The organism is Pseudoalteromonas aquimarina (assembly GCF_049257255.1).
Lineage (GTDB): Bacteria > Pseudomonadota > Gammaproteobacteria > Enterobacterales > Alteromonadaceae > Pseudoalteromonas.
Genome location: NZ_JBMMUG010000007.1, coordinates 230685 through 288355, shown reverse-complemented (window position 1 = coordinate 288355; position 57671 = coordinate 230685). Strand labels below are relative to the sequence as shown.

General features: G+C 36.9%; 54 protein-coding genes (2 of these 54 cut by a window edge). 23 read left to right on the top strand and 31 right to left on the bottom strand.

Going from position 1 to position 57671, the window contains the following annotated elements:
* The 8 genes from AAEU29_RS18025 to AAEU29_RS17990 form a co-directional block, all read right to left on the bottom strand.
* Positions 1–330 carry the 5' portion of a MotA/TolQ/ExbB proton channel family protein gene (locus AAEU29_RS18025; protein WP_421974610.1) on the bottom strand. It extends 198 nt beyond the left edge of the window, so the window shows 330 of its 528 coding nt (coding positions 1–330); the start codon lies at positions 328–330; its stop codon lies off the left edge, out of view.
* Position 331: 1 nt separating this feature from the next.
* Positions 332–1696, bottom strand: coding sequence for a MotA/TolQ/ExbB proton channel family protein (locus tag AAEU29_RS18020; protein WP_421974609.1), 1365 nt, complete (start codon positions 1694–1696; stop codon positions 332–334).
* A 12-nt stretch (positions 1697–1708) separates the two neighbouring features.
* Complete coding sequence (locus AAEU29_RS18015; protein ID WP_421974608.1) at positions 1709–2470, bottom strand: DUF3450 domain-containing protein; 762 nt, start codon at positions 2468–2470, stop codon at positions 1709–1711.
* 349 nt (positions 2471–2819) lie between these two features.
* Positions 2820–4118, bottom strand: coding sequence for a MipA/OmpV family protein (locus tag AAEU29_RS18010; RefSeq protein WP_421974607.1), 1299 nt, complete (start codon positions 4116–4118; stop codon positions 2820–2822).
* Positions 4119–4163: 45 nt separating this feature from the next.
* The gene (locus AAEU29_RS18005) at positions 4164–4667 is read right to left on the bottom strand and encodes an RNA methyltransferase (RefSeq protein ID WP_421974606.1); all 504 of its coding nucleotides are present in this window, start codon (positions 4665–4667) and stop codon (positions 4164–4166) included.
* Positions 4667–5167 carry a YcgN family cysteine cluster protein gene (locus tag AAEU29_RS18000; RefSeq protein ID WP_274760429.1) on the bottom strand — a complete coding sequence of 167 codons (501 nt, stop codon included), beginning with the start codon at positions 5165–5167 and terminating at the stop codon, positions 4667–4669. Before AAEU29_RS18000 ends, AAEU29_RS18005 begins: the two co-directional genes overlap by 1 nt.
* 116 nt (positions 5168–5283) lie before the next feature.
* The gene (locus AAEU29_RS17995; RefSeq protein ID WP_421974621.1) at positions 5284–6264 is read right to left on the bottom strand and encodes a lytic murein transglycosylase; all 981 of its coding nucleotides are present in this window, start codon (positions 6262–6264) and stop codon (positions 5284–5286) included.
* Positions 6265–6299: 35 nt separating this feature from the next.
* Positions 6300–6578: a YcgL domain-containing protein gene (locus AAEU29_RS17990; RefSeq protein ID WP_421974605.1), complete on the bottom strand. Its 279-nt coding sequence runs from the start codon at positions 6576–6578 to the stop codon at positions 6300–6302.
* Positions 6579–6714: 136 nt separating this feature from the next.
* Here AAEU29_RS17990 and minC point away from each other — a divergent pair, with 136 nt between their 5' ends.
* Genes minC through minE form a run of 3 tightly spaced genes read left to right on the top strand, consistent with a single transcriptional unit; the run spans position 6715 to position 8494 of the window.
* Entirely contained in the window at positions 6715–7413 is a 699-nt protein-coding gene (gene minC / locus AAEU29_RS17985; protein ID WP_421974604.1) for a septum site-determining protein MinC, read from the top strand.
* 12 nt (positions 7414–7425) lie between these two features.
* Complete coding sequence (gene minD, locus AAEU29_RS17980; RefSeq protein ID WP_274760433.1) at positions 7426–8235, top strand: septum site-determining protein MinD; 810 nt, start codon at positions 7426–7428, stop codon at positions 8233–8235.
* 1 nt (position 8236) lies between these two features.
* Positions 8237–8494, top strand: a complete 258-nt coding sequence (gene minE / locus AAEU29_RS17975) for a cell division topological specificity factor MinE (RefSeq protein WP_421974603.1) — start codon at positions 8237–8239, stop codon at positions 8492–8494.
* Between the two features lie 40 nt (positions 8495–8534).
* Here minE and rnd read toward each other — a convergent pair whose 3' ends face one another.
* The 3 genes from rnd to AAEU29_RS17960 form a co-directional block, all read right to left on the bottom strand.
* The gene (rnd, locus tag AAEU29_RS17970) at positions 8535–9656 is read right to left on the bottom strand and encodes a ribonuclease D (RefSeq protein WP_421974602.1); all 1122 of its coding nucleotides are present in this window, start codon (positions 9654–9656) and stop codon (positions 8535–8537) included.
* Positions 9657–9713: 57 nt separating this feature from the next.
* Positions 9714–11375, bottom strand: a complete 1662-nt coding sequence (gene fadD / locus AAEU29_RS17965; RefSeq protein ID WP_421974601.1) for a long-chain-fatty-acid--CoA ligase FadD — start codon at positions 11373–11375, stop codon at positions 9714–9716.
* Positions 11376–11506: 131 nt separating this feature from the next.
* Positions 11507–12358: an alpha/beta hydrolase gene (locus AAEU29_RS17960; RefSeq protein ID WP_421974600.1), complete on the bottom strand. Its 852-nt coding sequence runs from the start codon at positions 12356–12358 to the stop codon at positions 11507–11509.
* Positions 12359–12436: 78 nt separating this feature from the next.
* Between AAEU29_RS17960 and AAEU29_RS17955 the strand changes: the two genes are divergently transcribed.
* The gene (locus AAEU29_RS17955; protein WP_421974599.1) at positions 12437–13756 is read left to right on the top strand and encodes an alkaline phosphatase; all 1320 of its coding nucleotides are present in this window, start codon (positions 12437–12439) and stop codon (positions 13754–13756) included.
* Positions 13757–13952: 196 nt separating this feature from the next.
* Here AAEU29_RS17955 and tsaB read toward each other — a convergent pair whose 3' ends face one another.
* The 5 genes from tsaB to AAEU29_RS17930 form a co-directional block, all read right to left on the bottom strand.
* Positions 13953–14633 carry a tRNA (adenosine(37)-N6)-threonylcarbamoyltransferase complex dimerization subunit type 1 TsaB gene (tsaB, locus tag AAEU29_RS17950; RefSeq protein WP_421974598.1) on the bottom strand — a complete coding sequence of 227 codons (681 nt, stop codon included), beginning with the start codon at positions 14631–14633 and terminating at the stop codon, positions 13953–13955.
* Positions 14634–14636: 3 nt separating this feature from the next.
* On the bottom strand, positions 14637–16550 hold the full coding sequence (gene yoaA, locus AAEU29_RS17945; protein ID WP_421974597.1) for a DNA repair helicase YoaA: 1914 nt from the start codon (positions 16548–16550) through the stop codon (positions 14637–14639).
* Positions 16551–16836: 286 nt separating this feature from the next.
* On the bottom strand, positions 16837–17922 hold the full coding sequence (locus tag AAEU29_RS17940) for an HDOD domain-containing protein (protein ID WP_421974596.1): 1086 nt from the start codon (positions 17920–17922) through the stop codon (positions 16837–16839).
* 91 nt (positions 17923–18013) lie between these two features.
* Complete coding sequence (locus tag AAEU29_RS17935; RefSeq protein WP_421974595.1) at positions 18014–18328, bottom strand: MGMT family protein; 315 nt, start codon at positions 18326–18328, stop codon at positions 18014–18016.
* Positions 18318–19211 carry a LysR family transcriptional regulator gene (locus AAEU29_RS17930; RefSeq protein WP_421974594.1) on the bottom strand — a complete coding sequence of 298 codons (894 nt, stop codon included), beginning with the start codon at positions 19209–19211 and terminating at the stop codon, positions 18318–18320. The genes AAEU29_RS17935 and AAEU29_RS17930 overlap by 11 nt, the downstream gene beginning before the upstream one ends.
* Before the next feature lie 102 nt (positions 19212–19313).
* On the opposite strand from AAEU29_RS17930, the gene AAEU29_RS17925 reads away from it, so the two are divergent.
* The 4 genes from AAEU29_RS17925 to AAEU29_RS17910 all read left to right on the top strand — a co-directional run bounded on the left by AAEU29_RS17925 (position 19314) and on the right by AAEU29_RS17910 (position 27392).
* A complete protein-coding gene (locus AAEU29_RS17925) occupies positions 19314–20372 on the top strand; it encodes an efflux RND transporter periplasmic adaptor subunit (RefSeq protein WP_421974593.1) in 1059 nt (352 codons plus the stop codon).
* A gap of 1 nt (position 20373) precedes the next feature.
* Entirely contained in the window at positions 20374–23439 is a 3066-nt protein-coding gene (locus AAEU29_RS17920; protein ID WP_421974592.1) for an efflux RND transporter permease subunit, read from the top strand.
* Between the two features lie 48 nt (positions 23440–23487).
* Entirely contained in the window at positions 23488–23940 is a 453-nt protein-coding gene (gene nudB, locus AAEU29_RS17915) for a dihydroneopterin triphosphate diphosphatase (RefSeq protein ID WP_421974591.1), read from the top strand.
* Positions 23941–24092: 152 nt separating this feature from the next.
* Complete coding sequence (locus tag AAEU29_RS17910) at positions 24093–27392, top strand: methyl-accepting chemotaxis protein (RefSeq protein WP_421974590.1); 3300 nt, start codon at positions 24093–24095, stop codon at positions 27390–27392.
* 26 nt (positions 27393–27418) lie between these two features.
* Here AAEU29_RS17910 and AAEU29_RS17905 read toward each other — a convergent pair whose 3' ends face one another.
* The gene (locus AAEU29_RS17905) at positions 27419–27847 is read right to left on the bottom strand and encodes an Lrp/AsnC family transcriptional regulator (RefSeq protein ID WP_421974620.1); all 429 of its coding nucleotides are present in this window, start codon (positions 27845–27847) and stop codon (positions 27419–27421) included.
* 138 nt (positions 27848–27985) lie between these two features.
* Here AAEU29_RS17905 and AAEU29_RS17900 point away from each other — a divergent pair, with 138 nt between their 5' ends.
* From AAEU29_RS17900 to AAEU29_RS17880, 5 genes are all read left to right on the top strand, one after another.
* Positions 27986–29191, top strand: a complete 1206-nt coding sequence (locus AAEU29_RS17900) for an aspartate aminotransferase family protein (protein WP_421974589.1) — start codon at positions 27986–27988, stop codon at positions 29189–29191.
* Between the two features lie 14 nt (positions 29192–29205).
* Positions 29206–30228 (top strand): arginine N-succinyltransferase, encoded by a 1023-nt coding sequence (gene astA / locus AAEU29_RS17895; protein ID WP_421974588.1) that lies wholly within the window; start codon positions 29206–29208, stop codon positions 30226–30228.
* 74 nt (positions 30229–30302) lie between these two features.
* Entirely contained in the window at positions 30303–31106 is an 804-nt protein-coding gene (locus tag AAEU29_RS17890) for a DUF1338 domain-containing protein (RefSeq protein WP_421974587.1), read from the top strand.
* 131 nt (positions 31107–31237) lie between these two features.
* Positions 31238–31981, top strand: coding sequence for a substrate-binding periplasmic protein (locus tag AAEU29_RS17885; protein WP_421974586.1), 744 nt, complete (start codon positions 31238–31240; stop codon positions 31979–31981).
* A gap of 19 nt (positions 31982–32000) precedes the next feature.
* Complete coding sequence (locus AAEU29_RS17880; protein WP_421974585.1) at positions 32001–32399, top strand: hypothetical protein; 399 nt, start codon at positions 32001–32003, stop codon at positions 32397–32399.
* Here AAEU29_RS17880 and AAEU29_RS17875 read toward each other — a convergent pair.
* The gene (locus AAEU29_RS17875) at positions 32396–33205 is read right to left on the bottom strand and encodes a hypothetical protein (RefSeq protein WP_421974584.1); all 810 of its coding nucleotides are present in this window, start codon (positions 33203–33205) and stop codon (positions 32396–32398) included. The two genes, AAEU29_RS17880 and AAEU29_RS17875, sit on opposite strands and share 4 nt — an antisense overlap.
* Before the next feature lie 300 nt (positions 33206–33505).
* A complete protein-coding gene (gene rluF, locus AAEU29_RS17870) occupies positions 33506–34384 on the bottom strand; it encodes a 23S rRNA pseudouridine(2604) synthase RluF (protein WP_421974583.1) in 879 nt (292 codons plus the stop codon).
* Between the two features lie 117 nt (positions 34385–34501).
* Here rluF and AAEU29_RS17865 point away from each other — a divergent pair, with 117 nt between their 5' ends.
* Positions 34502–35290, top strand: coding sequence for a Rossmann-like fold-containing protein (locus AAEU29_RS17865; protein ID WP_421974582.1), 789 nt, complete (start codon positions 34502–34504; stop codon positions 35288–35290).
* Positions 35291–35389: 99 nt separating this feature from the next.
* Positions 35390–36979 (top strand): AbgT family transporter, encoded by a 1590-nt coding sequence (locus AAEU29_RS17860; protein ID WP_421974581.1) that lies wholly within the window; start codon positions 35390–35392, stop codon positions 36977–36979.
* A 109-nt stretch (positions 36980–37088) separates the two neighbouring features.
* Here the strand turns inward: AAEU29_RS17860 and AAEU29_RS17855 are convergent, their stop codons facing one another.
* Both AAEU29_RS17855 and dapA read right to left on the bottom strand, forming a co-directional pair.
* Positions 37089–38354, bottom strand: a complete 1266-nt coding sequence (locus AAEU29_RS17855; RefSeq protein WP_421974580.1) for a DEAD/DEAH box helicase — start codon at positions 38352–38354, stop codon at positions 37089–37091.
* 108 nt (positions 38355–38462) lie between these two features.
* Positions 38463–39377: a 4-hydroxy-tetrahydrodipicolinate synthase gene (dapA, locus tag AAEU29_RS17850; RefSeq protein WP_421974579.1), complete on the bottom strand. Its 915-nt coding sequence runs from the start codon at positions 39375–39377 to the stop codon at positions 38463–38465.
* A gap of 144 nt (positions 39378–39521) precedes the next feature.
* Between dapA and AAEU29_RS17845 the strand changes: the two genes are divergently transcribed.
* A complete protein-coding gene (locus tag AAEU29_RS17845; RefSeq protein ID WP_421974578.1) occupies positions 39522–40127 on the top strand; it encodes a DUF6058 family natural product biosynthesis protein in 606 nt (201 codons plus the stop codon).
* 26 nt (positions 40128–40153) lie between these two features.
* Here AAEU29_RS17845 and AAEU29_RS17840 read toward each other — a convergent pair whose 3' ends face one another.
* The 5 genes from AAEU29_RS17840 to bfr (AAEU29_RS17820) all read right to left on the bottom strand — a co-directional run bounded on the left by AAEU29_RS17840 (position 40154) and on the right by bfr (AAEU29_RS17820) (position 44850).
* The gene (locus AAEU29_RS17840) at positions 40154–40795 is read right to left on the bottom strand and encodes an outer membrane beta-barrel protein (RefSeq protein WP_421974577.1); all 642 of its coding nucleotides are present in this window, start codon (positions 40793–40795) and stop codon (positions 40154–40156) included.
* Positions 40796–40912: 117 nt separating this feature from the next.
* Entirely contained in the window at positions 40913–41290 is a 378-nt protein-coding gene (locus AAEU29_RS17835) for a cytochrome b562 (protein ID WP_421974576.1), read from the bottom strand.
* A gap of 92 nt (positions 41291–41382) precedes the next feature.
* Positions 41383–43623, bottom strand: a complete 2241-nt coding sequence (locus AAEU29_RS17830) for an acyl-CoA dehydrogenase (protein WP_421974575.1) — start codon at positions 43621–43623, stop codon at positions 41383–41385.
* 270 nt (positions 43624–43893) lie between these two features.
* Positions 43894–44376 (bottom strand): bacterioferritin, encoded by a 483-nt coding sequence (gene bfr, locus AAEU29_RS17825; protein ID WP_274760464.1) that lies wholly within the window; start codon positions 44374–44376, stop codon positions 43894–43896.
* A 3-nt stretch (positions 44377–44379) separates the two neighbouring features.
* Entirely contained in the window at positions 44380–44850 is a 471-nt protein-coding gene (gene bfr / locus AAEU29_RS17820; RefSeq protein ID WP_421974574.1) for a bacterioferritin, read from the bottom strand.
* Between the two features lie 221 nt (positions 44851–45071).
* On the opposite strand from bfr (AAEU29_RS17820), the gene AAEU29_RS17815 reads away from it, so the two are divergent.
* Entirely contained in the window at positions 45072–45311 is a 240-nt protein-coding gene (locus AAEU29_RS17815; RefSeq protein WP_421974573.1) for a hypothetical protein, read from the top strand.
* Here AAEU29_RS17815 and AAEU29_RS17810 read toward each other — a convergent pair.
* Positions 45303–45992 carry a diguanylate cyclase domain-containing protein gene (locus tag AAEU29_RS17810; protein WP_421974572.1) on the bottom strand — a complete coding sequence of 230 codons (690 nt, stop codon included), beginning with the start codon at positions 45990–45992 and terminating at the stop codon, positions 45303–45305. The genes AAEU29_RS17815 and AAEU29_RS17810 overlap by 9 nt on opposite strands.
* A gap of 88 nt (positions 45993–46080) precedes the next feature.
* A complete protein-coding gene (locus tag AAEU29_RS17805; RefSeq protein WP_421974571.1) occupies positions 46081–47487 on the bottom strand; it encodes a protein adenylyltransferase SelO in 1407 nt (468 codons plus the stop codon).
* 43 nt (positions 47488–47530) lie between these two features.
* Here AAEU29_RS17805 and AAEU29_RS17800 point away from each other — a divergent pair, with 43 nt between their 5' ends.
* From AAEU29_RS17800 to AAEU29_RS17790, 3 genes are all read left to right on the top strand, one after another.
* Positions 47531–48475: a hypothetical protein gene (locus tag AAEU29_RS17800; protein ID WP_421974570.1), complete on the top strand. Its 945-nt coding sequence runs from the start codon at positions 47531–47533 to the stop codon at positions 48473–48475.
* On the top strand, positions 48468–49646 hold the full coding sequence (locus AAEU29_RS17795) for a cation:proton antiporter domain-containing protein (protein WP_421974569.1): 1179 nt from the start codon (positions 48468–48470) through the stop codon (positions 49644–49646). Before AAEU29_RS17800 ends, AAEU29_RS17795 begins: the two co-directional genes overlap by 8 nt.
* A gap of 117 nt (positions 49647–49763) precedes the next feature.
* Complete coding sequence (locus AAEU29_RS17790; protein ID WP_421974568.1) at positions 49764–52049, top strand: S8 family serine peptidase; 2286 nt, start codon at positions 49764–49766, stop codon at positions 52047–52049.
* A gap of 36 nt (positions 52050–52085) precedes the next feature.
* Here the strand turns inward: AAEU29_RS17790 and AAEU29_RS17785 are convergent, their stop codons facing one another.
* From AAEU29_RS17785 to AAEU29_RS17775, 3 genes are all read right to left on the bottom strand, one after another.
* Entirely contained in the window at positions 52086–52565 is a 480-nt protein-coding gene (locus AAEU29_RS17785; RefSeq protein WP_421974567.1) for a hypothetical protein, read from the bottom strand.
* A 17-nt stretch (positions 52566–52582) separates the two neighbouring features.
* Positions 52583–52966, bottom strand: coding sequence for a YacL family protein (locus AAEU29_RS17780; RefSeq protein ID WP_421974566.1), 384 nt, complete (start codon positions 52964–52966; stop codon positions 52583–52585).
* A 168-nt stretch (positions 52967–53134) separates the two neighbouring features.
* On the bottom strand, positions 53135–53575 hold the full coding sequence (locus AAEU29_RS17775; protein ID WP_421974565.1) for a hypothetical protein: 441 nt from the start codon (positions 53573–53575) through the stop codon (positions 53135–53137).
* Positions 53576–53716: 141 nt separating this feature from the next.
* Between AAEU29_RS17775 and AAEU29_RS17770 the strand changes: the two genes are divergently transcribed.
* The 3 genes from AAEU29_RS17770 to AAEU29_RS17760 all read left to right on the top strand — a co-directional run.
* Positions 53717–55744, top strand: coding sequence for a S9 family peptidase (locus tag AAEU29_RS17770; RefSeq protein ID WP_421974564.1), 2028 nt, complete (start codon positions 53717–53719; stop codon positions 55742–55744).
* Between the two features lie 173 nt (positions 55745–55917).
* A complete protein-coding gene (locus AAEU29_RS17765) occupies positions 55918–57018 on the top strand; it encodes a branched-chain amino acid aminotransferase (protein ID WP_421974563.1) in 1101 nt (366 codons plus the stop codon).
* Positions 57019–57190: 172 nt separating this feature from the next.
* Positions 57191–57671 carry the 5' end (the start) of a methyl-accepting chemotaxis protein gene (locus tag AAEU29_RS17760; RefSeq protein ID WP_421974562.1) on the top strand. The gene runs 2285 nt beyond the window's last position, so 481 of the gene's 2766 nt are visible here — the first part of the coding sequence; its start codon is at positions 57191–57193; its stop codon lies beyond the right edge, outside the window.

Here is a 57671-nt window from a genome sequence, read left to right as displayed (position 1 = left end):
CATGCCGGTAACTGTGCCTAGTAATCCAAGTAATGGGCACAGTGCAACCAACATATTAATCATGGGTAGATTGTGATTAAGCTTTAAGCTAATACGCGAAATATTTGCTTGTTTAATTTGCTCGGCTTCCCAGCTATTGCGTTCTTCACGAGCAAACCAATTTGTAATTACTGATTTTTTATTCGAACGATATGTTGTGAAAACATATAAAAAACGTTCGATTACCAGCAACCACATAGCGCAAATTAGGACTCCGATCACCAGCAGTACTGAGCCACCGGTGTCTAGGAAATCGCGTATCGCGTTGATGAAGTCCCCAAAGATAACCATCTTACTGCGCACCTTTCTCGCTACGCTCAGCGATAATGCCAGCACTTTGTTCTTGCAAAATTACCAGTAGGTTTTTAGAGCGTGTATTAAGTAGTGTATAGATAAATACCGTAGGAATTGCGACAACAAGGCCTAACACTGTGGTTACAAGCGCTGTAGAAATACCGCCTGCCATTAGTTTAGGGTCACCCGTACCGAATAACGTAATCGCTTGGAAGGTATTAATCATACCCGTTACGGTACCAAGTAAACCTAATAGCGGTGCTACAACAGAGATGATTTTAATAAGTGTTAAGTTACGTGTGATACGTGGCATTTCACGTAAAATTGCTTCAGAAAGTTTAAGCTCTAACGTGTCATAGGTTACGTCAGGGTACTGATCTTTTACTTTCATAACACGACCAAGTGGGTTGTCATCTGATGCCACATCAGTTTTAAGTTGACGCTTAATTTTACCACCCATAATCATTAGTGAAACAAAACGTTCTAACGCAATCAATAAGCCAACTAAACCAATTGCAAGGATCACATAACCTACAGCACCACCTTGGTGTACTTGCTCTTCAGTGCTCGGTGCCTGTACCAGTAGTCCTAGAATTGAACCACCAGTTGGGTCAAGTGCAAAGTCAACAAAACCAGTATTCGCTGTTTGTAAATCCGAAGCGCTTGACTGAAAACGTGCAGCAGGTTGACGTGTTAGTTCTGATAACGTGTTAGTTGTCGCGTTGTAAGTTAGGTACTTCCCATCTGCAACTAAATTAAATGAACCTACGCGCACAACTTCTTTATTAACTTTTTCGCCGCCAGCTACAATAACATCACGGTTAAAACGTGATACTTTGCCTTGCTCTGTCATTTCACGTTGTAATTCGAACCATACTTTTTCAATATCTTCGATAGACGCAAGCTTTGAACTTGAACCCATTTTTTGTGCAAGTTCGCTTAAAAACACACCGCGACCAGGTAATTCAGCTGACACATTCGATGTAATAAATTTACTTTGTGTATCACCAGCAACTTGTTGTAAAACACCAAATAACTCTTTTAATGAACCCATACGTTTGTTTAGCGTTTCACTCATGTTCGCCAGTTTGATTTCATTTTCTTCAAACTGCGTTTCAAGACGTGTTGAATCACTGATAAGGCCATCACGGGCATTGATTCGAGCACGAAGTAATGCTGCTTGTTGGGTATTAGCTTTGGCAAATTCGGCTTCACGTTGTTGGTTTTCTTGTGATTGCTGATAATTACCTTGTTCTAACGTTTTTAATAGCGAATCAAGATTTACAGGTTCTGCAGTAACCGCTGTGATAGTTAACAATGTACTTGCAGCTACAACTGATTTAACAAATTTCTTAAGTAACATAATGGCCTCGAATTAAACTGCTTTAACTGGCAGGGTTAGCATGTCTGGTGCAAGTTGCTTTTTAGCAATGCGAATCGCTTTATTAATTTGCGAGATATTGCTATCTGGAAGGCGTTCAAAATTGCTTGCCTCGGTATTCCAAACACCTGCTTTTTTGCCATCTTTTGTTAAGTAAATTAAATCAAGGCGGCCAATACGTAAGAAATCAACTTCACGTTCTTGACCATCTACATCGATAAGGCCTGTATATGATTCAATGGTGCGACCGTAATCAACTTCAATTTGATACGCTTCAAGTACGCGACGGAATTTTTCACTTGATGCAACATCTGCACGATCCATTAACTCTTTTAGAGAAGCAAGGCGATTGGCACGCTCTTTTGGAAGGAAAGGCACATCGAGCGCGATAAATTGCTCAAGTGATGTAATCATTTTTAACATCAATGGGGTGATTTGACGTTCAATTACTGACACTTGGTCGATTGATACGTTAATGTTTTCCATTTCTAACAGCTGATTAGAAATTTGTTTTTCTAATTGCTTGTTATAAATTGTTAAACCATCAATTTCTTTATTAACAGTTTTAAATTGCTGCAAACGTCCTTGCATTGTGTCAGCAATTTTATCTATTTTAGTTTGTGATTTTTGTGCTGATTGATTAATTTTGCTTGCACTGTCAATCACAGGCTTAAGCTGTTCGTTAGCTACTGCAGAAAGTGAACATCCCACTAATGCAGTTACTAAAATCTTTCGACTAAACTTAGTTGTAAACATTTTATGTAACCCTATTAAATGATTGCGCATAGTCTAGAGGCGCAAAATGACACAAGGGTTTCATAAACATGTCATTTACATTACATATCAATAAAAGTGAAATCTAAAGAAATTTTGACATTAAAAATCAATGCTTTAAATTAATTATCTATTTTCCACTCAGATGAGTATTAACATAAATATAACCAAGATTTTTCAACGAAATGACAAAAAAGCATTCTCATTGTCATAAATGGAACTGCCTTTTAGAAAGAGAAATAAAAACAAAACAGAAATACATTCCGTTGTTATTATAAAGGAAGATGTTACTAAAATGGTGCTACGTATTTAGCCGTTTTAATTCTAATAGTTAAAAAGAAAACTGGAGGTAAAAGGTATTGTAATTACTCCCACCTTTTATTCTGCCAAACTGTTGAGCTGACTCAAAAATAGAAGAACGATGATGAATACTGTAACCAAGCCATGTCTTATTGAGCTTTGGTGAGTTAAGCACATCGCCTAAATTTATATCTAATGAAAAGTCTAAATAGTTCATTAATTCACTGGGGCGATAACCTTTGCGTTCCATTTCAGAACGTTCTATGTATGTCACATTCGATACATAACTAAGCCCTTCAGCCATGCCCAATCTAACTCGCCATGGCAGTGGCAAAGTATAATAGGCTTTTATCGCCACAACATATTCTTGAATATTAGATTGCACCTCCGATTGCCAATGCCATGCGATACCTGGAGTGAGGTATATATCTAAAGGTAAACCAAATAGATCATCTGTTAAGGGGTGACCATAAAATAACGAGCTTAATTGATTATTATAAGGATCTTTTTCACTATCACCCCGAAGGATATCACCGATATTTGAAGGAGTAGCAAAACCATGTGCAACACGCCAATAGGCATTGTTATCTATCGTTTTTGGCGCGGTGTGTTTGTTATTAAAAAATGCAAAACCTAGAAAAAGTTCGTGAGAATATGAGTTATCAATTGCATTTGCATGTTTTACATTGTCATAAAATGCAGTAATCGATGCAGAGCCAAGCAAATACAAATTACTTACTAGGTGATAACGCCCTTCCGCTTTGACTGTTAAATCTGCACCTGCACCAATTTGTTCGTTTGTGAGCTCGTTAAGTGCATAATAATGACTATTAAATGACGCACTTTTATAGCGTAATGTCGATGAAAGGTTTATATCCCAGTCAGCTTTATTGTAGTTATACAGGTAACCTAAGTTAAGGTAAGGGTTACCCTCTAAATCAGTCATCAGCTCGCTAACAAGGTATTGTGAGTTATCTAGCTTAAATTTGTATTGAGCCCCAAAGTCAAAAGTATCGCCTTGAACTTGGTTTTGATACTCAAATGGAATATCAAAAAAGCGCATTCTAGTAATTGCATTAAAATGATGTTTTTCATTCGAGTGCAGATAAGCGCCTGCTTCTAATCCTTTAATATAAAAGTGATCATTTTTAAAAAACATCATAGGAACAAAGCTACTTACGCTATCACTTTCAGTTTTGAATGGAATACTTGCCTGCCTGATAGTTGCACCTATACCCCACTCTTTTTCATATTCTTGTGCGGCAATATTAAAAGAACAAAGCGAAACAAGCATAAACACAAAACGCATTAAGTTAGTTGTGAATGCCATTTGTAAACTCCCTTTGCTCTTTAAGCTTTAAATAAACGCAATAGATTATTTTCTAAAGGTTATTTTATTATTGTTATCTCTATTTTGTAACAAAAACTCACGTGAGTAATTTGTATTAGTGGCCTTTGCTAATCGATCATAAAGCACAACATTGACAGTTGCAGCTAGATTCATACAGCCATTGGTAGGAACATACACCACATCATCGCAATACTTAAGTACATCTTTTCGTATGGAACCGTCTTCTGGACCAAGCACATAGATGGCATTATCTGGGTGTGAAAAGTGCGGTAATGGCGTTGCCCCATCGATTAATTCAACTGCAATTATTTTAGTATCGGACTTAACCAATTCAGAGATATCGTTAATTGCCTGTAGTGGTATTTCTTCTACTCTTTGCTTTGTGTCTGTAGCAAATTTTTGCGCATAACCATATCGATTCCCTGTGTAATACACCTTATCAACGCCATAACACCCTGCTGCACGCATAACACCACCGACATTTGTCGGGCTTTTGGGGTTAATCAGCAAAACTTCTATGCACGACATTAATCATGGTCCTCTTTAGGCCAATCAGCAATGTAATCTTCAAATAGTTCCATATCGATTTGATTATCTTTCATCACACGGCCTTTTACACTAATGCCCATACGGTGCATTACAGCTTTGCTTCCATTATTTAAAAGTGGATGCCATGAGGCAAGACCTCGCCCTTCATGTAAACGACGGTAGCTACAACTTGGTGGCATAAAGAAAATATTATCGATATTGTCTTTCGTAAGTTTTACACAGCTGGGTACTAACGTGGTGCGGTTTTCATATTCCGTGCAAAAACACTTTTTAGTATCAAGGTATCGACAAACAATTGCTGTGTAGATGATTTCTTCGCCTTCTCGCAGTACATCGGTACTTTCAAAGGTGTCGTCTTGTTCATCGCTATCAATGAAAGTATGCAGGCAGCATTTACCACAACCGTCGCAAACGGCTTCCCACTCTTCATCATTCATCTCGGCTAACGATTTATTTAACCAAAATTTTTCTTCTAACATATGTGCCCCTAATTTTAAGGCGTCTATTTTATGCTAGATAAGTGAGAAAAGCGAAATTAAACAAGGATAGACATGGCGCTAAATAAGCACTTAGCGCCATTAAATATATAAAAAGACTAGATTTTAGGGTAACCAATTCGATCAGATAAATAGCCAACAGAAGTGGCAAAGTAGTAAGAACGGTTCCAATGCATTAATGCTTTATAATTATCGTAAGCAAGATACATTCGGCCATTTTCATCATCTGGCATGACAAGAGCTGCACTAATGTCTACTTGTGGTAAATCAGAGCCATCAGTACGCCTTACGCCAAGCTGTTGCCAAGCTGCTAAATCTCGCTCGGACTTTGACCAATTTTCAAGCCACTGTTTACGTGTACGGGTACCGCGTTGCAAAATATTACTCGAGTCAAAGTCATTTGGTAATAAAACTTGTCTACCCCAAGTTAAATCATCATTCCAACCGGCTTTTTTAAGGTAATTAGCAATCGATGCAAATGCATCAACCTTGTTTTGCCATATGTCTTTTTTACCATCACCGTCGTAGTCAACAGCATAAGCATTAAAAGAGGTTGGCATAAACTGCGTTTGACCCATAGCACCAGCCCATGAACCTTTAAAATGTTCAAGGCTAATATGACCTTCTTCTAAAATTGTTAATGCTGCCCACAATTGACGTTTGTATAAATCTTCACGGCGTCCATCGTATGCAAGTGTAACAACCGAAGAAATTACCGGAATTGAGCCCTGGATTTTACCAAAGTTACTTTCAAGACCCCAAAGTGCCACAATAAAGCGAGCCTGAACGCCATATTGTTTCGCGATTTGTTCTAAAACGTCTTGATTTTCTTTATATAACTTACGTGCTCTGTCAACTTTCCATTGCGGAACACGTTTTGGTAAGTAAGTTTCTAATGTTTCTTTTACTTCTGGTTGGTTTTTGTCAGCCTTGATTACTTTCTTTTTAAATTTGATAGTTGCAAATGCATCTTCAACAATTGATTTTGTAAATCCCTTTTCAATTGCTTCAACTTTTAAATCTGCAACGTATTGATTAAATTTTGCTTGCTCTTCATCTGCAAAGGTAGAGACCGAAATAAGACTTGCTGTGATTAGGGCGAGTTTTTTTAACACTATTGAGAAACTCCATTTTGTTTTCTGAATTCGTCTAATAAACTTTCTTGTTTAGGTGGCAACTGAAGATAAAACCCTTTTTCAGTTAACTCTTGTTGAACTTTATCAAGATCAGCCACACCGAGTTTTTCGCGTTTTGCTAAATTAATTAACATCACAAAACTTGGTTGACCAAAAGTGGCCATTAAAGGTTCCGGAACTTTTGAAAAATCATCTCTTTTTTCAACATAGAGATAGGTATCCGCCTTTTTTTTACTTTTATATACTGCACTAAGCATTCAATCACCTTTTACTTCTTGCGTAACACTGCATCACACTATACCATGGCATACACTAAAAGTGAGATAAATTGCGCTTAACGGCTCGATTTTAGAATAAAATCAGCCAGTAATTTTTATAATAATAATTGAGATTATGTCGGAACAAATTTTTGAATTAAAAGGGAACCTTTTTACGCTGTCTGTATTGCACTTATTTAAGAACGATATTGACGGCTTGATCAGTCAACTGGACGAAAAAATTGCTCAAGTGCCAAAGTTTTTCTTCGGTGCGCCAATTGTCGTTAACTTGCAAACCATTCCAAACGAACACGTCGACTTTGCTAAATTAAAGCAATCTTTAATTGATTTACAACTCAACCCTGTTGGGGTTTGTAATGGTACTGAAGAACAAAATACTGCTGCAAAATTGCATAAACTATCAATTTTAAACTACAGCAAAGATCAAGCGCCAAAAGCAAAACCACAAGCTGCTGCAAATACTTCTATCGTTGAAAAAGAAGTTTTTGTACCTGCACAGATTATTAGTGGCAATGTCCGTGGTGGTCAGCAAGTATATGCTAAAAATCGTGATCTCATCATTACCGGTTCAGTGAGCCCAGGTGCTGAAGTGATTGCCGATGGCAATATTCATGTTTATGGCACTCTTAGAGGACGTGCTATTGCAGGAGCAAAGGGCCAAGAGTCAGTAATATTTTGTCAAAAATTAAATGCCGAACTTGTTTCAATCAATGGTAATTACTGGTTAAGCGACTCACTACAAGGTGAATCATGGGGCAATGCTGCATGTATATCACTCGAAAACGAATCATTAAAAATTTCAGCTTTGGTTTAAAGGATAAATTTCATGGCAAAAGTTATTGTTGTCACATCAGGTAAAGGCGGTGTTGGTAAGACCACATCAAGTGCTGCAATTGGAACAGGACTTGCCTTAAAAGGCTATAAAACCGTTATTATCGACTTTGATATTGGTCTTCGTAATCTTGATTTAATTATGGGTTGTGAGCGTCGAGTAGTTTATGACTTTGTAAATGTAATCAACAATGAAGCTAATTTGAATCAAGCACTTATTAAAGATAAGCGTGTAGAAAAATTATTTATCCTGCCTGCGTCACAAACTCGTGACAAAGATGCACTAACCAAAGAAGGCGTTGAGCTTGTACTAAATGAGCTTAAAAAAGACTTCGACTTTATTATTTGTGACTCACCAGCGGGTATTGAAGCTGGTGCTATGATGGCACTTTATTTTGCCGACGAAGCGATTGTTACCACCAATCCAGAAGTTTCATCAGTACGTGACTCGGATCGTATTTTAGGTATTTTACAAAGCAAATCGAAACGTGCTGAAGAAGGTTTAGAGAATGTGAAAGAACATCTCCTTCTTACTCGTTATAACCCTGAGCGTGTTGCTTCTGGTGAAATGTTATCAGTTGAAGATGTTCAAGATATTCTAGCAATTGACTTATTAGGTGTTATTCCTGAGTCAAAAGCAGTGTTAAATGCGTCAAACTCAGGTCAGCCTGTCATTCTTGACTCAGATTCAGATGCAGGCAAAGCATACTCTGATGCCATTGACCGTTTGCTTGGTGAAAAGGTCGATTTCCGCTTCTTAGAAGCAGAGAAAAAAGGCCTACTTAAACGGATTTTTGGAGGTTAATGTGTCATTACTTGATTACTTTCGCTCGCAAAAGAAAACAACTGCAAGTTTAGCAAAAGAACGTTTACAAATTATTGTTGCTCATGAGCGTTCTAGCCGTGGCACGCCGGATTATTTGCCACAATTAAAGCAAGACATTTTAGATGTTATCCGTAAGTACGTAAATATCGAGCAAGATCAGGTTCAAGTACAGCTTGAACAAAATGAAGATGATCTGGCAGTACTGGAACTAAATGTTACCTTGCCAGACGAAAAATAATAAAAATAGCCTGCTCAATGCAGGCTTTTTTATTATTTTTTTAAAACCAGTCTTTTAAACCTGTCTCGACAATTTCTTTACGCCAAGAACGCATTAGATCAGGTTTTAATTGCCCTGCCTCTTCACTTTTTTCTTTCCATTTCCAACTGATCAATTGGTTCATTTGCTTTTTACTTGCAAGCACATCTAGCGGAATGTCATTTTGATTTGCTATTGATTCTAATTTAGCACGCATATCTTTCAGTGATTTTTTGTAGCCCGTAAAATCAATTAGACGTTTTATTTTTGCAGGATACTCGCTTTCATCTTTTTCAAGCGCAAGCTTTACTAAATTGATAAGGGTTTTACCATAGCGATTAATAAGTGCTTGATCACCTTCACACACGCGCTTTAGCGCACCAAAATGTGTTGGTTGTTGCTTTGCAATTTCAAATACGATTGATTCTTTAACAATGAAATTAAGTGCTAAATTTTTCTCACGTGCACGGTTTAACCGCCAACCAGCAACTTGTTGTAATACAGCTAATTGTTTCGGGTTTAATTGCCATGCATTTTTGATATCAAGATAAGCTAAATCGAGCGGAGTATCGTAAGCGCGTTTATTTGCAATTAATTCGCTTTCGCTTACAACAATTGCTTGTTTCTGCTCAGATAATTTATTAGCTATTAATTCATAGCAAGGCATTAAATAAAATACGTCAGCTGCCGCGTAATCAAGCTGAGCTTTTGTTAATGGTCTTTGCAACCAATTGGTGCGTGATTCACTTTTATCTATTTGCTCATCAAGTAACATTTCCACCATATTGGCAAAGCCAACACAGTTGCGCTCACCAAGTAAACTTAAAGCAAATTGTGTGTCAAAAAGCGGTTTAGGAATGCAATTACCATGACGAGAAAACACTTCTAGATCTTCAGAAGGTGAATGCAATACTTTAATAATATTAGTATTTTCCATTAACTGCCAAAAGCCTGATAAATCTAGATTGGCTGTTGGGTCTATTAAACTAATCATTTTGCCATCATAAATTTGCAGTAAGGCAAGCTCTGGATACAAGGTGCGACGGCGCATAAATTCAGTATCTATTGCAAGGATTGGCTTTGTTGAATAATCCGTGATGGCTAAATCGAGACTTTCTTGTTCTGTTATTAATGCGTACTGCACTGTATTTCCTCATAAAAAAACCGGCTTATGCCGGTTTTTAAATTTTGGGTTACCCCATTAACTTGCTTCTTTAAGTGCGCGTCTTAAAATTTTACCGACGTTAGTTTTTGGTAAATCCTCACGGAATTCAACAAACTTAGGCACTTTGTAATTGGTCAAGTTTTCACGACAATGCTTAATTATATCTTTTTCTGTCAGTGATTGGTCTTTTTTCACAACAAAAATCTTAACTTGTTCACCGCTTACTTCATGAGGAACACCAATTGCAGCTACTTCAAGAACACCGTCATGCATTGCAACCACTTCTTCCACTTCGTTAGGGAATACGTTAAAGCCAGATACAATAATCATGTCTTTTTTACGGTCAACAATATAGAAGAAACCTTCTTCATCGAATTTTGCAACGTCACCCGTTGCGAACCAACCGTCATTTAAACAATCAGCTGTCGCTTCTGGGCGATTATAGTAACCTTTCATAACTTGTGGGCCTTTTACCCAAAGTTCACCTGATTCACCCAGTTCAGCTTCTGTGCCATCTTCTTTAACAATTTTAAGTTCAGTGCTTGGTGCAGGTAGACCAATTGAACCGTTAAAGCCATCGAGATCATACGGGCTGACTGTTACAAGTGGTGCACACTCGGTTAAACCGTAGCCTTCAACTAAGCGAGAATCAGTAACTTTTTGCCATTTTTCAGCAACTGGACGCTGAACAGCCATGCCCCCACCAAGTGAAATTTTCAGTGAAGAAAAGTCTAGTTCAGAAAAGCCTGGTGAATTTAGTAAGCCATTGAATAAGGTATTAACACCTGTCATTACAGTGAATTTTTTACCTTTAAGCTCTTTGATAAAACCTTTCATATCACGCGGGTTAGTGATCAGTAAGTTATGACCACCATATTTCATAAAGGTTAAGCAATTCGCTGTTAGAGCAAAGATATGGTAAAGCGGTAATGCTGTAACGACCATTTCTTGACCTTTCTTAAGTAGTGGGTCTAAACAACCTGTTACTTGTTCAAGGTTTGCAACCATATTGCCATGGGTTAACATTGCGCCTTTTGATACACCCGTTGTACCACCGGTATATTGTAAAAATGCAAGGCAATCTTGTGTCAGTTCTGGACGAGTATACTTAGTTGCATCGCCTTGTTTCATAACATCAGCAAATTCAATCACATTTGGTAATGTATAACCCGGTACCATTTTCTTTAAATGCTTTACTACAAAATTTACTAAGTGTTTCTTCACACCACCAAGCATGTCACCAATCTCAGTAACAACAATGTTTTTTACATTAGTGTGAGGTAACGCTTCTTCTAATGTGCGAGCAAAATTAGCAAGAATAATGATTGTTGTAGTCTCAGAATCATTTAATTGATGCTCAAGCTCACGTGTTGTGTAAAGCGGGTTTACATTTACAACTGTTGCGCCAGCACGTAGTGTACCGAGGATAGCAATAGGTGTTTGTAACAGATTAGGCATCATAACAGCGACTTTATCGCCTTTTTTAACACCTAATTGATTTTGCAAATATGAAGCAAATCGCTTTGTTGCGTTATCCATCTGCTGATATGAGAAAACTTTGCCCATGTTTTCAAAGGCTGGAAGCTGTGAATAATCTTGAAAGCTTTTTTCAAATAGTTCAAGCAGGGAGTCATAGTGCTGTGGATCTATTTCAGCAGGAACTCCCGCTGGGTAACGCTTCAACCAAATCTTTTCCACGATAGGCTCCTATAATTTATATTTATTGTTTGTGTTCAACTTAAACCTTAATTCATGTAAGGCGAATTAACAATTGAGTAAATACTCTAAAGCGCTAATGTTCACATATTTATTCACGTTATACAAACTATTTAAAACATACCCTTTACGTAAACGTTAACCTTATTAGCTACTTCTTTGGGGTACTCTAAATGGCAATGATGCCCACCAGAAACTTGGTTTATCGTTAGGTTTGAAAAGTATTTACTATATTTTTCAATACCTTGATTTACTAGAGAATACCCATTAGTTGCTTTAATTACGAGCATTGGCGTTATAATATTTTTACACATTTCTATACACTGATTAGGTGTAAAACGAAACCCAGAGTGATGTTTAAGCTTTGGGTCTGTGCATAGTTTGTAACCATTTTCTAATAGTTCTGTATTTCTTTCCATTAAAAGCGATGCGTGTTGTTTACTTAAATCACTTACAGCTATGCGTGCTTTCACTATTTGTTCAAAACTTGAAAATATACGTTTGGTTTTATTTTCGGTACGATTTAATATGGCATTCTTTAATTGTGTCGTCACTTCATTTTCATCTGTTGTGACACACGCAATCCCTTCAATTGCTATCACTGCTTTAACATGCTCTGGAAAACAGGCAGCAAAAAGATTAGCAACCATCGCCCCCATTGAATGGCCTATAATAATAACCTGTTCATTTGGCGCTATTTGCTGTTTTAACCTAAACACATCATCAACATAATCGATAAAGTAGTAATGTGCTTGGCTATTTCGCCAATCTGATTTGCCGTGCCCTGGAAAATCAATCGCGTACCAATCAAAATGTGAGAGTTCACTCATAAGAGGTACAAAAGAATTACTGTTATCTTGCCAACCATGCAAAGCAATTACTTTAGTTGCATTGTTTTGTACCCTTTGACACGCAATTGTTAGTTCATTGATCTGATAAAATGTTTCGAAGCTATTTTGTTGCAATGAATTCACCGATAAAAATGTTATTTAACGTGTAAATACGTTATGTTTGTCGCCAAAATAACATAGAACTAAACACACATGAAAAAATCTTTAATTGCATCAGCAGTGTTATTTTCATCAACTGCCATTGCAAATGTCGAAGCGCCTAAAAATATAATTTATATGATTGGTGATGGTATGGGACCTGCGTATACAGCAGGTTATCGCTATTATATGGATGACCCGTCAACTAAAGTCGTTGAAAAAACAATTTTTGATGAGTTATTTGTTGGCATGGCTCGTACTAGCCCTGATGATGATACAGTAGTAACTGACAGTGCTGCCGGTGCAACGGCTCTATCCACTGCAACCAAAAGCTACAATGGTGCTATTGCCGTTGATACTCATAAAAAACCTCTTACAACAATGCTGCAAATTGCTAAGTCAAAAGGCTTAACAACTGCACTTGTTGCTACATCTCAGATAAATCATGCAACACCTGCAAGTTTTGCTGCGCATAATGAATACCGACGTAATTACAATGAAATTGCCGACGATTACATTGATGTAAAAGTAAATGGCAAACTTGCTGTGGACTTGCTACTTGGTGGTGGTTACAAATATTTTATCCGTGAAGATCGCGATTTAGTCAGCGAATTTAAACAAGCTGGTTATCACTATGAAAGCGATTACGATAAATTACACACCATAAATTCATTACCTGCTATTGGGTTATTTAAAGAAACAGCATTTGCCTATGCGATTGATCAATACCCTACTCGTCTTAGTGATATGGCAGAACAAACCTTCTCTTTATTAGATAAAAATAAAGAAAATGGTTTCTTTGTCATGTTAGAAGGCTCGCAAATAGATTGGTGTGGTCACGCTAATGATATTGCCTGCGCCATGGCTGAAATGGACGATTTTGCAAATGCAATTAAGAAAGCTAAGCAGTATGTAGATAGTAACCCGGAAACATTATTAGTGGTTACCGCAGATCATAGCACTGGCGGCTTAACTCTAGGTGCTAATGGTGATTACTCTTGGCATACAAATGTAATTAAAGGCGTTAAAGCAAGTGGCAGTAAAATTGCTAAGGCATTAATGAAATCAGACAATTTATTAGCTACCTGGCAGGATAAAACAGCAATTACTCTTGATAAAGACCAAGCTGAGTTGCTTGTAAATAAGGTAATGACGGCTAAAAATGAAAAATCTAGCGAAACATCAGCTAAAGAGCAACTTGTTGAGCATGTGAAAATGCTTATTAGTAAAGCGTCTAATACCGGATGGACAACCTCAGGTCATACCGCAATTGACGTACCGATTTTAGCGTATGGTAAAGGTGCAGATGAATTTAGAGGTCATCTCGATAATACCGAAATTGCGAGTAAGTTAATTAACTTTATTAAGCAATAAAAATCAGGGTGCATTAACGCACCCTTTTTATTTTCTTATACCAATTTTGTTAAGTAGGTGATCAGGCTTAGCGTTAGATAAATCAAATGGATACTATGCGAAATTTACTTATGCAATTGTTCTACATTGATAAATTCAAACACAGTTGCATGATATCTAGTCTGTTAAGATGAACAACTATTTGAGTTAATTGGTCTTACTCTCTTCCCGGTAGTTTTTTCCAGGTTACAGTATCACGCACGTAAACAGGCTGCGCATCTGCTGCTGCAACCGTATTACCCTGTGCTAATTCAAGCTCTGCTTGTTTTGCCATAAAACGCGCATTTGGTAATGTAATGTCATTATTAATCGTAAAGTTATCAGCAGAAAAATATTCACTGTAAGTTTGGCAACCAGTACCAACAACTAATGCGTCAATACTCGGCAATTGAAGGTCTTCGGGTTTTAACACTTGTTCGCTTGATGCAAATTCAGCAAGGTCATTTTCGCCACGCTTAAACTCTGCATAATAAATCTCACCCATACGCGCATCAATTGTGGCAATCACATAATCAGCATCACAGCTATCAAATGCCTGCTGGGCCATAATTTGTAAATTAGAAATGCCGATAACAGGTAAGTTAGCAGCGAATGCAAGCCCTTGAGTTACAGAAACACCTACGCGTACACCTGTGAAACTACCTGGCCCTCTACCAAATGCGATTGCATCTAAATCAGTTAAAGAAACGTTGCCCTTGTTAAGGATTGAGTCAATTAACGGTAACATTTTTTGACTGTGCTGCTGAGGACACACTTCAAAATGTGCATTTTCTAAATCACAACTTAATGCCACAGAAAGTGCCTCAGTGGCTGCATCTAATAAAAGTATTTTTGTCATAAGTTATTTAATTGCTTCTAAAAATTCTGACGCTTTTGATAAATCACGGGTTCGCGCCATGTTTGGTAAACTGGCGAGGAAGATTCTACCATATTCACGTGTAACAAGGCGATTATCACAAATTACCAATACGCCTTTGTCTTTTTGGTCACGTATTAATCGACCCACGCCTTGCTTTAATGCAATTACAGCACTGGGTAATTGTAACGAATAAAAAGGGTCGTGCCCTTGCCCACTGTGTGACTTCATTTTTGCTTGAAGAAGTGGGTCGTCCGGTGCAGCAAAGGGTAACTTATCAATAATAACACAAGATAATGCATCACCTCGCACATCAACACCTTCCCAAAAAGATGCAGTACCAAGCAATACCGAATTGCCATGCATAACAAACTTTTCAAGCAATATACGTTTTGACGCTTGGCCTTGCACTAATAACGGGTACTCCACACTATGAGCTAAGCCATCTGCAACTAAATTAAGCATGCGATAACTAGTAAAAAGGATAAAACATCGCCCTTTTGCAGCTTTAATCATTTGTTTTGCAATACTTACTATTGAAAAACCCATTTCTGATTTACTTGGCTCAGGTAAGTAACGCGGTATGCATAACATCGCCTGATTTTCGTAATCAAATGGGCTGTCATAGACTTCCATTATTGAGGTACTTAAACCAAGATCATTAGCAAAATGCGTTAAGTCACCATTAACAGCAAGTGTTGCAGAAGTAAAAATCCAGCTAGAAGTTGCATTATCTACAAGTGCCCTGAAACGCTCCGAGACATTTAATGGTGTGATACTAAAAGTAAGATGACGCTTTGTTGTTTCGTACCAAAAACTATAACCTGGCTTTTGTGCCTCATACATAGTTTCTAGCTGCCCTTTGAGGCTTGCGGTTCGCTCAAATAACTTTTCTATTTTATCACTGCGTTCTAAACAGAGTTTAAGCACTTGATAGAGAAAACTAATGTCATTAATCACACGTTCAATGGCACGATAAACATTTGGCTGTTTTATCATTTGTTGCCAATCACCGCGCTGACTTTCACTTGGAAATTGTAAACGTAAATCCCACACTGAGGTTTCAAGTTTATCAATTGTTTTACCAAGCTGGATCATATCGAACAATTCCGCACGGTAAACTAAGCGAATATCACGAACTAGTTCAATTACCATTCGGGTGCTAACACGGCTAGCAAAATATTCTGAGGCAATATTGGGAAGCTGATGTGCTTCATCAAAAATATAACAATTTACATTAGGGATTAGTTCACCAAAACCTGACTCTTTTACTACCGCATCAGCTAAAAATAAATGATGATTCACAACCACTAAGTCTGATTCAATTGCTTTTATTCTGGCTTTTCTGACAAAACAATCTTGAAACGAAGGACATTCTTTACCTAAACAGTTATCAGCTGTTGATGTAACATATGGCAGTACTTTGGCATCTTCTTCAATGCCACTACAGTCGGCCATATCCCCTGAGCGGGTTTCACCTGAAAACTTGGCAACCATTGCTAATTGATGCATCACATCTGGATCGTCAACCGGTACATGTGTAACATGCTGATTTAATCGCTCAATACATAAATAGTTTGAGCGCCCTTTTAGTAACGCTATTTTCTTTCCTTTACCAAGTATTTTTTTAAGCGTAGGTAAATCTCGATGGAACAATTGTTCTTGCAGTGCTTTTGAGCCGGTCGACACCATGACTTTTTTATCAGAAAGTAACGCAGGAACTAAATAAGCAAATGTTTTGCCTGTGCCTGTACCTGCCTCAACAATAGCCTGCTTATCATGCTTAATTGCATTGGCAACTGATTTTGCCATATCAATTTGTGGTTTTCGTGGGGCATATCCTTTTATTGCAAGTGCAAAAGGACCAGTTTGACCAAACAAAGTATCGATATTGTTCATTAACAGGCAGGAATATTGAGAATGGCTGGAAGTGTAGCGATTATATGTAAGTTCAACAAGTAGCAAATAAGAGGCATTTAGTAAGACAACGTACAGTGCCTCTTAACATTTTAATTAATTTAACTAATCATTACTTATTTTGACCGTTTTTAAATTAGAAGAAACTAATGAGTAAGCAAAAAGTAAAGTCGCAAGCACAATAGAAAAATAATACCAAAACATATTCATTCTCCACTAATTTTTTAAATATCTTAGTGATGTAGGAATGAATGTTTGCTTAATAGTGTTAATCAACAGCAATGAGAGAATGGATTAGTTCGATAACCGTGTCTTTATCACTAGTAACAATAAGCGCTTTGTCGATATCTAACTCATCAAGACTCAGTTTAGTATGCATCACTAAAATGGTTAACATGGCTAATTGGTTTGCCTCGAAAACAGCTGCAGCGATTGGGTAACTTTTGCTGTAATTAATTAACGCTTGTTTGTCAGTAATTTTAGTTTGTACAGCAAGTGATTCCAAAATATTGCGGGGAAAATGCCAAAGCTTTGCGATGTCTAATGTTAAACGTTGACCATAAGCAGTAATTAGACGTTTTAAATTATGCGCGTTAGGTTGAGAGTCTGGGCAAACACTTGCAAATGCATCAATCATTAGCTGAAAAATAACCATACAACCCAAATTAATAAGTAGCCCAACTAAATAAGCCTCTTCAGCATTTTGATTTTGTTTAGCTACAAACTGTTTACTTATCCTGCCGGTAATTTGGCTGTGTAACCATAAGTTTTTACCGTAATTTTTAAAGTAAATTTGGGCTCTCGGTACCATTTGTGTAACAAAGCCATTAATTACCCCTTCTGTTAATCCTTTTTGTCCAAGTAACATAAAGGCATTTTTCAGATCTGAAATAGGTTTATTACTTCGGTTATAAAAGCTCGAGTTTGCAAGCTCGAGTACTTTAGCTGCAATAACAGGATCTTCACTAATTAAAGAAATTAACTTATCAACATTAAAATCGACTGAATTTAATGTATTCATTACTTCAGTTAAAGAACTTGGTACAACAGGTAGTGAGCTTAAAATCTCATTTGGTTGGCGAAGTAACTGTAGAAGTTTATTTTCTATTAAATCGCTTAACGGGTCGTGCGTTGTATTGTTTAACAATGAATTAAAAAGGAGTTCGTAAAAGCTATCGATAAATGCTTGTGCAGCAGGTTTTTTAAAATCTATAGGGCTTTCAATTTGCTGCATTTTAAAATTGATCTCACCCTCATTTTTGATCCCCTGTTTGGTATTTTCAAAATAGAAATGATCTGCTTCGATTTCTTGTTTTAAAGATGGAAACACTTTAGCTATCAGTTTTTTGAACATACCACATTTATCAATATTGCTTTTTTGTAATTGTAATATGGATTACATAGAGTGCGAGGAATTTATATATTTTACAAGTTTCACTAAACGGTTAATTACCTATCCAAAGGTATTTTTTTAAATTAATTTTGTTATTTTTAAACAGTATTCCTTCGCTTTCTAACCTATTTTTTTGCTCACAAAACTTTTCACCGTTTTCAGGAAAACTGATTTTACCTTGCGAATTAATGACCCTAAACCACGGGATTGTACTGCCTGATGGTAAATTTTTTAAAATTGACCCAACAAAACGCGCATGCCCTTTTAATGAGGCCATTTCAGCTACACTGCCATAGGTTGCAACTTGACCCTTTGGTATTGAAGAAATAACAAGCAAAATTGCATCTCTTTTTTCATCATTTGTCATGATATAAACGCTTTAACCCTTGCCAAATAGTTGTTGCTACTGGACCATAAAAATTACTGTTGCTCCTGAAGGCTCTAAGTTCTGAATGAAACTTATCTTCGCCATCAATGAGTTCTATTTGTACAAGCTCTCCTGAAGCAAGTTCATTACTACAAAAATGCTTAGCTGCTAAGCCCCAGCCGACACCTTGTAATAACATAGACCTTAATGTTGCCAATTCCTCAACCATAACAACTTGCGATCCCTTTGCAAAAGAAAGTTTGTCATCATCAAAAGGTAATTCGGTTGGTTTAAGGGTAAGGCTTGGAATTGCATCAAGCTCTCTACTCAACAATGTCGATTTTCCATTGGGTAATACACTGGGTGCGGCTACTAAAATGACTTCGATGGGTTTTAATTGAATACTCTGAAAATCGCCCGATGCGTGAAATATATCAAACCAAGGACCAATACCAATATCAACCTCACCCTTGGAGAGTTTTTCAATCGCTTTAAAACGTGAACCACCTAATATTTCGAATTGCGTGGCTGGAAATTGTTGAATGACTTTACCTAATAACTGATTGATGCGTGCATCACCACCGAGTTGCTCGTAAGCAATGCATATTTTAGGCTCATAACCTAAAGCCAAAGTAGAACTTACTTTATTTAGCTCATCACAGCTTGTTAGTACTCTTTTTGCTTGTTTATAAAATCTCTCACCGGCCTCTGTTAATTTAAGACGATATCCAGAACGGTCTATTAATGTAAAACCAACCTCTTCTTCTAACTTCTGCATTGCCATAGTAAGCGCAGGCTGTGTTTTATGACACTTTTCTGCTGCTTGTTTCAAACTATCTGATGTGACAATGGCATCTAAAATTGTTAACTGCGTAATCTTCATAAGTTTAACTTATACAGTTCGTAATATTTAATAAATATAATTTTACATAGCCTTTGGTTATTCTGGCTATAGTTTATTAATAATTTCTTTTTGGATAAGTAGATGCGCGCCCTCTTACTCTTGTTACCTGCAATTTTGATCACTGCTTGTAAAGACCCTCAGCCAGAAATCACCGAAAGTACAATTTCTCGACCAGTTAAACTTTTTACTGTGCCTAATACGGGTAGTAGCAATATTCGCCGTTTTCCAGCAAAAGTCGAAGCTAATCAAGGCTCATATTTATCATTTAGAGTTAATGGTGAGCTTATGTCATTTCCAACACTTGCTGGACAATCTGTTGAAAAAGGCCAAATCTTAGCAAAGTTAGACCCCGAAGACTTTAAACTACAACTCAGTGACCGTGAGGCACGTTACAAACTTGCAAAAAACCAGCTTGAGCGCACAGAAACACTTAAAACAAAAGGTATTGCATCACAATCAGAACTTGACCAGGCAAAAGCCAATATGCAGGTTGCATTATCAGCGCTTGAAAAAGCACAAACTGATTTAGAGTACACTGTGCTAAGAGCACCTTTTGCAGGCACAATCAGTAAAGTATTTATCAAAAACTTCGAGAGTGTTGTTGCCAAGCAAAACATTATGCGAATTGAAACACGTGATTTAATGGATGTTACAATTCAAATTCCTGAAAAATTAGTTGCTCGCGTTGATAAAAAAACCACTTACAAACCCAATGTCGTTTTTGATAGCTACCCGAATAAGTCATATGAATTATCGCTAAAAGAATGGGATACACAGGCTGATCCACTTACTTTAAGTTATCGTGTGGTATTTACACTGCCGCTGCCGACAGATTTTAACTTACTCGCTGGTATGACAGGAAATGTGTTGATTGATTTAAATAAAGTGTTTTATTCAAATCAACGTAAATTCACTATTCCAACAACCGCCGTTTTTAGTGACGCAAGTGAAGATTCCTTTGTTTGGCGCTACGACGACGGTAAGCTCGAAAAAGTAAAAGTAGTGCTTGGTGAAATCCATAAAAGTGGGATTGAGATTAATGACGGCCTAAATCCGGGAGATCAAATAGTTAGTGCAGGTGTTCATCATTTAACAGCACAAAGCATTGTTCGTCCTTGGACAAAAGAACGAGGCCTATAAAATGAACATTGCACAGTTATCAATTGAAAAGCGAACGATAAGTTGGCTATTTACCCTAATTTTATTATTTGGTGGCTATTTTTCTTATCAAAAATTGGGCCGTTTGGAAGATCCAGAATTCACATTAAAAAAAGCCATGGTAATAACCAGTTACCCAGGTGCATCACCTGAACAGGTTGAACAAGAAGTTACCTACCCAATTGAAAATGTGATTCAGCAATTACCTTATGTGGATTATGTCACGTCAATTTCTTCACCTGGTTTATCTCAAATCACGGTAGAAATGAAAAGTACCTATCGCAAAGAACAACTTAGGCAAATTTGGGATGAACTGCGTCGTAAAATTAATGACTTATCACCTTCCTTACCGGCAGGCGTTTATCCTTCAAAAGTGATGGATGACTTTGGCGATGTTTATGGTGTGCTTTACTCTATTAGCGGTGACGATTATTCCTATGAAGAATTAGAAAATTACGTTGATTATTTACGACGTGAACTGGTACTGGTTGATGGCGTTGGTAAAGTAACGGTAGCTGGTGAGCAAAAACCGCAAGTTACTGTGGAAATATCAAGCCATAAATTGGCACAACTTGGTATTTCTGCCAACGTTATATACCAGTTACTTCAAAATCAAAATACCGTGTCAAATGCAGGTAAAGTGACTATTGAGGGCGAGTCAATCCGCCTTCATCCTACCGGTGAATTTAAGAACGTTTCTGAACTCGAAGATTTACTTATTTCAAAGCCTGGCGCGAAAGAAATTATTTATTTAGGTGATGTGGCTACCGTAAAACGCGAGTACGCTGAAATCCCAGATAACCCTACTCATTATGCTGGCAAACAAACGTTATTACTGGGTGTTTCCTTTGCATCTGGCGTGAACGTTGTTGAAATTGGTAATAAATTAACAAACCACTTAGCGTCACTTGAATATCAACGCCCTTATGGCATTGAAATTAATACACTCTACAACCAGCCAAAAGAAGTAGAAAAATCGGTTGATGATTTTATTACATCACTTGTACAAGCAGTATCAATAGTAATTGCCGTATTGCTTCTTTTTATGGGGTTACGAAGTGGCTTATTAATTGGTGCTGTTTTACTAATAACGGTATTTGGTACCTTTATTTTTATGATGATGCAACAAATTGATCTACAAAGGATCTCACTTGGTGCTCTGATCATAGCGCTTGGTATGCTTGTGGATAATGCCATTGTCATTACTGAAGGCATTTTAGTTGGTTTGAAAAAAGGCTACAGCAAAGTAAAGGCAGCAAATAGTATTGTTGATCAAACAAAGTGGCCGTTGCTTGGTGCTACTGTAATTGCAATTACCGCTTTTGCACCAATTGGGTTAAGTTCAGATGCAACAGGCGAATTTGCTGGAAGTCTTTTTTACGTATTACTAATTTCACTGCTACTAAGTTGGATTACTGCTATTACGGTAACGCCTTTCTTAGCAAGCGTGCTATTCAAGCAAGAAGCGAAAAACAATCAAAATGATAACGAGGTGGATGCTGATGAACTATATCAAGGCAAACTATTTGTTATTTATGGCAAACTATTAAAAACAGTATTAGCCTGGCCAAAAACAACGCTCAGCTTTATGCTAATTTCTTTGTTTGGTGCACTGGTATTATTTGGCAATGTTAAACAGTCATTTTTCCCACCTTCAAATACACCTATGTTTTATCTTGATTACTGGCGCTATCAAGGTTCTGATATTCGCGCCACAGAGCAAGATATTGACAAGCTAGAGCAATATTTACTAGCAAAACCCCAGGTAGTTGAAGTAACCAGCACGGTAGGACAAGGCGCCCCGCGCTTTATGTTAACTTATGCACCAGAAAAAATTCACCCAGCCTATGGGCAATTGATTATTCGTACTACTGATTTAGAATCGCTCAACGCAATACTTGCAGAAATACGTGAATACGCAGCTGAAAACTTACACAATGCATTTATTAAATTAAAACGTATGGAAATTGGTCCATCAACAGATGCAAAAATAGAGGCGCGTTTCCAAGGTCACGACCCAAAAGTGTTACGCAATTTAGCTGAACAGGCGATTGAAATTCTTAAGAATGATGGCAAAGCTTACAATATAAGACATGACTGGCGCGAATTAACTAAAGTTATTCGCCCTCAATTTAATGAACAAAAAGCACGCCGTTTAGGGATCAGTAAGTCGGATTTAGATAATTTGTTACTAACAACCTTGTCAGGTCGTAAAGTGGGCTTATATCGTGAAGGCACACGTATGCTTCCGATTATTGCCCGTTCACCTGCATCTGAGCGTCTTAATGTTGATTCACTCTATGACTTACAAATTTTTAGTCCTACACTTGGGGTTTACGTTCCAATAGAGCAAATTGTTGATGGCTTTAATACGGAGTGGGAGAACAACCTTATATTGCGACGTGATAGAAAGCGCACTATTACAGTTATGGCAGATCCGAATATTTTAGGCGATGAAACTGCGGCTAACTTATTAAAACGTATAAAACCATTAATAGATGATATTCAACTTCCGCAAGGCTATCACCTTGAATGGGGCGGCGAATTCGAATCAGCTTCGAAAGCGCAAAAAGCTATTTTTGGCTCCTTGCCACTTGGATACCTAGTGATGTTTATCATTACTGTTTTGTTATTTAATTCAATTAAAAAGCCCCTCATTATTTGGGCAACAGTGCCATTAGCTGTTATTGGTGTGACAATTGGTTTGTTTACCATGAATAGCCCGTTTAGTTTTATGGCTTTACTTGGGTTACTTAGTTTGTCTGGTATGCTAATCAAAAATGGCATCGTATTGATGGATCAAATTGAATTAGAGCTATCGCAAGATAAAGCACCCTACATTGCTGTATATCACTCAGCCTTAAGCAGATTAAGACCGGTTTCAATGGCAGCCATTACTACAATTCTAGGTATGATCCCACTGTTATTTGATGTGTTCTTTAAATCAATGGCAGTTACAATTATGTTCGGCTTAGGTTTTGCTACTGTGCTGACATTATTGGTTATCCCTGCCCTTTACAGTTTAGTGTTTAAGGTAAAACCTGCTTAAAAATATTAAATTAGGTATACTGCAAAAAACGTAAATTGCAGTATACCTATGTTAAAAAGACCATTCTCAGTGCTTGTAGTTATTGAAAATTCACACAATGAATTTTTGTTAATTCAACGTGCTGATGACACAACATTTTGGCAATCTGTAACCGGTGGTATCGAACAAAACGAGTCTGCACTAGAATGCGCCTATCGTGAAGTATTCGAAGAGACAGGCATTGATTGTGAAGCTTCAGGTTACGAAATAGTACCTCTCAACATCACTAATCAATACGAAATAAGAGAAGACTGGCGTTTTAGATATGAAAAAGGAAGTTATCTAAATACCGAATATGTTTTTCATCTTCAAGTAGATAGCCAAACACAAATCAAACTCGCCCCAAAAGAGCATTTAAATTTTAAATGGCTTACGTATCAAAATGCACTTCAGTTACTCTCTTCAGAAACGAATAAAAATGCCGTTGAATTGATTTATAAAAGTAAAAAGTGTAAAGAATAACCACCACTTTTTACAAAATAGAACAATTCATACCACCAGAATAGGTACAAGTTAAATTGCTTTAGCTAGAATTTGTCTTAGACTTTAGCGAAGATTTAATTCAATTAGTTGAATTAATGCTGCAAATTAATGGACTTGAACTAAGGATGGTTATGAATTCGTTACCAATATCTTTACGCCAACGCTTTGAAAACTTTAATTTATCAAAAAAACTTACATTGTCATTTTTGATTGCAGCAGTTATACCACTGCTGCTTGTGTTTGTTTTGGCGTATTACAATTCTGCTAATGCAATAAAAGAACAAGTCTATAACCAACTTTCTGCAATTAGCAGTATTAAGCAAAGTGCGCTAGAGCGTTATTTCAAACAAGTTGAATTTAAATTAATCACCACAGCTTTAAATCCGACTACACAAAACGCTGCTTCCGATTTTATTGAAAGTTATGTACAAGTGAGTACAGCAAATTATTCTCGCGCTGCAGTTGAACAATACTACCAAAATACATTTTTTAATGAATTTAAGAAAAGTAATAACTCTGCCAAAAATTTAGAAATTGATTTAACAAGATTAGATAGTAAAGCAATTGCGCTACAAACCCGTTTTATCATGCAAAATACACACCCAATAGGCAGTAAACAATTACTTAAACAAAGTGCTGCTAATGATGATTATGATAAAACCCATAATCTCTATCATGATTATTTTACAAAACTTATCGAGTACTACGAATTTTATGACTTATTTATTGTCGATAATAATTCTGGCGATATTATTTATTCTGTCTATAAAGAACTCGATTTTGCAACATCGTTGCTGAGCGGACCTTATAAAGATAGTAATCTAGCAACAGTGTTTAAAAAAGCACGAACACTTTCAAAAGCGCAAAGCGTTGCTTTCAGTGACTATCAAACTTACTACCCTTCGTATAATGCACCCGCGAGTTTTATTGCTACACCCATTAATTCTGAAGCAACATTAATTTTTCAACTGTCAATTGACGCATTAAATACCATTATGAGTGAACGTGATGGACTTGGTGAGAGTGGTGAAACTTACTTAGTAGGCCCTGATAAATTAATGCGTTCTGATTCGTATCTAGATCCGGTTCATCATTCTGTTATTAACTCATTTAAGTTTCCTGAAAAAGGCGCAATCGATACCTTTTCTATTCAGCAAGCGCTTCAAGGCAATAGCGGACAAAAAATAATTGATGACTATAATGGCAACCCCGTTTTATCTTCTTACCAACCGCTTAACATTTTTGATACTAATTGGGCGCTCATCGCTGAAATTGACGAAAGCGAAGCTTTTGCTGCCGTTGATAGATTAGCCCTGTTATTGACGCTAGTATTAATAATCGTGATTGCCGTAATTGCGTTTGTAGCGCCTAAGTTTGCTAACTTCCTATCATCGCCAATTAAACACCTATCAGAGTTAATGAAAAGTGTTGAAAAAACAGGTGATTTCTCAAAACGCACAGCTAATATCAACAGGGATGAGATTGGTGAAACCGCACTTGCCTTTAATAATTTACTTGCCAGTTTACAAACTTCAATTTCAGAAACTAATGAAGTTATGCAACAACTCTCTGAGGGTAATTTTAACGCACGCATTACTATTGAGTGTAAAGGTGAGCTTGATTCGCTAAAACGTGCAACAAATGATAGTGCAGAAGCCTTAAACAGTGCCATGCGTGAATTAAATGCTGTGGTAAATGCAATGTCGCAAGGTCAATTTGATAAACATATTTCATTAGCCATGTCAGGTGACCTAAACACACTTAAAGACAATATTAATTCAACATTAAGTAATTTAGATTTAGCCGTGAACGATATCGTTTCTGTTATGAAGTCTATGGCTCAAGGTGACTTTAAACAGCAAGTCAATATTGAGTGTCATGGCAAGTTAGACGAACTTAAACAAGGTATTAATCAATCCGTTGTGAGTATTAATAATGCTTTATCAACAATAGATTCGGCAATGGCTGATTTAAGTGACGGTAATTTAGAGGCGCAAATAAACGTGCCTTTAAATGGTCAACTAAATGAACTTAAACAGAAAATAAACCAAACCATTTTGAATATTTCGACAGTAATAAATGAAATTTCCTTTGTAATGGCTAATGTCAGCGAAGGTAATTTTAATTCTCAAGTTGAAAGTGAGATGTCAGGCCAATTTGCACGTTTAAAAGACGATGTAAATATGAGTATTAACTCTGTAAATCACGCAGTTATTGATATTAGCGAAGTAATGAATGGCATTAGCCAGGGTAACTACAAGAAACAAATAAACTCCGAAATGAAAGGCCAATTACATGACCTTAAATGTAATATCAATGAATCAGTTGAAAGCGTTAAAGAGGTTATTTCTTCATTAAGCTTTGTTGCAGAGGCAATGAACAATGGCGATTTTAGTAAGTTTATTGAACTTGATTTTAAAGGTGATTTAGCTCAATTAAAAAATGATATAAATGAAGCGGTTTCTTCTACATCTGAAGCAATAGAAGAAGTATCACAAAGCCTTTCAGCTCTGGCTAAAGGTGATCTTACTAAACAGATGCGCGGTAATTACAACGGCATTTTTAATCAGTTGCAGCATAATATAAATCAAACAACGAAACAGTTAATTGAGGTAATCAGTAATATTCAATCCTCAGCAGAAGAAGTGAAACAATGCGCTAAAGAAATTTCCGTCAGTAATACTGAAATTAGTGAGCGTACTGAAGAACAAGCAGCAAGCCTTGAACAAGCAAGCGCGAGTACTAAAACCATGTTAGAAGAAGTATTTGGTGTCGTTAAGCAATCAAAAAATGCTGTTGAACAAAGTAATTGTGCAACTCAAACAGCACAACAAGGTAAAGAATTATCGATACAAACACAACGCTCAATTGAAGATGTTGAGCAATCAAGCAAGAGTATTAATGAAATAGTTGAAGTGATAGATGGGCTTGCCTTTCAAACTAACTTGCTTGCACTTAATGCGGCTGTTGAAGCTGCCCGTGCTGGCGAAAATGGTAGAGGATTTGCTGTAGTTGCAAATGAAGTCCGTGAACTTGCAAGTAGAAGCGCAAAATCCGCAAAACAAATTCGCGATATTATTTCTGACAGTAATGACAAAGTGCATTTAGGCAGTCAATTTGCTATTTCATCTGGTGATAAATTAAATCAAATTGTAGATAGAGTTGAAGAAGTTAACCAAAGCATTGAGCTAATAAGTGAAAGTTCAAGCAATCAAAGTAACAGCTTGAAAGAAGTCGATATTGTGGTCCAGCGTTTAGCCACAATTGTTCAGCAAAATTCTGCAATAACAGAAGAAACTATGGCAGCCGCTAATTTAATGGCGGAACGAGCGGCCAATATGAATAGCTTATTAGCGTACTTTAAAACAGATGACGATCTCACCCCAGAGCCATTAGCGGGTGAACTTATATTAGAAAGTAAATATGCTTAGAGTGTTCAAGCCCTAGAAACAAAGTGTTATCGGGTAAACTTTGTTTCTAGTATTACGGATGAGGTGGTTCTCTCCACCCCATCCAAATTACCAATTAAATCGAGAGTATGACTTAATTGTTCTAACGAACTCTCTTCGACAATCGCGATTAAGTCATATTCCCCACTAATGGCATAAAGCTGCGTAATTGCCGTAAACCGCTTTAATTCAACGTTAGTTTGTGTTGTGAGTTTTTGCTTAACTTTAATAGATACATGGGCACTCACCCTATTTTGCAAATACGTCTCGCTGAGTTTGACACTGTAGCCTGTAATCACCCCTGTACTTTCAAGCCGAGATAAACGATTTTGAATTGTAGAACGACTTAAAGAAAGTTTTCTCGCTAAGTCAGAGACACTTAAACGAGCATTTTCTTTTAGTGCATTAATTAAACTTTTATCTGCATCACTTAACATTTTGCTATTCAAATTGGTTATTTTGATAAATATTAACGTCATTTTGGTTATTTTTGAACTACAAAATGGCACGAATAAATCGAATAATGCATGAATAAGTAATTTTATAAATTAATGAACAAGTTTGAGGAAAGAGTAATGGCTGTAAATCGTGCTTTATTTGATGATGTAATGGTACCTAACTACGCACCTTCGTCGGTAATCCCTGTCAAAGGGGAAGGTTCTCGAGTGTGGGATCAAGATAACAATGAGTTTATTGATTTTGCTGGTGGTATTGCTGTTAACTGTTTAGGCCACTGTCACCCTGCCCTTGTTAATGCATTAAAAACGCAAGCAGATAAACTTTGGCACCTTTCAAATGTATGGACAAATGAGCCTGCATTACGATTAGCTCATAAGTTAGTTGAGTCTACATTTGCTGATAAAGTATATTTTGCAAACTCTGGTGCTGAATCAAATGAAGCGGCACTAAAACTTGCACGTCGTTTTGCTCTTGATAATTACGGTGCAGAAAAGTCAAAAATTATTGCATTTAATAAAGGCTTTCATGGCCGCACTTTCTTTACCGTAACTGTTGGCGGCCAAGCTGCTTATTCTGATGGCTTTGGTCCAAAACCAGGTGATATCGTACATTGTGATTACAATGACCTAGACGCATTTGCATCATTAATTGACGATAATACGTGTGCTGTAATGCTTGAGCCACTGCAAGGTGAAGGTGGCATCATTTCACCAACGCCAGAGTTTATTCAAGGTGTTCGTGAACTTTGTGATAAACACAATGCTTTACTTATTTTTGATGAAGTACAAACAGGTGTTGGTCGTACAGGTACGCTTTACGCTTATCAAGGTTTAGGTGTTACACCTGATATTCTAACTACTGCGAAAGCACTGGGTGGTGGTTTCCCAATTGGTGCGATGATCACAACTACCGAGATTGCGAAACACCTAGTGATTGGTACACATGGTTCAACTTATGGCGGTAACCCATTAGCGTGTGCTGTTGCTGAAGCTGCATTTGACACGGTTAATCAAGCAGAAGTACTGGAAGGCGTTTCAGCGAAAGAAGCTCTATTCCGTGAAGGCTTAGAAGCGATTAACGCAAAATACGACGTTTTCAGTGAAGTGCGTGGTAAAGGCCTATTACTTGGTGCAGTTCTTAACGATAAATACAAAGGTCGCTCGCGTGATTTCTTAAATGCATCTGCTGATAACGGTTTAATGGCATTAGTTGCTGGTGTTGACGTTGTTCGTTTTACACCATCGCTAGTTATTCCAAATGAAGATATCGCTGAAGGCCTTGCTCGTTTCGAGAAAGCAGTTGCGGCGGTAGTTAACGGTTAAGTACTTTACTGGTTATGTTAGTATTAAGACCAATCAAAACAGATGACTTTGCTGCTTTAAAAGAAGTAGCGAAGGCATCTGGCCATGGCTTTACTTCATTGCCTGTTTGTGACGATTTACTAGAGCGTAAAATTGCACGTGCGGTGGACAGTTTTGCAAAGCAAGTAAATAAACCTCAAGATGAAGGCTATTTATTTGTTTTAGAAGATACCCAGACTAGAGAAATAGTTGGTACAACAGCAATTGAAGCCGCTGTAGGCCTAGATGTGCCTCTTTACCATTACCATATGGGTAAAACAGTTCACCATTCGAGTACGCTAGGGGTATACAACACCGTTGATATACTTAGCATGTGTAATGATTACACTGGCGCAACCGAGATTTGTACTTTGTTTTTGAAAGAGTCTCATCGAAGTGGTTTAGCTGGACGTTTTCTTTCTCGTATTCGTTTTTTATTTATGGCGCAACATCAAGAGCGCTTTTCAAACCGAGTAATTGCAGAAATGCGTGGTGTATCAGATAAAAATGGACATTCACCTTTTTGGCAATGGCTGCAAGAGCACTTCTTTACTATAGATTTTCCTACGGCAGATCATTTAATTGGCACAGGCAATAAAGTATTTATTTCTGAACTTATGCCTAAATACCCTATTTATGCCAATTTACTCAGTAAAGAAGCGCAAGCGGTTATTGGAAATGTTCATGAGAAAACAAAACCTGCGCTAAGATTATTGCAAAAAGAAGGGTTTGAATTTCGCGGCTATGTTGATTTGTTTGATGCAGGCCCCACTGTTGAAGCGCAACTCGATAACATAAAAAGTGTTAAAGAAAGTCGATTATTAACAGTTGAAATTGGTGATCAACAAAGCGTTGATACTTTTGCCATTTCAAATCTTGAAGTAAATGAATTTAAAGCAGTATTCAGCTGTAATATTGCGATTAACGACAGCACAGATGTAGCCGTTATATCACAAGAAATTGCCGATACAATTGGTGTACAAGCTGGCGATTCAATCAGAGTTTTAAAATTAAGTTAGGTCGTGCTTAAACCTACTTTATTTAATTAATTAGATGGCTTGTGTAACTAGGCCATCACTTTAAAGGTAACATTATGCACAACAATGTAGATACATTATTTGACCATTTATGGAATAGCTACTTAGAAGTAACACCTTCAGCAGTAAAGATCCATAAACTACTTGGCGACACACAGCAAAGTGATGTTATTAATGACCATATTGCATTAAGAACATTCAATATCGAAAAAGTGGGTCTTGAAAAGTTAGCACAACACTTTTTAGCTGTAGGTTATACAGAATGTGGTGAGTATCACTTCGAAGCTAAAAAATTGTATGCTAAACACTTTGAGCACAGCGATCCGACTAAGCCAAAAGTGTTTATTTCAGAACTATTAGTTGAAAAATTCTCGCCTGAGTTACAAAAAACAATACACGCGCTAGTAGAGCAAATTGATGAAGATGCTGTAACGGCAGATAATTTCTTATATTCAGGTGCGCACTGGCAAATTGATTCAGAAACATATCAACAACTACTCGCCGAATCAGAATACGCTGCTTGGACTGCTGCTTGGGGTTATCGTGCAAATCACTTTACTGTGAGCATTAATCACCTTGCAAACTTTGAGACGATTGAAGCTGTAAACAATGCACTTAAAGATGCAGGTTTTGAACTTAATAGTTCGGGCGGTGAAATTAAAGGTTCTCCAGAAGTGTTATTAGAGCAGTCATCAACCCTTGCAGATAAAGCAGATGTTGAATTTAGTGATGGCACTAAAGCTATTCCAAGTTGTTTTTATGAATTTGCATTACGTTATGTAAAACCAGATGGTGAAATTTACACAGGTTTTGTTGCTGCATCAGCTGACAAAATTTTTGAAAGTACCAATGCCCGTTAATTCATTTAACAACACAAACTAAAAAAACGAGCTATATGCTCGTTTTTTATTGCAACATTACTATACTTCATACAGCAACAATTGGTTTGTAGCCTTTTGTTTATATTAATTAAAAAAGATATCGCAACTGGATGAGACGCTTAATATTATTGCTGTTTGTATTTTCCACATTTGTAAATGCCAAAATTAGCAAGGTGGATATCTATACCTATCATGATATGCCTCCTTATATTATCAATTTAAAGGAACGCTCAGGTTTATACTTTGATTTTGTTGATTTACTCAATCAAATGAATTCAGGTTATACCTTTAATCTTATCTATATGCCTAGAAAACGGTTAGATTATCGCTTGGAGCAAAATAAACTCGACGGTATTGTGATTGGCGTTAACCCTAAATGGTTTAAAGATGCGAGCCAAACCCGTTTTTTATGGTCGCCAGCTATAATGCAAGACAAAGATGTTTTTGTAAGTCTTAAGCAAAACCCTATTGAGGTTCATGAGTTTATAGATTTAAAAGGTAAACGCGTTGGGGGGATTCGAGGTTTTAGATATATTGGCATAGATGAGTTAGCAACACAGCAGATTATCGAACGAGTTGATACTCAAACAGAAAGCCAGCTTTTCGATATGTTAAAAAAAGAGCGTATTGATACTGCGATTCTAAGCATTTATACCTTTTATTATTTAAGTGAAAATAGTTCAAGCGATTATTATATAGCTTCAAAGCAACACGATGCATTTTCACGCCATTTCTTAATTCCGAAAAGTAACAATAAAATGTTACATGTCACATTAAGTAACATATTAACCAGTGAAGAATTTACTAAACACTGGAATCAACGCTTAGTTAACTATAGTATGCCAATTCATTAAAGCCCTTTTTAGTTTGTTCATGTCGAAAGCCAGTTTGATATTCATTTTACTTTTTGCAGCAAGTTGTTGTGGATTACTGCTTTTGGTTGATGCTGCATTTTTACAGCATTCACATGAAATGCTTTGGCATGTCCCCTACCGCTCGTTTGTTATCATGTTTTTATTAGTATGTATTGCTTCTATGGGAAAACTAATTGCAAGTAATACTTTTTATGAGCAAAGTATTGCAAATATTGGTCTTTACGGAGCGCTAACGTGGTTTCCTGTGTCACTCATTTTTTCGGGCAATGTGAGAAATATTTTCAGTGCGAGTAGCCTTGTAAGTTATGACACATGGTTACTCTTTAGTATGGTTCCGTTAATTTGTACGCTGCTTCTCACTTTTGCTATCGCAGTTAAATATTTTATTAAACACTAATTAGCTTTTTGCATCGTTAATTCATAACTAACAAAATTGTTAAGCGAATTGGCCACTTGTGTACTTTCCAGATCACTCAATTTAAACCTATAACTAAAAAAGCAGTGACTTGTATTTAACGCTCCAAGATTTCCTAATAGTTTCAAGTTACTATTCATAAAGCTTGAACCATATGCCCCTTGTGCAGAAGAACATGTTCTTAGTGTATCTAACTTTGGAAAATGGCGAGACCAAATTGTGCTGTATAACTCTGATATCACTAAAGAATAAGGCAATACATTTTCTGTACGGCTTTCCATCGCCTCTAGTGTATTTAACATTAGGTTTCTGCGTTGCCAATTTAATTCAGAATTTGGTTTTGGTGGGTGCATCACTGTTAACTTAACACTTTCATTTTTAATTACTAATATCAGCTCTAAAATATCTCCTCGTTCATCTAAAAACGTGTTTTTCCGTTTCGAAGATATTGCAAACTTGGTGATCACCGCAATATTGCTGGGTAACCCTTCTTTTTGTCTTAAACCATAACTAAATCTGCCTTCACTTAATGTTTTTAACTGAGATTTATGTAATTCATTTACGTTAAATATAACTATCACGTCTTTATTAAGCGATTGTAACTTGTCATAAATTGGCGCTATTTGACTATTTAAGTCGTCATCAAAGGTATATTGCACAACTGAAATTCGCGGCATTTCAGTACGTGTTACTATTTGCTCTTTTTGTTCTGACAAAAAATCGAAATTGATATAGCCATTAAAATTAGAAGTTATTACAAGGGCATTAATAATAAGCAGTGTAAGCATTAATGCTCTGTTCCAAAAACCTAGTAAAACACTTAAAAGAACAGAAAAGAGCGCAAACTGCACTTGAAAGTTAGTTATAAGATCAAGTGTATAAACTGTTTTAAAGAAATCTACGCGTGGTAGTAATTGGCCAAGAAACAATACAAAAATGATAAAGACTAAAAGCGTTCGCACTGTAATTTCTCATTATTAAATAATGAAAAAGTTTAGTTCAGATATGGTTTAAATGCTTAATTTTAAAGATTGTTTATTTAATTTAGGTGTTGAGGTAGTAAGGTGAGCTTCGCTCACCTTAGCAATTTAATTACGCTTCAAACTTAATGTGCCTGATAGTCGCTTAGTTTTATTAGGCTTACGCTCAGTGTTTTTAGAAACACTTTGTTTTGCAGCAAATGGTTTGTTTCTACTCGTTGAATGTTTTTTAGAGTGCTGCTGCGTTTTGTTAACGTCTATTGAGCGCTCTTGCGTTTTACTTGAATTTTCAATTGATGCATTAATTTGCATCATTTCTTCTTCTGTTAAAAAACGCCACTTCCCTACCGCTAAGTCATTAAGAGCGACGTTCATAATGCGCACACGTTTTAATTTTGTGACTTCGTAACCTAAATATTCACACATACGCCTGATTTGTCGGTTCAAGCCCTGGGTTAAAATGATATTAAAGCGTTTTTTACCAAGCTGTTTTACCTTACATGGTTTAGTAACTGTGTCGAGAATTGGAATACCTGAACTCATTTTTTTAACGAAGTTCTGATCAATCTCTTTATCTACAGTAACAATGTATTCTTTTTCGTGATTGTTACCCGCACGTAGAATTTTATTAACGATATCGCCTTCATTAGTCAGGAAAATTAATCCTTCTGACGGTCTATCCAAGCGACCGATCGGGAAAATACGTTCCTTGTAATTAACAGCTGAAACAATATTACTTTTAATTTTTTTCTCGGTAGTACATGTTACACCTACCGGTTTGTTATAAGCGATATAGACACGTTTTGGTTTCGCTTTAAGTGGTTTCCCATTTACGATAATGTCGTCTGAATCGGATACTTTTAATCCCATTTCTGCAACAGAACCATTTACCACAACTTTACCATCGGCAATTAAAGAGTCTGCTTCACGACGAGAGCATATACCGGTTTCACTGATGAATTTATTTAAACGCTTTAATTCACTCATAACTTCTAGCTTTAAATCATTTATGTATATTGTAAAACAGCCACTGTTAAAAGGCTTGTCTTTTATCGCATTGCGCTTACATGGTAAAATATTTCTTTTGTAATTTTTAAGTTCAATATGTTGTTAAATCCAAATTGGCGTATTTTGACCATTGGCGATGGTGACCTCACATTCTCCTATTCATTAAAAAAGCACCATCAAATTAAAAATCTTAGTGCGACTGTATTGGATGATAAAAAAACACTGACCACAAAATATAAAGACAACGGTCTTTCTGGTTTAACCAATTTAGGTGAAAAGGTGTTTTTTGAGCTTGATATTACGAACAAAACAACTTGGCCAGCTGAACTTAAAAACGCATTTGATTTAGTCATCTTTCAATTTCCTTTAGTGCCTGCCGCTAAAAGCTGTGAAGACTTTACCAATGCGCCAAGCCAAAACATTGTTAATCGTGCTTTATTAAGAGATTACCTAAAGGCGTGTTTTAATTATTTTCTTGATGAAAATGGATTGCGTTTAAGTTACATCACATCAAAAGAGGTAAAACCCTATCTTCATTGGCAAATTGAAACCGATTTAACTGTCGATACAAATATTACCCACATGGGCAAACAGGTTTTTGATTATGCTCTTTTCCCTGATTATCAAATTCGCAATGTGGATAGAGATAAGAAAGTAAAAGACACAGAAGGTTTTATATATGCCTATTCTGATAAACCGCAAGACGATGACATTTTGAAAGTGTTTACACCTTTTAAATTTATAAATGATAAATATTGTGCGCTATGTCGTGTTGGACCTTATAGTTCAGATGAAAATGGAAAGAGACACTTAGCAAGCAAAAAACATCAAAAACTTTCACAATATCAACGAGAATGGTTTTTGTACTTAGATTCTATCAAATAATATACATGGTCTTACCATAACCCATTAACCGCAACATTCTTGGTAAAAAGCCCCTACTATGGTATGTTGCGGCCATTTTTATATTAACCGTTAGTATTCATGTCAACGATAGAAGCAAACTCTCAAGAAAACCAAAACAAAGGGCTATTTAATCGCTTTTTAGCCACGGTTGAATTTCTCGGTAATTTATTACCTCACCCTATTACTTTATTTGCAATGTTCTGTGTTGCTATTGTTATTTTCAGTGGCATAGCCGATTGGATGGGGTTAAGTGCCATCGATCCACGTCCTGAAGGTGCTAAAGGTCGTGCTCCTGATGGTGTAATTGAAGTCGTTTCACTTATGAGTGCTGAAGGATTACAACGTATAGTTACCGGACTCGTTACAAACTTTACAGGGTTTGCACCACTTGGAACGGTACTTGTTGCATTACTGGGTGTAAGTGTTGCTGAACACTCAGGCATGTTATCTGCGGCGATGCGCGGCATGGTAATGGGTGCACCAAAAAGGTTAGTTACCTTTATGGTAGTTTTTGCGGCTATTCTTTCTAATACTGCATCTGAGCTTGGTTATGTTGTATTAATTCCATTAGCAGCAATGATATTCCACAGTCTTGGACGTCACCCACTAGCAGGCCTAGCTGCAGCTTTTGCCGGAGTATCTGGCGGATATAGCGCAAACCTTTTGCTAGGCACAATTGATCCTCTTCTTGCTGGTATTACAACGCCTGCAGCACAAATGATCGACCCAACATATGAAGTTGGCCCAGAAGCAAACTATTACTTTATGGCTGTTTCGGTAATTTTAATTGCTATTGTGGGTACTTGGGTTACGGAAAAGATTGTTGAGCCTCGTTTAGGAAAATACAACAATGATGAAGCAAGTATTGATTTAGCAGATAACAAAATTGACCATTTAAGTGACATTGAGCGTAAAGGTTTACGCTATGCTGGTCTTGCATTTTTAGCCACGTGTGCTGTATTAGCTACAACAATTGTGCCTGAAGACGGTATCTTACGTCACCCTGAAACAGGTCTTGTTGCAGGCTCTCCATTTCTAAAAGGCATCGTTGTATTTATCTTTGTTACCTTTGCAATTCCTGGTTTTGTTTATGGCCGAGTTGTAGGCTCAATGAAAAACGACCGTGATATCATCGATGCTATGTCTAAAAGTATGAGCTCGATGGGTATGTATATCGTACTTGTGTTTTTTGCTGCTCAGTTTGTTGCTTTCTTTAAGTGGACTAATCTAGGCACCATTTTAGCGGTTAAAGGCGCTGCGATGTTAACCGCGCTGAATCTAACTGGTCCTGAAGTATTTGTGTTATTTATTTTTATGTGTGCCGTAGTTAACTTAAGTCTTGGCTCGTCATCAGCACAATGGGCGATTACAGCGCCAATTTTCGTACCAATGCTTATGCTAATTGGTTACGCACCTGAAACTATTCAAGCGGCTTATCGTATTGGTGATTCTGTAACAAACTTAATTACACCAATGATGAGCTATTTTGGATTAATACTAGCAGTTGCCACTAAATATAAGAAAGATATGGGTATAGGTACGCTAGTGGCCACCATGTTACCGTATTCTATGTTCTTCTTTATTGGCTGGGTGTGTTTATTCTATTTATGGGTATTTGTACTAGGAATGCCTGTTGGTCCTAACTCACCAATTTACTACACGCCTTAGTAATTTTTACGACTAAGGCACTAGACATAAAAAAGGAGCAGTTAATGCTCCTTTTTTGTATGTAATTTACGATAGTTAGATTTGAATATCTAAATTCGAAATTTAAAGATTATTTCTTAAATGCTTTTCTGATCTTTTGACGATTTTGCATTTGTGCTTCAGCGCCATATTGCGTTGCTCTGTTTGAACGAATGCGCTTTTGTAACGATGTTTTCTTGCCAATCTTTTTGATCAAACCTTCGCGGTTACTCACTTCGAAACCTGGATAATAAATTCGCTTAACTTTATCGCGGATTAAATCTTCAATTTGAGCAAGTACATGTTCTTCTTCGCGACTCACTAACGAGATTGCAAAGCCTTTTTGGCCAGCGCGTCCCGTACGTCCAATACGGTGAACATAGTCTTCTGCAAGGTAAGGCAAGTCAAAGTTGATAACACGCGGTAACCCAGCAATATCTAGACCACGCGCCGCAACTTCAGTACCCACTAAAATAGTAGTTTTACCTTCTTTGAATTCACGCAAAGCACGTCGGCGATTGCCTTGGCTTTTGTCACCATGAATTACACCAACTGTTACTCCGTACTGTGTAAGCTCATCAACAATAAGTTGCACATCTTCCTTCATATTTACGAAAACAAGTACTTGTTTCCAACCTTTACGGCAAATAAGCTCTGAAAGTAATTCCAATTTACGTTCGTTAGAAACTGGGTAAGCAACATGAGTGATGGTACTTGCTGTTTCGTTATCACGGCTTACTTGTACAATTTTAGGATGAACTAATGTTTTAGTAGCAAATTGTTTCACAGCTGATGGATATGTTGCTGAGAATAATAATGTTTGCTTTTGTTTAGCACATTGCTCCAAAATAGTTTCGATGTCAGAGCGAAAGCCCATATCAAGCATACGATCTGCTTCATCTAAAACAACATGGCATGCATTATTCAGTGCCAAATTACCTTTTCGTAAATGTTCGATTAAACGCCCAGGTGTAGCAACTAAAATATCGCAACCCTTTTTAATACGGTTAATCTGTTTGTCATGTTCAACACCGCCAAAAATCGCTACTGATTTAATATTATTAAAAGCACAATATTGCTTAATGTTGTGGTCAATTTGGTCAACTAACTCACGTGTTGGCGCTAAAATAACTGCACGAATAGTGCTACCGTCAGCTTGATTGTCTAACAGTTTTTGAATAATTGGTAATGCAAAGGCTGCTGTTTTACCAGTACCTGTTTGCGCACTTGCTAGTACATCGTGTCCACGACGAACGTGCGGAATCGCCATTTTTTGTACTGGCGTGAGTGTTTCATAACCCATTTTATCCAGTGCCGTAAGTATTGAATCGGCAAAGCTAAAGGATTTGAAGTTCATATTTTTGAAGACCTTTTGAGGGAGTTAATTACATTATAACAAGGATAGTGTTGTGCGGAAACGTGATATAAAAGCGACCATTAAGATCGCTTTTATTTAAACTTGAATTTAAGGCGTAATAATGAAGTCGCTTTGGTTAAGTTTAGTGAGTTTATCTCCCACTAAGTGCTCTTTAAAATGGCTCATTAAATCAAGTCCGAACTCAATTTGTTTTTCATTCAGCGGTACATAGGGTAAGCGGAAAACAGGCTTTACTGCACCTGTTAAGGCCAACGCTGTATTAATTGAAATTGGGTTTGGTTCACAAAACAGCCAAGAAATAAGCTGTTGGCATTCATTATTTAACTGAGTATTTTCATTGTCCATCAGCTCACGAAATACTGATGGGATCAGGTTTGACGTAACAGAGATTACACCATGGGCATTTGCTTTATGGCGTGCATCGTGCGCTTCATCATCATTTCCTGACCAACAGGCAATCCCTTTATTTTCGTAATAAGCAATACGTTCATTACCAGCACATTCTTTAACACCGATAAAATTTTCACTGTGGGCAAGTTGCTCAATGATTTCAGGTGTTAAATCTTGACCAGTACGCCCTGGTACGTTGTAAATAAATGCAGGACCAATTTCGAGCACTTTTTCAAAATGTGCAATTACACCTTGAATTGATGTACGGCCATAATAAGGATTGATTTGCAGTGCTGCATCCATACCCGTTGCAAAGCCGTATTCAGTCGCTTTTATTGCTTCTTTGGTATTGTTACTACCAGTATTACCAATAATAAGTAATTTATTTTTGAATTGGTTAACACTATGCGCTATTAGCATTAGGTGCTCTTCCCAATTCATTAATTGACCTTCACCAGTTGTACCACCAACAATGATACCGTCAACACCTGCTGCAATTTGTTTTTCAACAAGCTCATCGTATGTTGCTAGGTCTATTTCGCCATTAGCAAGATAAGGTGTTTTAATTGCGGTGATTAAACTGGCTTTTTTTATTGAGGCAACGTTCGTCATAAATTCTTTTCATTGTTAAATTTTGCAACATTTTAACCATAAACACCGACGATCGTAAGTAGCTAAAAGGCCTTATACAAAAATTCTTGTACTTTTTTTTTATTAAGATATATTAACTGTATATTTATACAGTTAATATATCTTATGATTATCTCAGAGTATTTTGAAAACTACTTTTATTCATTGAAACAGTTAGCGTCACACACCTTTGTTAAAGAACAGCAATTAAGCGATTGGATTGATTTATGTATATTGCCAAATGCTGCCTACCATTTAAAAAACCAAGTACAATCAAGTTCTTTTTTTGGCATTACTGATTTTAATGAAGAAAAAGAATATTTTGCTCGTGGTTACACAAAGTGGATTGAACTAATAAAACCCTATTCGGATTTAAGTTCTGCACAAGCGTATTCTGTTTTTTATCAACAATACGCTAAATGCGTTAACGACCTGTCACTCAAGGGCTTAGAGTTTAATTCAGACTATTTTGAAAATTTAGAAGAACGTATCCAAGATCATTGGCAGTTATTTTTAGCTGGAAAATACGGGGTGATCACAGCTAACGGCTTTATCCATGAAATTGTTGCATTAGAGAGTGTGGACTTTTTAGCCAAAAATACAGAGCTAAATGATGACCAACTTAAAAAGTGTATTCGTTTATTAGAAAGATCTTTAAGTTATCCACCTGCGCAGCTTAATTGTGTGTCTAATTCACACACATTATTAAATAACCTTAACAGTGCACAGTAGCGTTACAATTTACGTAACGCTACCTCTTAGAATCGAAACAACCAGTTTATGCTTACTGAATTTGTTTTAATTTCAGCTATTTCAGTTTGTTCAAAATCCAAAGTAAATGCCATTGATTTACTAACGCCATAACCTATACCAAAGCCAGTTAGTAATGATCCACCGCGATCATCTTGGCTTACGACATTAAAACTATCGTTGCCCTTTTCTAGCATATCAAATTGATTGTCCCAGCCTTGTAAACCAACTAATGCTTTAACAAAAATCGAATCAGAAAAAGGGTATGTTGCGACGATTGAAATATCAGCGCCTATCGTTTTAAACTCGCCCTTATGTAATGTATTTGTTTTTTTCTTGCCATCGGATGACGTTGTTTGCTCGATAAGCTTGAAGTCCCCTTCACCAAAATTAGTTATGCCAAGTTCTACCGCTAAATAGCGATTAAATTGATAACCTGAAAGCAGTCTCGCGCCAATTGCGTTATTTGATTCTTCTAGTTTTAACTGTCCAAGTGATTGCTTAGAAACAGTAGGTGCAAAATTCAAATCACTGTAATTATGATTCTTGCCACTTAAACCAAAATACATAAATTGATTTTTATCTTTAGCATGAAGATTTGATGAAAAAATGAAAGTAGATAACAGAAATATAAATGAGGCGCTTTTCATTAATGTCCCTTTGATGAAATATATTAAAACTAAGATAAAAGAACCTTAGTAAATTAAAGCGCCGCTATAATGCGTTTAATATTCTTAGCAATCAAGTGCTATTACATTTATTAACAATTAGTTACCAAAGATTAACTGCCAAAAACTAGGCTCATGAATTTTGTGATATTGCTTTCTTACTTGATCAATTTTAAGCAATTTTTTCTGTGCTAATTCTAAATCACCACCGGCATTTTTTATTTCACTAACCAGTTTTAGTACCTCATCTATGCCTTTTATTGACTCTTCTTGCTTTCGATTAAAACCAATTTGCTTCGATTTTACTAATGCGCTTTCAATATTAGCGAGATGCGTCATTAACTCTTCTGAACTGTTGGCATTACGTGCAAGCTTGTAGCTTAGCGCCATTTCTTTCATTACAAGCCCAAGTTCGCTCTCTTTTGCGTTTATAGGGTTCAAAAATACTAGCAAAAATACCAAAAACAATAATTTCATATTCAACCTCTTAAATAAATCGGCGCTATTTTAACAAGAACATAAAAAAAGCCAATCACATGGATTGGCTTTGCAAGTACGTTAGGATTCTATTAGCTGACTTTTTTCAAAGTTGCTTGTTCTGGTTTTAATAAGTTCATATCAAAATCAAATTCATCTACACGAATAGCTAATTCACGTTTTACGTTATAATCAATCAGCTTTTTATATTCATCTGCCGTGATAATGTTTGCCACAAGTGCATTATCTAGCGTTTCAGCAAAACGAACACCTGCTTTGATTTCTTTTTTACGTAGCGATTTTTTAATCTTCGCTAACATATCTAAGCAATCTAGTTTTGCTAGGTATGCTTGTTGGTTGATATCGTGACCATCACCATTTGATGCGTGAACTAAATGCGTTAATTGCTTTTTGAAGTTAGTATTTAGCTGACACTGATGAGCAAGCTCACGCACTAAATCATCGCTGATACGCATCGATTTTTCAGAATACGTTACGGTGATCAGACGCATAAATTTACGTGTTGCACCTGACGGGAAGTTTGCTAAGAAATCCGCAATTGCGTTTTCAGCTTGGGCAATCGCCCAGCGTGTCGCGTAGTGGAAATAAGGTGCTGCTTGTGCACGGTCTTCACTTGCTACTTTTTGCTCATAGTAACGAATTGACGCCATTGCCGCGTATAAATAACTCATTACATCACCTAAACGTGCAGAAAGTAATTCAGCTTGTTTAAGTTTGCCACCTAATACTAATAGTGAGAAATCAGCATACACTGCAAGTTTTGCAGATAACTTGTTAACTGCTTTTTCGTATTGACGCACTTCAGAAAGTTTTGACTTTGCGCCTGCAGTGAATGGCAGTAAGCCTTTAGTAAATGCACTTAAGCTATTTCCTACGCTGTAACCAATCGTTTTCGTTAGTAAGCCACGGAACGTTGCATCTGCGTTCTTATCAGTGCTGTGAATTGACTCAACCATACTTTGTAGGTGTGGGTGACAACGCATTACACCTTGACCAAAGATCATTAAGTTACGCGTAAGAATGTTTGCACCTTCAACGGTGATTGCAACAGGTTGACCAAGATAACCTTGTGCCAATGTATTTTGTGGACCACATTGAATTGCTTTACCTGCTTGGATATCCATCGCAGAATTAAGTACATCGCGGCCAAGCTCAGTCATGTGGTATTTAGCAATCGCTGTTACAACCGATGGTTTTAAACCAAGGCCTAGTCCTTCAGTTGTCAGTACACGCATCGCTTCTTGTAGGTATGTTTTACCTGCAATATCCGCTAACTTTTCTTGAATACCTTCAAATAAGCCGATGCTTAAACCAAATTGCTCACGTACAGCTGCATATTCAGAAGCAGATTTCAGCGCAACATGTGCTGTTGAACACCCTAAAGCTGGTAATGAGATACCACGACCTGCACCTAAACAGCTCACTAGCATCTGCCAACCGCGGCCAATATTCTTTTGACCACCAATAATAAAGTCCATTGGTACAAACACATTTTGGCCACGTGTTGTGCCGTTATAGAACTTAATTCCCATAGGGTTATGACGGTTACCAAGTTCAACACCAGGGTGATCTTTTGGAATTAATGCACAGGTGATACCTAAATCTTCTACATCACCTAAAAGACCGTTAGGATCTTTTACTTTAACTGCTAAACCAAGCACTGTAGCAATTGGTGCTAGCGTGATATAACGCTTATCCCATGTAAGTTCTAGGCCAAGTACTTGCTTACCTTGGTATTCACCCATGGTAACAATACCTTGGTCTGGAATGCCGCCGGCATCAGAGCCTGCTTCTGGGCTAGTAAGTGCAAAACATGGAATGTCTTGACCAATAGCTAATTTAGGCAAGTATTGCTGACGTTGTTCTTCAGTGCCATAGTGCATTAATAATTCACCAGGGCCTAACGAGTTTGGCACCATAACAGTTACTGCTACAGCGGTGCTTTTAGTTGCAATTGTGGCAACAATTGTTGAGTTTGCATAAGGGCTAAACTCTAAACCACCATATTGCTTTGGAATAATAAGCGAGAAAAAGCGATTTGCTTTGATAAATTCTAGAATGTTTTCAGGTAAGTGATTTGAGCTCTGAATTTCAGTCTCATCAATCATATCAAGTAATTGAGCAACAGGGCCATCCAAGAATGCTTGTTCTTCTTGGCTTAGCTTTGCTTCAGGCACTGCACGAAGCGCATCAAAATCAGGTTTACCCTGATAAATTGAACCTTCTAACCATACATCACCTGCATCAAGTGCTTCTTGCTCTGTAATTGAGATACTTGGTAATACTTTCTTCAAACTTGTTCTTAAACTCATGGCTACTCATCCGACCAGATAATTTTCATACATTACGTCATAAAATTTCTCTTAGATCAATTGCTCTATTTAAAAAAATTAATATTTTTATTACATATTAGGGTTATATTACTGAAATTATTGAATTTAAATTTATATACACATGTACGCTGAAACGGCTTTTAAAGGCAATTTTCATGGCAATTTTAGAAAAGTTTGTTCGTTTATTTAGCTTGTAAGGTTAAGGCTATAAAATTTTTAAGATTAAAAAAGGGCCAATTAGGCCCTTTTTTATGGTGTTTCGTGCTTCATTTGAGATTGAATATAATTTGGCAAGCCAATTAAATTTATCAAGTTAAGATGCTGCTCTAACCAATAAATATGATCCATTTCGGTATCATCGAGTAGTTTTTCTAAAATCTCTCTTGTTACATAGTCTTTTTCAGTTTCACAAACAGAAATAATCTCGATTAGGCTTTTTTGCACTGTGTGTTCAGCAGCTAAATCGTTCTCGAGCATCTCTTTAACATTGCTACCAACATTTATTGGCTTACGTGATGCTGTATCTGGTGTGCCCTCTAAAAACAATATACGCTCAATGAGTTTGTTAGCGTGTTCTAACTCTTCTTCATATTCATGTGACAACTGGTGGTGAAGTTTTTCAATACCCCAATCTTCATAAATTTTGCTATGTGCAAGGTATTGATCCATTGAAGTCAGCTCAAGCGTTAGTTGTCTATTGAGCAAATCAATAATTTTTTGGTTACCTTTCATAACCTACTCCTCAATCTGACTTTGCAGGTAATTTTCAATACCAATATTGTTAATTAGAGAAAGTTGCGTTTCTAACGAATCAATATAATCTTCTTCATATTCTAGAATTTCTTCTAATAGCTCACGGCTAACGTAATCTTGTTTTTCTTCACATAAAGCAATTGATTGTTTTAACAAAGGAATTTGATCCATTTGCATTGCTAAGTCACATTCGAGCATTTCTTTCGAGTGTTCACCAATACGTAAGCGCTCTAAGTGTTGTAAGTTTGGTAACCCCTCTAGAAACAAAATTCGCTCGATTAAATCATCCGCTTGTTTCATATCCTTGATGGATTTTTTATACGCTTTTTCGTTAAGTTCTTCTAATCCCCAATTTTTAAACATCCGAGCATGTAGAAAAAATTGATTAATAGACGTTAACTCATGGGTAAGTACCTGATTTAACGCTGAGAGTACTTCTTTATTTCCTTTCATTTCGATTACTCAATACATTACTTGGTAATTTAACTTTAGCTAATCCAGATTTAGATACAAGCCTTCAGCAAGACCGTTTTTATATTAAAATTTCAATAACCTAGAGAAATTGTTTAAGCAATTTGTAAGGCTATTGAAAATCATTTTCACTAGAGTTATTGAACACAAAATAGTCACTTTGTACTAGACTAAAATAACGTGGGTAAGGTTGGAGAATGCAAATGAAATCCGCACCTAAACAATTGCTCATTGTTGGCGCAACATTTATCGCATTTAGTGCCTTGGTGTTAAATGTAATGGTGAGTGAGTATTCAGGCTGGACTGAAAAATTGGCCTGTTACGATAAGTGTAAAACCCTTGGCTTTGAACAGTGTATTTTCAAAAAAAACAATGATAATGCATTACCAAATCGTTGTAACGCTTTAAAAAACAAAGACATTATCGTACTTGTTTTAAATTAATTGCTCTTCAAGTTCGCTAAACAGGTTTTCGAGCTCGGCTTTGTTATAAACCGAACTTGCTGCACAGGTGAATTTTAACGATTGCCCAAGCAATTTATCTCGGTTTATCGAAATCGCTTCAAATTGTTGTTTTAAGTGTTCAGTTTCATTGTGCTCTAACCCTGGGCACAAGCAAACAAATTGCCCAGCTTGCCAATAGGCTACTAGTTGTTCCCCAGTTAGATGCTTAGAAATATGATATAGGATTTCAATCATCACATGTTCTAAAACAGTTTGACCAAGTGTTGAGCGAATGTTTTCTAAACCTTCTATATCAACTAATAACACCCCTACTGGGTACTCTTTCTTTTGATTAATTTGATTTAATATACGTTGAACAGCACGACGATTAGGTAAATTTGTCATTGGGTCGATCATCGAAAGTTCTTCAGCGTAAAGAGATAACGCTCGCGTATCTTGCCAACGACGATATGAAAATATTGAAAAGCCAAAAGCTAACATACAAAGTGTTGGAATTATCTCTGCAATACCATAGATCCCAACTTCATGACTTAGTACGTGAAGCCAATCAATCACATCAAAAAGTAAAAATAAAACATAACTTGTAGCAAACAAAAGTAAAAGTGAGATTAAATCCCAAAACATACGTTTACGTATTTGCTCTTTGATTTTATCTATCATGACTGCCCGCTAACTAACTATTTATGAAACAATATAAAATACCGTGACGTAAGTTTAGCAGTTAGCGACATGACAATTTGAACTTATATTAGGTACCGCAGTATGTACGATATGCATCATCAAATGCGTTATTTGCTTGCAATAAATCGCTATCGTCTTGTGTAAGAGATGCAAAATAAAGTTCAATATAATTAGATGCTTGTAAAGGCTCTGCTACACATAAATCGAGTAATTTTTCGATTGTAACATTATAAAAATGTTTCTTAGGGTTAACATGACACATCCTATCAATTAAGTCTATCTTCTTATTCTTTTGCCATGATTTGTACCAATCGGAAGAGATGATTATATCGTTTGATAAATTGTTTAGCTGATGATTTGATAAAACCGTAAACGTATTTCGGTAATCTAGTTTCTCATCTTTCATATATGCTAATAAAGAAACAATCAGATCTTTTGAATTTGGGTTCTCTGAATCGAGTGCGAGTTTTTCACACATAAGTAAATGATAGTGTTTTTCATATTCTGTTGGAAATTTGTTAAGGACAGCAGAGAGTAATTCGATGCTAGTTTCTTCATTTTCATCAATAAGCGGAATTAAACTCTCAGCCAAGCGCGCTAAATTCCAGTGCATGATACCGGGTTGATTTTGAAACGCATAACGCCCCTGCCTATCAATTGAGCTGAAAACCTGATTTGGATTGTATTCGCCCATAAAAGCACAAGGTCCAAAATCAATAGCCTCACCAGATAACAGGATATTATCGGTGTTCATTACCCCATGAATAAAGCCATTTGCCATCCAACTTGCTACAAGTATTGCTAGTTTTTTTGCTACTGATTCAAATAATGATAGATATGGGTTTTGTGATTTAATTAATTCAGGGTAGAGTGTGTTAATAGTGAAATCAGCGAGTGACTTTAACACCAAAGGGTCTTGATGCATTGCAGCAAATTGAAAACTACCTATACGAATATGACTTTTCGCAACCCGACAAACCAAACCAACTTGTTCCGGCTCGTTTCGCATAATGGCTTCATTGCCAGCGATAACATATAAACTTCGACATGTTTGAATATTCAAAGTAGCAAGATATTCACTCACTATATATTCACGTAACGCAGCTCTTAATGTTGACTTACCATCACCGCCTCGAGAGTAATGTGTTTTACCACTGCCCTTTAATTGTAAGTCCACATCATAATTTAAGTGAGAGGCAACTTGTCCTAATAGATGAGCTCTACCATCACCAAGCTGCGGTACTAAATTGCCAAATTGATGGCCTGCATAACCTAGTGCTAATGGATTACTGCAAGATATAACCTTATTACCACTTAAAAAATCAATATCTCGATCACTAAATTCGTTTGGTAAGTCTAGATGTTTCGCTAAATCATTATTAAAAACAACTAAACTAGGGTCGCGCATTTGTTCAGGGCAAATTGATTGAAAAAACACCTCAGGTAGTTCACTATAGCGTTGTTTAAGCGACATAAATTTCCAAAAATAATAATGAGTAAAATGGAAGCTCTCAGCAATGATAAAGCCGATAATTGATACTTTTTGCCAGCTACCATATCAAATTGACTACGCGCAAAGCCATTTTCAAAGCAAAAACTATCATCATCTAAGTAAAATTAGTGATGAGCAATACAATGACTTAATGATTGTTTTACGTTATTTATTGTCAGTTGGTTTACAAAACACAAATAGCTACAACCGCTATCGTAATGAAGTTGAAAAATTAGTGTTGTGGCTTTGGTATCAAAAAAAACAAACATTAGCACATATTGATGAAGCATTATTAAAAGAATATTTGCACTTCTTACAAACACCGCCTGAAGATTGGCAAACGAACCGAAAGGCAACTCGTTTTAAATTAATTGAAAACGTAAGGGTATATAACCCACATTGGCGACCTTTTATCAAAACCACAACTTGTTACGAATCACGTGCCTCAACCTATACAATTCTTAATCATTTTTGTAATCACTTGTGTGATACTAAGATAATTAAAGACAACCCAATTAAGTTACTTAGAAAACGCGATAGCGTGTTAAACAACACAACAAAGCCATCAAGTAAGGTTAATGAAGTATCATATGAATGTATCGAATCACAGTTTGCTAAGTGGCAAAATGACATTCATCGTGTGCGTGATTTACTTCTCTATTATTTTGTAAAACATAATAATGTGATGCTCCAGTCATTTTCTTTACAAGGTGATGGTTTTTATCCCCAATTAGCGCATTTAGATATTTCCAGTGAGATTTTTTATTTTTATCAAAATGGGCAATTACAATCTCTCACGTTATGCTCGTTAGGTTTAAAAATGGCCGAACAATATGTACTGTTACGTGGTTCACAAACATCTAAAAATGCCCCTCTTTTACATAAGCAACGCGGTGAGGGATGCTATGAAGTCAGGCAATTGAGAAGAATGATTAAAGCTGTCGAAAATGAGTTAAATACCTATGCATAATGCATACACTTTATTTGTCGTAATTACATGCGTACTCATCGCTTATTCACTCTTTGCCAAGCGCATACACCAGTTAAGCATTACTGGCCCCATGTTTATGTTAACTGCAGGGTTGATTTATTCTTTTGTATTTTATGGCAGCAGTGAAATAGATGTTGAATTGACATCATTTCAAATTTATATCGAACTCACATTAGCACTAATTTTATTTAGTGATGCTGCTAAAACAAAATTAGCAGTTTTAAAGCACAGCTATGCTTACCCCCTTTTACTGTTATTAGTAGCTTTACCCATTACATTTGCACTTGGCTCACTACTTGGAAGCCTGCTTTTTTCAGAGCTGCCATTTCTTCATATTGCGTTGCTTGCAATTATATTAACTCCAACAGATGCAGCACTTAGCAGCAACTTTATTGAGAATAGTAAAATACCTGAACAAACACGTGAGGCAGTTAATGTTGAAAGTGGTTTAAATGATGGTTTAGCTGTCCCAATATTCTTATTACTGCTTTATTCAGCGATTAATCAACAAACACCTGACCTATCAAAAACCATGATTATTGCAATAAAGGAAATAGGCATTGCGACTTTAATAGCAGGTTTTGTTAGTCCGCTTATTTTTAAAGTCGTGTTATTTTCGGAAAAATACCGTTTGTATAACAAAGATAATGAAGTTTTTATTTTTGTCGCTATTGCTGTCTTAATTTATCTACTAACACAATCCCTTGGCGGCAGTGGATTTTTTGCCGCGTTTATTGCTGGTTTATTATTTGATATTAAATTTAAATCTGCCTTCAAACCACAGCGCTTAAGTAATGCCCATGCTCTTGCAAATACCTGTGCACTTATAATTTGGTTTGTTTTTGCTAATTTTGCCTTCACCTATTTACATAATGGTGTTGAATTAAACGCCATTATCTTTGCAATTTTAGCGTTAACTATTATGCGCATTTTGCCTGTTTTAGTGTCATTACTATTTACAGCATTACCTTTTAAACAACGTATTTTACTGGCGTGGTTTGGCCCAAGAGGCTTGGCGTCGGTAGTTTTCACCTTGATTTTAATCCAAGAACTAACATCAGTTTCTGAGCTAATTATCGACAGTGCAATTTTAACAATAATTTTAAGTGTTATTTTTCATGGTCTTAGCGCAAAATTAAAGCTTAAATAAACCAAAGTTAATACTTTGTTAACATTCATTTACAGCAATAATGTTAAATTAGTGTGAATTTCAATTACACACTGTTACATTCTGGGTTCCTAAAACGACAACAACCTGGGAACTATTATGACAAACAAATCATTAAAGATTTGCTCAATTGCAGCAGTAGCACTTGCTGTAAATACAGCTATAGCAAGTGAATCAGAAGGCTTATTGAAAGCAAACTTTGCTGATAACCGTGCAGCAGTAAAATCTCCATTACCAAAACGTTACATTGTAAAATACAAAGACAATTCTTCTTTTATGAACTTTGCTAATACAACAAGCATTGACTCTGTAACTAAAGACCGTCTCATGCAAATGGGTGTGCGCAATGCGAAATTTAACCCATCAATTAATGCAAACATTGCTGAATTAAGCGATTCACAATTAAAACAATTACAAAATGACCCTATGGTAGATTACGTTGAAGAAGATCTACCTCGCCGCTTAATGGCACAAACACAGCCATACGGCATTGCAATGGTTCAAGCAGATCAAGTAAACGATTCTGTTGCCTCTGCTGCTAACAACGGTAAAAAAATCTGTGTTATTGACTCTGGTTTAGATTTACCTCATGAAGATATGGGCTCGAATGGTGGCACTGTAACAGGCACAAACAACAGTGGCACAGGTAACTGGTATCAAGAAGGTGGTCCACACGGTACACACGTAGCAGGTACAATTGCTGCAATCGATAACGGTGTAGGTGTTCGTGGTGTTATTGGTTCTGATCCTTCACTACACATCATCAAAGTATTCAACGCAAGTGGTTGGGGCTACTCATCAGATTTAGTTTCTGCACTTAATGCGTGTAAAAACGCAGGTAGTGACGTTGTAAATATGAGTCTTGGTGGTTCAGGTTCAAGCACCACTGAGCGTAACGGTATTCAAGCAATTGCTGATGCTGGCTTATTACTAATTGCTGCAGCTGGTAACGATGGTAACCCTTCAAACACAACTGATATTGAAAGCTTCCCTGCTTCATATGATTCAGTAATGTCTGTTGCAGCAATCGACAGCAGCAAAGCACTTGCTGATTTCTCGCAAAAGAACAGCCAAGTTGAAATTGCAGCACCAGGTGTAGACGTATATTCAACTTACCCAGAAGGTACAGGCCAAGTTGTTTCTCTTTCTGTTGGCAATAGCGCATACAGCGTAAACGCAATGGAAAATACAGGCTCTGTAACTGCTCCGCTTTATAATTTTGCAACAGGCGAATCAATTGATTCAGGTGCAAACGGTAAAGTGTGTTTAATTCAACGTGGTAATATTTCTTTCCACGATAAAGTTAAAAACTGTCAAGACAGTGGTGGTATTGGTGCTGTTATCTATAACAATGCAGCAGGTAGCTTCGGCGGTACTTTAGGTGATACAAACCAAACATCTATTCCTGCGGTAACTGCTACAGATTCTGATGGTGCAGCAATGCTTTCACAAATCGGTTTATCTGCAACTATCGATATTGGTACTGGTAACTACGGCATGATGAGTGGTACATCAATGGCATCACCACATGTTGCAGGTGTTGCTGCATTGGTATGGAGTCATCACCCAAGCTGTACAGCACAAGAGATCCGTTCTGCGCTTAACGCGACTGCACAGGATTTAGGTGCTGCAGGTCGTGATGTTAAGTTTGGTTACGGTTTAGTACAAGCGAAAGATGCGATTGATCACTTAGAAGCAAATGGTTGTTCTGGTGATGGTGGCACAACTAACCCTCCAGGTGACAACGTTTTACTAAATGGTCAAACTGTATCAGGTATTAGTGCTAATACTAATGAAGAAGTACTTTACACATTTGAAGTTCCTGCAGGTGCAACTGATGTTAAAGTTGTGATGAGCGGTGGTTCAGGTGATGCTGACCTTTACACGCAATTTAATGCACAGCCTACAGATAGCAACTACGAATGTCGCCCTTATGCAAATGGTAACAATGAAACATGTAACCTTACGCAGTCTGGTGGTACTTACTATGTTCGCGTTAAAGCGTATAGCAGTTTTGCAAATGTAAGCTTAACAGCTTCATATACTGAAGGTAACGATGGTGGCGGTAACGGTGAACTTACTCCAATCGATGACACTGTAAACGATATTTCTGTTGCACGTCGTGGCTGGCAACGTTACACACTTGATTTAGCGGCTGGTTATAGCGATTTAAATATCACTATGTCAGGTGGTTCGGGTGATGCTGACATGTATGTTACATTTGGCTCTCAGTCAACAACAAGCAACTACGATTGTCGTCCATATGAGTCTGGCAACAATGAAGCTTGTTCATTCAGTGCACCACAAGCTGGTACTTGGTACATCGATATTTACGGTTACCGTGCATCAAGTGGTATCACTTTAAATGTAAAAGCTAACCCATAGCTTTTAAATGAGGAAAGTGGCTAGCCACTTTCCTCTTTAATACACATCCCTATCGCTTTCTACCGCAATACATTGGTTACTACTGCACATTGCTTTAGGTTCAACCAAGTGCTGACAAATCCCCATTGTACCTTCTAATGCATGTTTACTTTTTTCAAGGCGGATAATCTCTTTTGAAACGTTTACTAGTGCTTCTTGATTAGATGTTTTTGAAGATAGAACTGCATAACCACTCGCGCCGCCACATGGGTTAGAGCCTGTTGAAATAACATAACATTGCGCATTATTGTCACAACTAACATCTGAAAGTGCTTTATTTATGCTCTCTTTTAAAGAACTTATTGTGTTTGCATCTGCTTTTGGAATTTCCGATTGACTGTTGGTTGTTGTGCCAGTCGTCACTTTTTCAGATAGATATGTTTTTGTATTTTCGGTTTTATCGATTTGTTCTTTTTGCTCAGCATCACCACACGCTGACAAAAACAACACTGTTGTTAAACTTATAAGCTTTTTCATCTTATTATTCTCCATGCTTAAGCACGATTATCTTTTAGAAAATCATGCCAATCTTGTAATAGGCAGATAAAATCATCCAATCCACATTCACATATATCTGTTGAAGTATCAACACTGAGCATTTCTTGTGTAAAGCGCTCTGATTCTTGTTCTGAAATACCATGATGATTGATTTTAATAGCGACTTCACCATTACATACAGTGAGCATCATTTCTTTACCATTAATTTGAAAGTCATGATAAAAACTTTTGCTATTAGAATTAATATTTTCAATTAATTGCTTCACCGCCGTGCTTGAAACAGGTGTTTCATCAGAAAGCCACCTAGCAATATTGGTGTGTTCATCAGTAATTAATAGGCGAAACCCATCGATAGGATCTTTGATAAATTGGTATTCCATGCTGTATTCAATTTTACAATTAATCTGTTAATTGTACTGTGTAAATCTTGTAACAGCGACCTTTGAAAGCTTATTCATCAATACCTTTACCCTATTGATTACTTAGCAACCACTTTTTACGCCTTTGTCTCGATATGGTAATGACATTCGTTAGTATGATGTGTTCTTTTACATTAAATACAAATAACAAATGCTAAAACCAAAACACATAATGCCATGCGGTAATACAACATGAGGCCAAAAAAGTGCTGTATAAAATTGTTTTCTGCCTAATTGGTTATATTCATTAGACCAAGATGTACCAATTTGAAAACAGTCAATGTCATCAGCACTGCCATTTAGGTAGTTTTCTATCTCTCTAATACGTTTGTAATTCGCATTTTGAAAAGTTTTCCAATAGGCTTCAATTAACCAAAATAAAAAAGATGCCATAGCTGCATAAAGTAATACGTTTATTGTGTTACTAAACGCGCCTGAACTCAGCACTGCAATGGCAAGAGAAACACTCCAAGCTTTTATAGTGAGAGATTTAGCATCAAAATTTTCGACCAGTGTTTGCAGGTGGAAATATTCCCTTTCTAATAAGGTAAGTTTTTGTTGTTGTTCCATGTTTCACTCCTTTTAACACACGCTATTTTGATCACCCTGTTGTAACTTGTCTACTAAATTAACTATTTCGTCTTGAATATGCTGCTTGCTTTAAATAACTCCGCTAAGGTGTTCAAAATTTAAAGTTGGTTCGAGGCAATTATGTCTAATTCTGTTAAATCCATATTCTTTTTATCTTTGTGCTCACTGAGTTCAGCCCCAAGCGTTGCAAACACCTTTCAAGCAAGCGATATATTTGACTTAGAATATGCATCATCCCCTGCTATTTCACCAAGTGGCGAACACATCGTATTTGTGCGAAATAGTAATAACATTATGCGTGATGCCACAGATAAAAGTATGTGGATTATCAACAGCAAAACCGGCCAGTTAACCCCGTTATTTTCTGATGACAAACAATATTCTTCACCTGTATGGTCACCATCTGGTGACAGAATCGCTTTTATCAGTAATTTATCGGGTGAAAAACAAATTCATGTTCATTATTTAAAACAAAACCGCACTGCAATGGTAAGTAAGTTGCAATCAGGTGTTTCAAACCTCACGTGGTCACCAAACGGAAAATGGCTTGCCTTTAGCCAAAAAGTTGAAGAAAAACCAAGTGTGATAGCCAAGATGCCTGCGGCGCCAAAAGGAGCAAAATGGGCAAAACCTGCCATTGTTATTGATTCTGCTTATTATCAAGCAGATGGCAAAGGGTTAATTAAGCCAGGTTACAATCATTTATTTGTGTTACCTGCTGAAGGTGGCACAGCGCAACAACTCACATTTGGTAATTACCATCATAACGGCCGTTTAGCATGGACCAAAGACAGTAAATCAATCGTTTTTTCAGCGAATCGTATCGATGACTGGGAATACAAAACATTAGACGGAGATTTATTTAAAGTCGACCTTTTCTCAAAAGAGTTAACACAACTTACAAACTTCCCAGGTAAAGAGTTTAGCCCGCAGTTTTCTCAAAATGGTGACAAGCTTGTATATTTACAAAGTTCAAATGCGTTAAATCCATATCGCAATAATAAATTAAAGCTTATGGATTGGCGCTCAAAAGAGTCCAAACACATTCATGCTGATTTTGATCGTTCTGTGATATCGCCGATGTGGATTGGCAACGACACTATCGCGATCAGCTATGATGATTTTGGCAAACGTAAAATTGCATCAATCACTACTAATGGCAATTTAAAAGTACTCACAGACAGTGTTTCAGGTACAACGCTTGGCAGACCTTATATTAGTGGTGAGTTTTCTGCTAATTATAATGGCGATATTGCGTTTACTTATGGTAATGCAACTAGGCCTGCTGATATTGCAACAGTGTCACCAAAAGGTAAGAGCCGTCAATTAACAAAGCTTAATGAAGATCTCTTAGGACACCGTAAATTAGGTGAAGTGCATGAAATCAACTACACCTCTTCATTTGATGGTGAATCAATTCAAGGCTGGTACATTACTCCGCCTGACTTTGATCCAAGTAAAAAATACCCAATGATTTTAGAGATTCATGGTGGCCCTCACCTTGCGTATGGCCCTCATTTTTCTGCTGAGTTACAACGTTTTGCCGCGCAAGGTTACGTCGTTTTTTATGATAATCATCGAGGCAGTAGCTCGTATGGTGAACGTTTTGCGATGTTATTGAAATATAAATATTCATCAAAAGAAGATTTTGCTGACCATAATTCTGGTGTTGATGCCATGATAGCTAAAGGCTTTATCGACAAAGACCAAGTGTTTATTGCAGGTGGCTCCGCTGGCGGTATTGCTACTGCTTATGCTATTGGCTTAACAGACCGCTTTGCAGCTGCTGTGGTTGTTAAACCTGTAATTAATTGGCTCAGTAAAGTATTAACCGCTGATAGTGGCCTTCGTCAAATTCCTACACAGTTTCCTGGCATGCCATGGGATCATGTTGAGCATTATTGGCAACGTTCCCCGCTTTCACTTGTGGGCAATGTAACAACTCCAACCATGCTAATCACAGGTGAAAAAGATTTAAGAACGCCTATGGCTGAAACTGAACAATATTACCAAGCACTCAAGCTTAAAAAAGTTGATTCAGTGCTTATCAAAATACCGGGTGCATACCATGGTATTGCCAGTAAGCCGTCGCGCATGATCAGTAAGATTGAACACACGCTAGCGTGGTTTGAAAAATATAAAAAGTAAGTTTATCCCAACTAGTTTAAAGCCAGTTTTTACTGGCTTTTTTATTTTATAGCTAGCGACAAGCTAATTAAAGTTACTTTATACACATAAATCTCAAATATTAGATTATTTACCCTTGCATTTACTTCTTTATAGCTTCAACATGCAACCATCATCAACGAATATCAATAACAATGAACATAGATTACCAATTACTCTCACCAGAGCAACGCCGCAGCGAGCCGCTTGCTAAGGACACTGATTTAGGCTTTGGCCAACTTAGAACAGATCATATCTTTTTGATGGATTACCAAAATGGTGCATGGATAAATGAACGTATTGTACCTTACCAAAACTTACAATTAGCACCTGGGGCTATGGCTCTTCATTATGGGCAATCTATTTTTGAAGGTGCCAAAGCTTTTCTACATCAAGACAATGAAATTTATACATTTCGTTTAAATAAAAATTGTGAGCGTTTGAATCAATCTGCAGAAATTCTATCAATGCCATCTCTTGATGTAGATATGCAATTACAAGCTATTAATGCATTACTCGATGTTGAACGTTTGTGGATGCCAACGGCTACTGGTGCGTCTATGTATATTCGTCCGTTTATGTTTGCCACTGATGATAGCTTATCTGTTAAACCAAGTAATTCGTATACATTTGCTGTTATGCTAAGCCCAAGTGGTGCTTACTATGCAAAAGGTATGAGTAATTCCCTTAAATTACTTATCACACAACAATATCACCGTGCAGTCAGTGGTGGCACTGGCGCTGCCAAAGCAGCGGGAAATTATGCCGCATCACTGCGCGCCCAGCAGCATGCAAGCTCAGTAGGCGCAGATCAAGTACTCTATTTAGACGCTTCTAATCAATACCTTGAAGAAGTAGGTGCAATGAATCACTTTCATATCACACGCAGTGGTGAGTTAGTCATTCCCGAGTTTACCGACACCATTTTGAAATCGATAACATCGCAATCGATTTTATCATTAACCAATGAATTAAAGTCATTACTCGGCTTAACTCCCGTTCAGAAAAAGATTTCAATCAAACAATTTTTAGCTGACGTGCAATCAGGCGAAATTATTGAAGCCGGTGGTTTTGGTACGGCAGCAGTCACCGCATCGGTAGGTCACTACATTTTAGATAATGGTGAGCATTACACGGTTGGCAATGGCGAGATTGGCGAAAAAACCCAAAAACTTTATCAATATTACAGTGACTTACAGCAAGGTAAGCAGCCTGCCCCAGATTCGTGGTTAGTAAGCGTAGAGCGTAATAATTAACCCTATTTATTTCATAAGTGAGTAATATCAATTTTACTCACTTTCTTTCCAAAATAATCATTAATTTCAATATTCTAGTCTTTGTTATTTCTATAATACTTTGCCGATATAACGCTTTTTTACTACACTTGTCATACTTTTGTAATTATTCTGTCACATTCAGGGACGAAACATGAAATCGATTAAAGCCAAATTGATGACGGGCGTAATATGTGGATTATTTTCCATGTTGCTAGGCGCTTTAGTTTCAGTATTAATTCTTCGCGATTTAGCAAAAGATTTTGACAATGTTATCCATCAAGAGCTAGATGCCCGTGAACAAGTGAATTTTGTTTTAGCCAGTTTCAAAACCCAAGTGCAAGAGTGGAAGAATATCCTTATTAGGGGTCATGATGCTAAACAATATGACAAATACTTAAAACGCTTCACTGAAAAAGAAACTGAAGTACAGGAAAATTTAATAGCCTTACAAAAGCGTGACTATTTACCGCCAGTATTAATATCTCAAATCGCCGAACTTGAACAACAACACCAAAAACTTGGTCGTTTGTATCGTGATGGCTTAATTGCGTTCAAAACGTCAAATTACAATACTCAACAAGGCGATAAAGCAGTATCAGGTATTGACCGCCCGGTTGTCAGTGCGCTTAATC

Coding starts and splice junctions, on each gene's coding strand:
- AAEU29_RS18020 (WP_421974609.1), bottom strand. CDS start 1,696: ATGTTACTTAAGAAATTTGTTAAATCAGTTGTAGCTGCAAGTACATTG.
- AAEU29_RS18015 (WP_421974608.1), bottom strand. CDS start 2,470: ATGTTTACAACTAAGTTTAGTCGAAAGATTTTAGTAACTGCATTAGTG.
- AAEU29_RS18010 (WP_421974607.1), bottom strand. CDS start 4,118: ATGGCATTCACAACTAACTTAATGCGTTTTGTGTTTATGCTTGTTTCG.
- AAEU29_RS18005 (WP_421974606.1), bottom strand. CDS start 4,667: ATGTCGTGCATAGAAGTTTTGCTGATTAACCCCAAAAGCCCGACAAAT.
- AAEU29_RS18000 (WP_274760429.1), bottom strand. CDS start 5,167: ATGTTAGAAGAAAAATTTTGGTTAAATAAATCGTTAGCCGAGATGAAT.
- AAEU29_RS17990 (WP_421974605.1), bottom strand. CDS start 6,578: ATGCTTAGTGCAGTATATAAAAGTAAAAAAAAGGCGGATACCTATCTC.
- minC (WP_421974604.1), top strand. CDS start 6,715: ATGTCGGAACAAATTTTTGAATTAAAAGGGAACCTTTTTACGCTGTCT.
- minD (WP_274760433.1), top strand. CDS start 7,426: ATGGCAAAAGTTATTGTTGTCACATCAGGTAAAGGCGGTGTTGGTAAG.
- AAEU29_RS17955 (WP_421974599.1), top strand. CDS start 12,437: ATGAAAAAATCTTTAATTGCATCAGCAGTGTTATTTTCATCAACTGCC.
- tsaB (WP_421974598.1), bottom strand. CDS start 14,633: ATGACAAAAATACTTTTATTAGATGCAGCCACTGAGGCACTTTCTGTG.
- yoaA (WP_421974597.1), bottom strand. CDS start 16,550: ATGAACAATATCGATACTTTGTTTGGTCAAACTGGTCCTTTTGCACTT.
- AAEU29_RS17940 (WP_421974596.1), bottom strand. CDS start 17,922: ATGTTCAAAAAACTGATAGCTAAAGTGTTTCCATCTTTAAAACAAGAA.
- AAEU29_RS17935 (WP_421974595.1), bottom strand. CDS start 18,328: ATGACAAATGATGAAAAAAGAGATGCAATTTTGCTTGTTATTTCTTCA.
- AAEU29_RS17930 (WP_421974594.1), bottom strand. CDS start 19,211: ATGAAGATTACGCAGTTAACAATTTTAGATGCCATTGTCACATCAGAT.
- AAEU29_RS17925 (WP_421974593.1), top strand. CDS start 19,314: ATGCGCGCCCTCTTACTCTTGTTACCTGCAATTTTGATCACTGCTTGT.
- AAEU29_RS17920 (WP_421974592.1), top strand. CDS start 20,374: ATGAACATTGCACAGTTATCAATTGAAAAGCGAACGATAAGTTGGCTA.
- nudB (WP_421974591.1), top strand. CDS start 23,488: ATGTTAAAAAGACCATTCTCAGTGCTTGTAGTTATTGAAAATTCACAC.
- AAEU29_RS17910 (WP_421974590.1), top strand. CDS start 24,093: ATGAATTCGTTACCAATATCTTTACGCCAACGCTTTGAAAACTTTAAT.
- AAEU29_RS17905 (WP_421974620.1), bottom strand. CDS start 27,847: ATGTTAAGTGATGCAGATAAAAGTTTAATTAATGCACTAAAAGAAAAT.
- AAEU29_RS17900 (WP_421974589.1), top strand. CDS start 27,986: ATGGCTGTAAATCGTGCTTTATTTGATGATGTAATGGTACCTAACTAC.
- astA (WP_421974588.1), top strand. CDS start 29,206: ATGTTAGTATTAAGACCAATCAAAACAGATGACTTTGCTGCTTTAAAA.
- AAEU29_RS17890 (WP_421974587.1), top strand. CDS start 30,303: ATGCACAACAATGTAGATACATTATTTGACCATTTATGGAATAGCTAC.
- AAEU29_RS17885 (WP_421974586.1), top strand. CDS start 31,238: ATGAGACGCTTAATATTATTGCTGTTTGTATTTTCCACATTTGTAAAT.
- AAEU29_RS17880 (WP_421974585.1), top strand. CDS start 32,001: ATGTCGAAAGCCAGTTTGATATTCATTTTACTTTTTGCAGCAAGTTGT.
- AAEU29_RS17875 (WP_421974584.1), bottom strand. CDS start 33,205: ATGCTTACACTGCTTATTATTAATGCCCTTGTAATAACTTCTAATTTT.
- rluF (WP_421974583.1), bottom strand. CDS start 34,384: ATGAGTGAATTAAAGCGTTTAAATAAATTCATCAGTGAAACCGGTATA.
- AAEU29_RS17865 (WP_421974582.1), top strand. CDS start 34,502: ATGTTGTTAAATCCAAATTGGCGTATTTTGACCATTGGCGATGGTGAC.
- AAEU29_RS17860 (WP_421974581.1), top strand. CDS start 35,390: ATGTCAACGATAGAAGCAAACTCTCAAGAAAACCAAAACAAAGGGCTA.
- AAEU29_RS17855 (WP_421974580.1), bottom strand. CDS start 38,354: ATGAACTTCAAATCCTTTAGCTTTGCCGATTCAATACTTACGGCACTG.
- dapA (WP_421974579.1), bottom strand. CDS start 39,377: ATGACGAACGTTGCCTCAATAAAAAAAGCCAGTTTAATCACCGCAATT.
- AAEU29_RS17845 (WP_421974578.1), top strand. CDS start 39,522: ATGATTATCTCAGAGTATTTTGAAAACTACTTTTATTCATTGAAACAG.
- AAEU29_RS17840 (WP_421974577.1), bottom strand. CDS start 40,795: ATGAAAAGCGCCTCATTTATATTTCTGTTATCTACTTTCATTTTTTCA.
- AAEU29_RS17835 (WP_421974576.1), bottom strand. CDS start 41,290: ATGAAATTATTGTTTTTGGTATTTTTGCTAGTATTTTTGAACCCTATA.
- AAEU29_RS17830 (WP_421974575.1), bottom strand. CDS start 43,623: ATGAGTTTAAGAACAAGTTTGAAGAAAGTATTACCAAGTATCTCAATT.
- bfr (WP_274760464.1), bottom strand. CDS start 44,376: ATGAAAGGTAACCAAAAAATTATTGATTTGCTCAATAGACAACTAACG.
- bfr (WP_421974574.1), bottom strand. CDS start 44,850: ATGAAAGGAAATAAAGAAGTACTCTCAGCGTTAAATCAGGTACTTACC.
- AAEU29_RS17815 (WP_421974573.1), top strand. CDS start 45,072: ATGAAATCCGCACCTAAACAATTGCTCATTGTTGGCGCAACATTTATC.
- AAEU29_RS17810 (WP_421974572.1), bottom strand. CDS start 45,992: ATGATAGATAAAATCAAAGAGCAAATACGTAAACGTATGTTTTGGGAT.
- AAEU29_RS17805 (WP_421974571.1), bottom strand. CDS start 47,487: ATGTCGCTTAAACAACGCTATAGTGAACTACCTGAGGTGTTTTTTCAA.
- AAEU29_RS17800 (WP_421974570.1), top strand. CDS start 47,531: ATGATAAAGCCGATAATTGATACTTTTTGCCAGCTACCATATCAAATT.
- AAEU29_RS17795 (WP_421974569.1), top strand. CDS start 48,468: ATGCATAATGCATACACTTTATTTGTCGTAATTACATGCGTACTCATC.
- AAEU29_RS17790 (WP_421974568.1), top strand. CDS start 49,764: ATGACAAACAAATCATTAAAGATTTGCTCAATTGCAGCAGTAGCACTT.
- AAEU29_RS17785 (WP_421974567.1), bottom strand. CDS start 52,565: ATGAAAAAGCTTATAAGTTTAACAACAGTGTTGTTTTTGTCAGCGTGT.
- AAEU29_RS17780 (WP_421974566.1), bottom strand. CDS start 52,966: ATGGAATACCAATTTATCAAAGATCCTATCGATGGGTTTCGCCTATTA.
- AAEU29_RS17775 (WP_421974565.1), bottom strand. CDS start 53,575: ATGGAACAACAACAAAAACTTACCTTATTAGAAAGGGAATATTTCCAC.
- AAEU29_RS17770 (WP_421974564.1), top strand. CDS start 53,717: ATGTCTAATTCTGTTAAATCCATATTCTTTTTATCTTTGTGCTCACTG.
- AAEU29_RS17765 (WP_421974563.1), top strand. CDS start 55,918: ATGAACATAGATTACCAATTACTCTCACCAGAGCAACGCCGCAGCGAG.